The sequence below is a fragment of the Paenalcaligenes suwonensis genome (assembly GCF_011290505.1).
Lineage (GTDB): Bacteria > Pseudomonadota > Gammaproteobacteria > Burkholderiales > Burkholderiaceae_B > Paenalcaligenes > Paenalcaligenes suwonensis.
The window spans coordinates 1-56,245 of sequence record NZ_JAANPV010000005.1; the positions used below are offsets into that span (position 1 = coordinate 1).

The following is a 56,245-nucleotide window of genomic DNA, read 5'->3' on the forward strand; positions in this document are numbered from 1 at the left end:
TGAGCAGACGAGGAAATTGCCACGACAATGCTGTGGCCGAAAGCTTCTTCCAGTTACTGAAACGAGAACGTATCAAACGTAAAATCTACAACACAAGAAACTTAGCTCGTCAGGATATCTTCGACTATATCGAGATGTTCTACAATCCGGTTCGCCGACATAGTCATGCCGCGAATCTTTCACCTGTACACTACGAACAGCAATATTTTTCTGAGGCAACGAAGTATCTATAAAAGTCTGGTCGATTCAGAGCAAAGTTATTGTTGCTCTGAATGCAGTTGTCTTTGCTGCTGCGCGCACTCTCCCGTGAGAGCAGCTATCAAGGGGTACTCATACGCAAGCATTCCCCAGCCGCATTTATTAAAGCTGTATAAAAAACAGACAGTTAGTATGCTAAGTGTAATGCTCAGGGAAATTATCAACAGTACCAGATTCTTCATTTTTCTTTTTGGTGTTTATTCTATACGTTATTCATCAAACAGTACTTCAGCAATTTTTTTACAACCCTCATAAAGCTAAGCGTATTGTCTTGTCAGCTTAGTCTAGCTTCTCTGATATCACACTAAGTCCCAAATAAAATGGGAGGGGTGCTAACGCAAAAATAAATCCTAGAAAATAGGGTAAGCCGAAAAACTCATAGCCAAAGGGTGCTAAAGCAATATTCACAAAGTAAATAGCCATGCCAGCGAAATTGCTCATCAGGGAGTTAACCCAGGAATAGATAAAAAAACCTATTCCTATCATAGCTAAAGGTATGGTGATACCAAACCAAAACTCTACTCCTGTAGCCCAGCTTAAAGCTGCTCCCAGCCCAAAAACACTAGCGATAACATTTATCACACTCAAGAGTAAGGAGCCTGCGAGAGCTACGCCAGGAAGGTGTTTGAGCATCTTTTTAGCCACCTAAAAACAGTCACATTAATTAACACTGCGTAACGAACCTGCGGATTGTACACGCAATCGAACTCAACCAGCACAAATGTTTTACTCGTTTTTGTGTACTCATTAACACCCCTGCCTCAACTAAGAAACCAGTAGCAATTGTCTACAAAGAATCATTGGTGCGAAGCGTTATTTCTGACCTTGCCACCTTCGGCCTGCTACTGCTCTGCGCCTATGTCAGCCACGGCAGCGCATGGTGGACGCTGGTTACCGTGGTGCTTTTCTTAGCTACTTTATCATGCAGCTGCAGCGCTTCATAAACAGCGACTCAACAATACGCTTCTGCTCACTAGATGACATGCAGGCTTGGCTTGATAAGCAAAAAGACGGTGGCAATAACTCGGACTGCAAATTCTATTTTGATGAGCACGGCGACTTCCATCTCAACCTAAATAACAAAGAAGTTCAAGAAGGTATACGAAAAAGCCTGCAGAACTTAGAGGGCTTCCCTCTACCTAAATCCAAGGAGCCTGGTAATGAACAATAAGACTGTTTTTAGCAAAGAAGAAGTACAGCGCATTAAGAAGCAGTGGCAAGACGATGATGGAGCAGCAAGCGTGACCGATCTTATCCAGATGGCTGGGCAAGCCTTACTGCAATCCCCTGAGATACAGCAGCTGCGCAAAGAAGCCGAGGTATGCAAAGCCATAGAATTGGCGTGTGAGAAGCTGCCACTCGATTGCGACATTCGCATAGAACTAGAGCGTGACGCTGGAACCGTAGTTTTATTTGTTGATGGTGATCGCGTTGATTTTCCAAGCGACCACGAAAGCATGGATATGGCAATACGCGATGCAATAGACGCCGCAATGGAGACAAAGCCATGAGCAACGTTAAGAAACCTGAGCCATTCGGTTATTCGCGTGATGGGAACCTTGGTGCCGGGTTAGTGTTTCAACACAAAATAAGCGAAATGGAAGCGCTAGTCTGTTCAACTATGCCACTCTACAGTCCCGCTCAGATGGAAACTTACGCAGCCGAGCGCGTGCGGGAGGCGCTAAAAAAGGCGGCAGGCATATTAGATCGCATGTATGTAAACGCCCTAAAAGCCAAGCAGTAACTAGCCATGCAACTAATTACGTAATATTTTTCAAAACTGCTAGAGCGGGTTTTACCTTAATTGACAGTAAATGCCATGCACTAAACACTACTCTCTTAGTACTTTAGTCTTAATCATATAGTGGAGTTTGCTATGGCTATACACAGGGTTCTAGTTCTCCTAAGTATCTTGATTATTATGTTTGCATTCTCTAATGCCTATGTAAACGGCTACATCCTGAAAAATCAAAATGACACTCTAGCTCAGAGCCAAACACCTGCTACATGATCTAAGATCGGCTGGTTCGATTCACGCATCTCACTCCAGCCATAATTCCGTTAAACTCGAGGGAATTAAAAAAACACCTTGCCACATGATGCCCTCATAAATGAGGCCACCAAATCAATTGTACTGAGCTAGTACTCCTCAACTTCTTTAGCTCAACGGATAGAGCATTGTTCTTCTACACACCGCCTGCAGGTTCAAACCCAGTCAAACGCATCGAATTAACAATTGCCTTTCTTGGCCTGACCTGGTGGACAGTGTCTTTGCTGTAAGTTCCCATCAGGATCGACCACAACGGAACCTCTCGGCGTATACACCGCACAGGCCGTTAATCCAAAAGCAAGTAAGCAAATTAGTAGTTTTTTCATCGCTGGTTACTCCAAGAAACTTTGGCAAGTATAGCGCGCACTTTTTATGCTTCAAACATTTATCCCCACGATCTGTTGATAACGCTGGGGACACTCCCTTAACAGCACAGCCAGAGCCACTATTACAGCGGCTCCGCACGGTGCTGGCTATTTACTATCCAGCGCTGAGGCGCACTAGGAATCCACTATGAACAAAAATTACGGTGAGCGCTGGCGAAAACTGCTGGCTGAGATTGATCTTTACAGCAGTGAAATAAGAGCATGTCTTTATATGTTTAGCGGCTCAAAGATTGAAGTTAACGTGAGTTGTGCATCCACGCGCCAAGAAAAGCACTTCCTCACATCCCCAAAAGGATTGGCAGATGCGCATAAGTGGGTTGTAGAAACTAAACGCGAGATGACCAAACACATCTCAAACCCCGCACATCAAAGAGCGGAAACCGTCCAAAAATTGGTGGGAGCATCTAATGAACTGGTTTGAGATCATGCGCTGCTTAGATCAACACAGACTGCGCCAGCATAAAGGCTGCTACACGCTAGGTTTTACAGAGGGCCGCCATCGTTACTGCTTTCACCTCCACGACACTGGGCAGCATATAAAAATCTACGTGGTAGACGGCGACAAAGAGCTTCATGTATTTGAAAGCACAGAGTGGTTTAGTGGTAGATACCACTCCAATGGTTTTGGTAGAGGCTGGATTCACCAAGGGCCGTGGGTAGATGCCATTAAACAAGACTTTGCCAAGTTTGAAGCGGAAATCACTAAGCATGCTGCATATCTTGAAAATAAAGCCGCAGCAGCTAAGCAAGTAGCCGCAGAGCATGAGATTTCAGAGTTAGCGAGTTTCGCGGCTCTCTATAACTAGGAGCATTCAGTGCCTGACAAATACAAAGACCTGCGCAATGCTCTGGCCTCGATCTCTGCCGAGGCTAAGCACTTCAACGGAATTACTCCATGGTTTCCAGAAGGGGCGCCGCTCTTTCAGGAAATGGTGGGCGAGTTCGATATGGAAATGGTTCCGCTGTCAGAAACGGATATGCGGGTCATTGCGCTAGCAAGCCCTGACCTCGTCAGCAGCCTACTCGCAGAGCGTGACCGGCTACTACAGGCATGCGAAACAGCACTTTCATATGTAGAGGCGGTGTGCTTCAACACGCCAAACGAGAAGAAGCGTCGAAACTACGCTGATTGCGCAGCCAAGATTCGTGCTGCTATGGGCGAAGACGAGGGAGAGCCTGATGACTGAATCACAGAAAGAGCGTAAGACCATAGACGGTCTACGCGAGCGAATCTTAGATGCACTGGTGGCCGGGAATACCCCGGCCGTTTTTATGGCTTGGAATCACTTAGACCCAGCCAAAAGCGTACCAGCAGAAGAAATCGCCGATCAGGTGATGCACGACCTTTACAAGAATGTGCCAAACCTTGATGCCACTTTGCTAACGGCCTTGTTTGATGATGGGGCGCGCATCAGGCTACGCGAAGAAACGGAGAAATCTATAGGCGACGCAGCGGCTTGCACGGTAGGTCAGATGACGCAGCAACGGCTAGACGAGGTGGCGTATGGATGCCGATAGATACCCCATCAAATGATGGCACACACCCGCTGCCATCCTCGCTTTTCTGGCTGCCGGTCTAATGCCAGCAGCCCCTGAGCCAGAGCCTACAGACAATCAGTATTTGACTGAAACGCACTATGAGCGCGATTACGCCGCTCTACGAGCCCAAGACATAAACGATCAAGTATTAAGGGAAAGACATGCAAGCAAACCAAACGACTGAATTAGTCACCCTACCCGACCCAGCCTCCGCGCTGGAAGCATTCACTACACCAGGCGGCCTAGACCGCCTTTTTGATGAAGTGAAGCAAAAGGTCTCTGGCGTCGTGTACGACATGAGCAAGAAAAAAGACCGCGATGCCTGCGCTAGTGCCGCGTACAAAATTGCTCGTAGTAAACAGGCAGTAGAAAAGGTCGGCGCTGATTTGGCTGCGAAGTACAAAGAAATACCGAAGCTGATTGATGCTGCTCGACGCCAAAGCAAAGAACGCTTTGATGCGCTACAGGCTGAGATTCGCAAACTACTTACTGAGTGGGGGGAAGCTGAAACGCAGCGCGTTCAAAGCCATCGCGAAGCTATAGAGGCTATCCAGACCCTAGCCGCTAATCTTGATGGTCGCACCGCTGAGTCGCTATCAGTTTTACTTGCATCAGCCCAAGCCGTTGAGATCAGCGAAAAATGGGAAGAGTTTGAAACAGAGGCAGCCAGAGCAAAAGATAAAGCGGTAGCTGCTTTAAGCCAGACACTCACAACACGGCAGCAGTACGAAGCCGAACAAGCGGAACTCGCAGAACTACGCTGCAAACAGGCCGAGCAAGAGCAGAAAGATCGTGATGCCCGTATCGCTCAGGAGGCGGCAGATAAAGCCCGTGCAGATGCCGAAGCTAAGACACAGGCTGATCGTGACGCAGCAGCTAAGCGCGAAGCCGATGCTAAGGCCGCCGCAGAACGAGCCGAACGCGAAAAAGCCGAGGCCATCGAACGCCAGAAACAAGCAGAAGCCCATGCTGAAGCAGAAAGACAGGCAGCAGAGCAACGCGCTAAAGATGCTGCTGAGGCTGCACGACAGGCTGAAATAAAACGCCAAGCTGACGCGCAGGCCGCAGCAGAAGCAGAACAGCGCCGCCGCGAGGCTGATAAAGCCCATAAAGCCAGCACCAACAACGCCGCATTAGCTGCTTTCATCGAAAACGGGCTACCTGAAAAATGCGCTAAACAGGCAGTCATCTTGATTGCTAAGGGCGTCATTCCTGCGGTCGCTATTCATTATTGAGGAAATTATGAGCACAGACATTATTGAAGCACCGCAGGCACAACTTGCCGCGGTTCCTGAAAGCGCTCCCGCCAACTCTCCTATGGGAATGATGATGGCAGCCATGCAGCAAGGCGCAAGCCTAGATCAAATCGAAAGGATGATGGATCTACAGGAACGCTGGGATAAGGAGCAGGCGAAGAAAGCTTATGACGTAGCGTTCGCGGCCTTCAAGGCTGAAAGCATCAGGATCATTAAAAGTGAGGATGTAAAAGACGGCCCGCTGCGCGGCAAGTCCTACGCCAAGCTGCACGACTGGGTAAATGCTGTAACCCCTGCCCTGTCTAAACACGGACTGTCATCGTCGTGGAAGCTAACGAAAGACGATAAGGACTGGTTAGAGGTCACCTGCTACCTGCGTCACGTAGGTGGCCACGAAGAAAGCGTAAGCATGGGCGGTCCACCCGATGTTGGTGGCGCGAAGAACGCTATTCAAGCCAGAGCAAGCGCCAAGTCTTACCTTGAGCGCTACACGCTGAAAGCCATCACCGGCCTATCTGAGCAGGATGACGACACAGATGGCAACACACCCAGCAATACAGACTTACGCGACGACTGGATCAGCAAAGTGGCACAAGCCGAAACACTGGAGCAGCTTGAAGCTATCTGGAGCAAAGGCGGCAACATCATCTACGCGACCAACAACCTTGCCGATTACAACGCCTTCAAAAAGGCAGTTACCGACCAGAAAAAAATACTCACACAGGAGCAATCATGATTGAAGGTTTGATTATTCATACTGCCGAACAAGGCACACCAGAATGGCTAGAAGCACGTAAAGGCGTAATTACCGGCAGCCGATTCCGTGACTGCCGTGAAAAGCTAAAAAGCGGTACACCGGCCAAGAAAAGCATTGATTATGCGAAAGACGTGGCGCGTGAACGCGAAGGCGGCGAACCTTTGCAAGCATTCTCTAACAGCGCCATGCGCCTCGGTACCGAACAGGAACCTTATGCGCGAATGCTCTACGAGCGCAAGACGGGTCACATTGTAGAAGAAGCTGGCTTCATTACCACTGTGGATCGCCTCTTTGGTGTAAGCGTGGATGGTCTGGTTGGTGACGATGGCCTTATCGAAATCAAAACCATGGTTAACAGCGACACCCTATTCACCGCGTTCGTTGATGGGGACGTATCCAACTACCTCGACCAGTGCAATGGTGCGCTCTGGCTGCTTGGCCGAAAATGGATTGATCTTGTTCTATGGGCGCACGACCTACAGAAAATGAAAATCATCCGAATTGAGCGTAACGAGGATGCTATCGAAGAGCTTGAAGCTGATCTAGTTGAGTTCGAGCGTACCGTCACCCACCATCAGAAGTCCCTACAACTCGCACTAAAGGAAGCCGCATAATGGCACAACTCATAGGATTAGCCCGCGTCGGGCGTGATGCCGTGGTTCGTTATACCCAAAACGGTGATGCTGTAGCCAGCCTTTCACTGGCTTTTAGTTATGGTCAGCGTGGGCAAGATGGCAAGCGCCCTACCCAATGGGTGGATGGCTCGCTATGGGGTAAACGTGCTGAAAACTTAGCTCCACACTTGACTAAAGGCACGATGATTCTGGTGACGCTCGATGACGCTCATATCGAAACGTACCAGTCTAGAGATCAAACAATAGGTCACAAGATCGTCGGCCGTATCAGTGCGCTAGAGTTTGCTTCCAGCCCCAACAATAGCGGTCAGTCGCAAGCACCTGCGCCTACGCAAACGTATCAACCGCCTCGCCAACAACCAGCCGCCAACCCATACCAAGCTCCTGTCGATAATCTGGCTGATATGGATGACGATATTCCATTCTAGTCCTGAGCAGGATCTGCGACTACTGAGAGCTTCTCCACAATCTTTTCACTATCTATAAAAACCATCAATCCAAGCCCTATGCAAAGCAGTTGGTTGTTTTGAGCGCTCTTGATATTGCCTTTTGGGCTACGCATTAAATTGTTTCTCATAACCCTCATACTCTCAATCGCAGTGGAAAGAGTTGCTTCCATAGCTTTTTCGCTGTGCGAAGCATTGCCATCAGAGTTAATGACTTGTTGTCCATTGAAGCAGAGGTCGTGAAACTCAATTGGAAGGCCATTTAGCCCTCTTCTCTCCAGCTCCCTCGTAACTTTATCCCACGATACTCGATACCTATCGTCCATCCTTAAATGCGGATACGCCAGAACGCTGTGCTCTAGAGAAGTGAATGCAAGCATAAACCTTGGCGTGAGCGATGCTTCAGGTGTCTGTGTCCATCCAGCTTTATTAAGCCCATCATTCATCAGCTATTAATCCTATGCAAATTAAAAACCTACGGATCTACCGTTTAGATCCATCGTGGGCGCTCGATGCTGCCCAACTCTCAGAACTGCTTGAACAGCACCACTTCCACCCCGGTACCAGCCAAGACCCTCTCTCACTCGGCTGGACTGAGCCACGCGCTGGACACGGCCTAGTCTACCAAAACAACGAGCAAATCTTACTGTGTATACGCAGCGAAAAGAAGTTGCTGCCAGGCACCGTGATTAACCAAGTAGCACGCACCAAGGCTGCTGAAATCGCCGAGGAACAGGGTTACAAACCCGGTCGCAAGCAGATGCAAGAAGTCAAAGAGCAAGTAATCACTGAGCTGATGCCTCGCGCCTTTAGTGTTGCCCGTGACACCCAAGTCTGGATTGATCCGATAAATCGCTGGCTATGTGTTGATGCAGCAGCTGCCTCTACTGGCGACGAAGTTATGGGCTTGCTGGCAAAGACCATTAACCCCTTCCCTGTGCTGCCGCTTTACACCGAGCTTTCACCTGGTGGGGCCATGACTTCGTGGCTGCTAGAGGATGAGGCTCCTGCAAACTTCAGCATCGACCAAGACACCGAACTACGTTCCACTACCGAAAGCCGCGCACTAGTGAAGTACGTGCGTCACAGCGCAGAGCCTGAAGAACTCGGTCGACACATTCAAGCAGGTAAGCAATGCACACGCCTGGCACTCACTTGGGACGACTGTATTAGCTTTGTTCTGACCGATAGCCTAGAGCTGAAACGCATCATCCTGCTAGACGTTATCAAAGAGCAAAAAACGTCTATTTCCGGCGACGAGGACGAGCTATTCAACTCCGATATGTCGCTCATCACTCTTGAGCTTAGTCGCATGTTTGCTGACCTACTCCATGCCATGCATTGGGAGGTGAAAAGCGTGTGTTGTAAGAAGTGTGCAGGCTGGTCCATTCTGGCAGTAGTCATTTGTTTGGCTGCTGTCGGTTGGCTAGCCTATTTCAATGAAGTTGTATTGCGTGGTGGCGTATGAGCGAACCCGAAAAGAAAACAACATCCGCTGGATACAAGCCTAAGCCCCGCATTCAGCATATTGAACCGGGGCAATTTTTTACCCTAACAGCAGTAGATGGAGGCCACACATACAAAATGCTCAGCCGCTGCAAAACATACTGCTATCACTCAACAGGAAAAATCGCACTCGGAACCGAAGTCTCGCCTATTGGTATGAGATTTGGTGAGGGTGGATGGAAGCGACTATGAAACGAACCGAGAAAGCTGTTACCCCTGCCCTATCATCTCTTGAGCACTACAATCTACAACGCGCTGAACAGGGACAAACAGCATACGGTGGGAAAGCGCCTGCCCTACTAAGCTCTACCGTCCGCTTTAAACGCAACTTGGATGACAAGGTTATCCGATAATTTAATCATCTTCTCTGCTCTTGAGCCTGACCTTTGCATACTCCACAATCCATAAGCACAGAAAATAGAGAAGCACCACAAAAAAGTAGAACACAGCTAGCCTGAACCAGCTAACCACCCAAACAGGAAAACAAAACATTTCTCCTCCTTGTTGATGTCTCTACCCACACACATTAGATACACTTATTACAATACGTTACCTTGTATCGTTTTGTCGATACAGATTAGAGTAATTACCTATGGATGCCCAAATGAAAAATATCAACCTCCACTTGTCTAAAGCACGAAAAAGCGGCATAAAAATGCCGCTCCTTTTATATTGATTATCTCTCACTTATTCCACGGTGTTACTCAAAACCTCCTGTTGAATTATTGTCTTATACGAATGGTACACGCCCACACACCCCTCCGGTGTGAGCGCTTCTTTAGCGTAAGACTCTAAAATGCTTTTTGAAACCCAACCTAACGCCTTATCCTCACCCCTTAAAAAAGAAAAAAGCACACCAGATGGCTCCTCTATATACTCAGCACGCATAGCACTCTCTTTCTACCGATTTCACGAGTTTGATACAAGCACAACCAGCTCTATTAATGTAGATAAAGCACCAATATTTCTACATCAATATCCTAGCAATCAAAACACCGAAACTTAAGGTTCAGGTTGCTACAAAAAATAACATCCCCCATAGACTCACCAAGCATAACGCTTAGTGCGTTTCTTTTTGCGCCCATCGCATAGGAGCTATTTACATGGCCCGCCGAATTTCATGGTTTAGCTGCGGTGCTGCCAGCGCAGTTGCAACCAAACTCACTAACCCCGACGTTATCGCGTACTGTGAAACTGGTAGCGAAGACATAGATAACGCTAGGTTCATGCGTGATTGTGAGCCGTGGTTTAACGCTCCAATAACTAGACTCTCAAACCCTGAATACAAAGACACTTGAGAGGTCTGGGAAAAGCGCAAGTACATTGCAGGCATTTCAGGTGCGCCATGCACTGGTGAGTTAAAGGTCGCACCTAGGCTAGCGTTTCAACTGCCAGATGACATCCCTATTTTTGGCTATACAGCAGACTCCAGCGATGTGCAGAGAGCTAACGCATTACGTGATAACTGGCCGGATTTGCATATAGAAACGCCTTTGATTGATCGCGGGATAACAAAAGCAGCTTGTTTCAGCCTCATTCAATCGGCAGGCATTCAACTCCCCCGCGTGTACGCAATGGGGTTTCCAAACGCTAACTGCATCCCTTGCGGTACGGCGACATCACCAGCTTATTGGGCACTTGTTAGAGATCAATTCCCCGCCGAATTTGAGCGTATGGCCACATTAAGTCGTGAGCTAGGCGCAAGGCTGGCGAGGATTGATGGCACACGAATTTTCATAGATGAAATCCCTGCGGACTACCCCACAACACAAGCAATCGCACCTGAATGTGATTTTCTCTGCTCCATCGCCGAGCAAGATTTAGGAATGATATGACACAGATACTAGCATACGAAAACATGAGCAAAGAAGCTCTGATAGAGCATCACAAGCTCACACTACAGCAGCATGCAGATGATATGGACATGCTGTCTAAAGAGTTGGCTGAGCGCTCCCACGCTAAGATTGATCGACCCATGGCTATTGGATGCGTTCGTTTTGGTGTCGGCATAAAGGCATCCACCGTCCTTGATGCAGCTGCTCGTCACTATGATTTTGTGACCAACGAAAAACGGGAACAAGACCGCATAGAGCTTGGCAAACTTAAAACCGATAATTTCCTACAGTACGGCGCACCAACCGACCTTGAAGCATATACGGCTTGGCTGGAAAAGGTTAGTAGCCCTACCCCTGCCACCCCCATTGAGCTAGGAGTGGTGGCCGACATATTGGCAGAGGGTAATGGCTGCTGGGTTACCTGCTCTGGCTGTCATGAAAGCTATGATGGGGCCCCTACCGGTCCATATAGCCAAGTGATGAAGTGCACCTTGGGTGTTGGGTGTAGAGAATGCGGTGGTATAGGCGCTATCTGGGATACAACCAATTACGCCGAAATGGGCGATGCTATGGCCGCTGCAATGCAGGGAGAAAACTCACCCATCGCCCCCGCTACTCATCAGGCATCAACCGATCCCACTGCTGTACAGGCAACAGGCACACCGCACGATAGCAAAACTCTAGCCGATTGGTTAGCGGAGGCACCTTCATCGTGGGATGAGGAATACCGCTCTAGCAAGTAGCGGAAGCCAAGGCGGCGCAATATCGCAAGCAGTGGCGATCTGCCGTAGTCGCACGAGTTGTCAGCGATCAATTTACGGATTGCACTTGCCCGGGCTCCGGCAACGGCTCACTGCGATGGCCTTGCCCTGTGCATCCGCCTGAAGTTTGAGTGATTTAAAACTGAAACTCACTATGCATCTAAGGAGGTCTCATTAGTCGTTAGTTTGTTTTTCAGAACATCAGGTAGTGTCACTGTAATAAGTTCACTATCGCTAGTGCCACGCCTGTCTAAGACAACAGAATGGATAGCTTCTTTGTGCAACGCATAAGCCTCTATACACATATCAGCATTGCGCAATTCTCTCCCAACCAGTCTCTCTAGTGCGTAAAGCGACACTTGCGCTGTAACCCTTTGATTTTCTGCTGCCTGAAAGGCAAATATGATTCGAGCTGGGCTTATTTCGTATCTAACAAACTCGCTCTCACCCATGATGTCCTCCCAACGCAAAAAGTCTCTTAAATTATGATTATTTCATCAGCGTATGAACAGTCTACATAGCAGAATTTTAAATTCACCACGCAAAACGTAACAAAAAGAAAATCACAAACCTAAACCCGCAGACACAGACACAGTCTAACGCCCCGCAACTGCGGGGTTTTTACTGGAAATAATATGACAGAGAACGAAAAAAACCGCTCTCTTTACGTTGAGCGTATCCGTAAATTATTGGCCCTAGCCGGGTCTAGCAACGAACACGAATCGGCTATTGCGCGTAAACGCGCCGACGCCATGATGGAAAAATACGCCATCACTCACATGGAATTGGGCGAAGCAGAGTTTGGAAGTGGCGACTTTGAAACAGCCACAAAAGACCGTGCCAAGTGGAAGACAAGCCTCTACGTAGCTATTGGATATATTTTTGGCTGCCAGACTACCTACCATACCAACCGAGATCAAAAGCTAGTCATAACCTTCTACGGTAAAAAGCCTATGGTAGAAATCGCACTCTACATCAGCGATGTAATCACCAGAGGCCTAGCCACCGCCTGGGATAATCACAAGAAACTCCTGAAGCAGCATTCCATCCCCTTAAATTCCACTACACGCAATAGCTTCCATGAGGCCTTTGCCGGCGGCGTAATTACGACTGTTAGCAGAATATTTAACGGCATGAGCCCTGAAGAGCAAGACCAGCACAGGGCCGATGTAGAGGCAGCAAACCATCTAACTCAAGACATCCCAGAAAGGAAACGACGGGACACTAATCGTAAGCATCAAGACCGTCTAGCCACAGCCGCAGGCTACCTTGCAGGCAAAGCCCAAAACATCAACATCGGTGTTGGTACCGCGGCCCCCAATGCACGGGTTACTACAGACGCAACTACACACCCGGCATAAGCCGGGTTTTTATTGGATACAGTATGGAAAGGACTACATTCTTAACGCCCGAAGAGGTGGCCGAGCTCACTGGAATACTTACGGGCAAGAGGGTTCACGGCAAACCATTTACACGCGAGCAGCTTCAAGTTAACTGGCTCCGCAGTGAAGGTATTCCCTTTTTTGAAAATGCCCGTGGCCGCCCTATCATTGCACGCACAGTTATCGAGGGTGGATATAAACCACCTAACAGCCATCAGGAAAAGAAAACAGCAGCCTGGCAGCCTAAAGTTATACAAGGGAGATCGTAATGGGTAGAACCCCGACGAAAAATCTTAACTTGCCGCCCCGTATGCGGAAGCGTAAGCAGAGGTCGGGGCGAATTTACTATTATTACGACACTGGCGGTAAACCCAGAAAAGAAATCCCACTAGGATCTGACTACGTAGAGGCTGTTCAAAAATGGGCTGGCTTAGAAGCTGACGCAACAGTCTTGGCACCCAGTATGACCTTCAGGGACGCTGCACTACGCTACATTCACGAGATATTGCCTACAAAATCCGTTAGAACACAGCGTGATAACCTCAAAGAGCTAGATAACCTTTATGAGTTTTTTGACGATCCACCTGCCATGCTAGATGTTATTGAGCCAATCCATGTTCGTCAGTAACGGACCTGGAGGGTAGAGAAGGCAAGGAACTGGTACAAATCACAGGACAAGTCGCCCCCTGTAGATGCGGGTGGCGTTAGGGCAAACAGAGAACTTGCCCTCTTCAGCCACATCTTTAACTATGCACGGGAAATCGACATGACCTCTGCTCCTAACCCATCTCTCGGTGTTAGGAAAAGCAGAGAGCGAGGACGATACTTACCTTGCTGTTTACCAAGTGGCAGATCAACCGCTTAGAGATGCGATGGATCTAATCTACCTTACCGGCCAACGCCCTGCTGATACTTTATCTATCTCTGAGACAGATATCAGAAATAATGAAATCGAAATCACTCAGGGCAAAACTGGGAAACGCCTGAGGATCAGTATCCAAGGAGACTTAAAAGAAGTCATTGATAGGATGCTGCTACGGAAGTCTAATATTGGCGCTTTAAGCCAAAAGCTGCTCGTTAACGAGTCCGGCCAAGCCCTCAGCAGCGACGCTCTAAGAAGCCGATTTGATAGAGTAAGAAACGCCGCGTGAATCCCAAAGGATGCATTCCAATTACGTGACCTACGGGCCAAGGCTGGGACTGATAAGACCGACCTCGCCGGCGACATCAGGCAAGCCCAAAAGCAGCTAGGCCATACTTCGGTAACAATGACAGAACACTATGTCCGAAACAGGCGCGGCGACAAGGTGGAACCGACAAAATAGCGCTCCGCAAATAGAATTCACCATCTTAAAAATCAATGAGTTAAGTAAGCAAACATGCTATGCCATGCGGAGCAAAAAACAGCCTAATATTTTGATTCAATGAGCTATTTGCTCGGACTCATAATCCGTTGGTCGCTGGTTCAAGTCCAGCTGGGCCCACCATAAACCTAAGCAATATCAAGACATTATAGCAACCCTGCACGGTTGCTCTTTTTCTTTTCCGGCTTGCTGTGCCCAAAATGTGACCGAACTTGCGTGATGGGCCAAATGCGCATACCTTTGCACCATTTCCAACGTCTCCTATCCGCCTAATCTCCCCGCATCGAGGGCATGAGCCGCCCCAAAACGCTTGTTCGTTTAAGAAGATGCCGCAGCCACCACAACGCCATTGCTCTTTACGCTCAGTCTTCAGGGGCTGTAGGATTACGCCATTAGGGTTGATGTGGTTTTTAACGGGCCGCGCTCTTTCTTGATGGGCTACCAGCGTTCAAGCGGATGTGTCACAATGGCAGGCTTTAGCAACCTACAAACTAGGGAGATTCCCATGAGTACCAAAATCGTTACTGAAGCTGACCGCAAGCGCACTCCGCGTCCCGCCCTGCCCAAGGGCATGTCCATTTCCACAAAATCCGCAAATGTGAGCAGGGAGCGTGGCCCGCATACCCACCACAAGAAAAATCCAGGAAAGCGTCACCGATAAGAGCAGTTCGCCACCAGTATTCTTCTGCCGACTTGGTTGCTGATAAACCAGCGCATGTCGAGGCAGGGGCGCTGGTGGCCTGTGGTTGCATGGTTTTCTCCGGTTGCTACTCAGCGCTGATCTAGTGCGCCATTTGCTTGCAGCTTCTCAATCCAAGCGCCTTGCATCCGAGATTCGCATCATTGACTACATCGAGGATAAGCGCCGCACCATCGAGAGCTACATCACTGACAAAGACCAAGACAGCCTAGCGCAACGCAGTGGCATACTATGTAGCCTGCAATGTCATCTCTAATCAAGGCAGGAGCCACTCAGTATGGCCACCCACTTACCTGAATCCATTTCACACCAAGTCCTCCAAGCACAGTCCGTTCTAGAGCAACACCTCAAAACCATTCAAGCAATTCACTTGTTTGGCTCCGCAGTGGATGGTGGGCTAAAGCCATTAAGTGATATAGATCTGTTGGTTACTGTGTCAGCCCCTTTAGATGACTCAACTAGAAATGCATTGATGACATCCCTGCTAGCAGTCTCTGCTTTCCCCGGCACTCACCCCCAACGTCGAGCGTTGGAAGTGACGGTTCTAGATCGTGAAGACATCGTGCCTTGGCGGTATCCCACGAAGAGACAAATGCAATTCGGTGAGTGGTTACGTGATGATATCAACGCTGGCATTGTTGAACCTGCAATGTTGGACCATGATTTAGCCATCCTACTCACAAAGGTTCGGCTACATAGCATAGCTCTCTACGGGCCTCCCGCTCATGAGTTCTTTGAAGAGGTGCCCGTCAGTGATGTGCAAAGAGCACTACTAGAAACGTTGGCACTTTGGAATACAGAGGCAGATTGGGAGGGTGATGAAAGAAACATAGTCCTCGCCTTGGTTCGTATCTGGTACACAGCAATGACTGGAGACATTGCCTCTAAGGAGGCCGCTGCAAATTGGGCGATTCCCTATTTGCCTATATCAACCAAACATATTGTTGTAGCAGCACGTGATGGGTATCTTGGACTGAATGCCATAGACCTATCAAGCTATCCTCAAGAACGCATGGAGCTACTTAACCACATCCGTTCAAGCGTGAGGACAAAACTCCGTAGCGAAACAGAGAACTAAATTCTCTAGGCTGTTTTGCGCAGGACGATGCAGTAACAATGCTCCCTATTGGTACTGTCTTGCATTTTTTCTCGTGCTTGTTCGTAAGATGCTCTATTAGAAAGTACTAAGCCCAGACTTTCCGTGATTTCCCTAGGCCTCTATGGCATTCAACCACTGGCGTTGGTATCCTTACGGGTTACTTATTTCTAATAGTGATTAACTCACTCTTCCAAAACCTTAAAACATAGGATAGTAATCCTAGCTCCTCGGAGAAAAAATGCATGTCGAATAGTAAAAACATCCTGAGCATAGCGATGGCTTTTGTGGGGGTCGTGGTAGGCGCCGGTTTTGCATCAGGGCAAGAGGTATTGCAGTTTTTCAGTAGTTTTGGCTATTGGGGGCTTCTAGGGGGCGTGGTCAGCGGGCTGTGTTTTGCTGTGCTGGGCATGGCGGTGGGAGAGTTAAGCCAAGTATCGGTATCGCATTCTTTTAAAGAAGGGCTGTACCTTATTTGCGGTCCACGACTAGGGATAGTCGCGGACATCATGATCACTTTCTTCATGTATGCCATTGCCGTAGTGATGTTTGCGGGCGGTGGCTCGTTGATGGAACAGCAATGGGGAATTCCTGCGGAATACGGCAGCATTGCAGTGATGTTGGTCACGGTGCTAATCGTTTTTTTACGTGTTAACCGAGTCTTGGCTTTTATTGGAAGCGTCACACCGTTGCTAGTACTGATGATGATTATTCTGTGCGTTTACAGCTGGAATACTCGTACTCTGCCTTTAGATGAGCTAGATGTTATTGCCAATACCAAACCCCAAGGTGCAGGAAACTGGCTAGTCGCGGCTTTACTTTATGTGTCGTACAACATGGTGGTAGGCGCACCATTTTTGATGATTGCTTGCTCTCAAGCCACGTCGCGACGCAATGCGTTGCTAGGCGGTCTGGTGGGTGGATTGCTGCTGGGCATATTAATTGTATTGATTAGCACCAGCGTGTTCGGGCGTATTGATACTATTGGCTCTGCTGCCCTGCCTATGTTGATGTTGGCTACTGAACAATCCACCTTATTAGGAACGCTGATATCAGTAGTGATTTTTGCCATGATTCTGACCACCTCTGTGGGTGTTCTGTATTCGTTCTCGGCTCGCATTTTTACACCCAACACCCTGAAGTTCAACATTGGTACAGCCATTGCAGGCGGTCTAGGCTTGATTGGTGCCAAGGTTGGTTTCATCAATTTAGTCGGCACGGTCTATCCATTTTTTGGCTATTTTGGTTTCGTGTTAATGGCTTGGATTCTGATTGCTTGGTTCCGTTTGCGTAGCCTTAGAAGCAAGAGCGTTACACAATAAACTATTAGGCAAGAAACCAATAACAGCTATCCAACACATAAAACTTGCTACGCAGTGGAGACGAGGCATATGGCTTGCAGAAATGCAGGCCATGTTTTCGTCTGTAAGATGCTTCGAAACCCATCAGGTACCAGGCACTTGGGGCTATTGTCGTATTTTGTTACCGAAAAAATGCTCAGCTCCCCATTTCAACCTAGGCTGGGTGACTCCTGTACTGCCCTCAGAGCCATCACCAGCACCAAAAATGCAATAACTCATCTAAAAACCACACAAAAATACCTAAAATTCATTTACTTCATCAATCTTGAAAAAAATAATGTGTTACAAAATAAGATGCTGCGAATTCTCGAAAGAAGCCTAGTATAAGGTTGTGCTTTCAGGTTCACCCCTAAAGCACGTACTGCCGCTAAATATCAGATTTTCTGAAACTTACTGCGTCAGTATATTCAGGAGTACCGTATGACACGTAGTCTCCAAAGCACAGGAAGGCAAACAAAAATCCCAGACTTTCCTGCACAGCTCCTCACCTCCACCTCTGATCCCGACGCAACAGATCCTCGTGATAAACGTCCTACAGAAATAGAACGGATCAATGATGCAGATCAGCCTCCTCCATCACTGGAACCACCGATTGGTGACAAAGAGCCTGAACTCACCCCAAAAAATGCTTTTGTGACAAAAGCAAAATCGATATTGCAGGGTTTTATTCTGCCCCCGCTATTCAAATAAACTGGATACACATCATGACCGACTTAAACAAAAAACCCGCGCAAACACCTGAGAAGAAACCAGAACCTCAGACTCCTCCTTCCTCCCCTTTTGTGAAAAAAACTGAAGCATTTAATGTTCAGAGAAAAGAAGGTAACAGCAACCAAGGAAAGACAAATAAGTAGTCTGTCTATCCAAAAGCACGCTTCTGCCCGCCTGGTGCGGGCATGAACTAGGCAACACCACAACAGTACCCCCAGTAGTTCCCTTGACAAGACTGTTACAAAATATAGGTATACTTTGCCACCCCTAAGCCCCATAATGGTTAGATGCGTTAACACACAACTACAACAATCATAAAAAAGGCCAGCACATTCGCTCGCCCATAACCTTTACTACGCGTTCACTTTTTTCTACGCTACGCTATTGGCAGCACCCGCTCCCAACCGCTCTCAATGATCAATATGAAGAAGCGTTGGAGATCTTAATGATTTACCAAAAACTGAATCAGGGCGGCCTAAGCCCCCTGCACGTTTCCCCTTTGCTTGAACCCAAACCAACTGCTAAACAGCAGGAAGAACAGGCAAGCGCTAGAAGACTAACCGAAATTCGTCGAAACTTTGCTCGCAACCTAAAAAATAGGTTTCCAGGGCTACCCTACTAAGTAGTGCCCTATAACACCAAAGCCCCATTATGAGGGCTTTTTTGCATTCTGAACAAAAGCCTTAAGTATGAGCCGCGTCATCAACACAATAGCTTACTAGATCAGTCAGACATAAAAAAACCGGCACTTTTTTAAGGTGACCGGCATAAAACTTACTATCCTTGCTTTGTTATGCAAAGATCAGGTTAAAGAACTTGAACTCGCGTTGCACATGGGCCCTTTTGACCTTGGCCTAGCACAAAAGATACACGTTGCTTTTCTTTGAGTTTTTTATGAGATTCATCGCTTTGAATTTCGCTGTGATGCACAAAAAGATCTTTGCTACCATCTTCAGGTGCAATAAAACCAAAGCCCCGTGAATTATCAAACCACTTCACAATACCAATTTCTGTTTTCACTATATTTCCTAAACAGGCAGAGATAAAAATTTCTCTACTTCAACATGAGATAGAGCCGTTCAGATTGGATCGTGCAAATTGTTTCTATGCTACCTATGTCATTTTTGCAATTCTGCCACTAATACCCTAAACAACGAGGACAAATACTTCGCGTCATACTCTCCACGCTTAATATTTGTTTGATCTGCCCCACCTGTAATACCTGTTGTTGGGCCTAAGATTTTCAAGGATCCACTATTAGCAAAGGCTACTAATAGCTCTTCAACAAAAGCCGCTGCTTCCTGTTCATTTAGTGCCATGTCGAGCTACTCTTTCCAATGATTTTCTCACTATGCTCTCTAGAGCCCTGTAAAACATAGCCTTGGGTCTTCTCTTTCAGTTGACTCGCCACCGCTCTTGTTTTCTGGCACAAATAGCTTTGCTTGTTACTTTTCGCTTTCTTGCTCATACATCTCTCCCTAAGGCGTCAGCACACAATGCGGTTAGTCCTAGAGTCACTCATACTCCAACTGCCATCTCTAATTGGCACTAGAATTTCCATCAATGGATTGAATCAGCAACGCCGCAACTGACTTATGAAAGGGTACAAAACCCTCTTTATGATGTGTTATCTACCGCGTCCTGAACCTCGGTTCACTGGTTTGCGATTATAAGCAGCACTTTCTCTTTTAAGGCCTTCATTGGAAGGTTGATCTTGCCAGTCTGCCTGATTTGAAGCGTGCTCAGATTGTCTAGCCTTCGGCTTCTTTGGAGCTTTACCTCGTTTGTCCATTTCGACCTCCATTGGTCAATGGTGACCCAAGCAAAGATGCGGAGTCATTAACACAGGATAGGCTACTTCCTTCTAAATAGCTCGTTATATCTTCGCCCCAGCGCTCAAGCCCGAAGCCACTACGCAGATTTCGGCGGGAGCAGATGGAGACGACTGTGAAACGTCAACACGAAACTCTAGCCCCCTCTCTTTCAGCGCTAGCTCGGTACAACCTTGAGCGCGCAGAACTAGCACAAACCAACTACGGAGGCAGACCAATTAAAAACATAAGTTCACGCGTACGATTCAAGAAGAATATGATAACGGATATATCTTCTAAATCACGTAGAGAGTTTCATTGCAAAACAGCCGTGGCAATAGATGCCTACTCAGCCTCCCCACAATAAAATACCAGCCAGTTGAACTCTCAATCTGGCTGGTACTTTAACCCCGAAACGATTTCTATTTAGTCGTTAGGGTTTTTATATTTAGTATAGAAACTGCTTCCACACATGCGCTGAATAAAGGTGTGCCCTGCTGTGGCTGCAGACACCGGCTTATCGGTGGCTACATAGATGAACCCCTGCTGAATATTGCCGGCGGTATCCAACGGAGTGGGTTTACCATTCTCCCAACGATTTACATCATAGTTCACACAATAACCAATAGTTTTAGCTGTTTTTTCTCTTTAACCACCATAATCTGATTGTATTTAAAATGGTAGCCTTGGTTTGCGGCATCTAATTCTCTTTTCGCATTATCATTGGTCGCAAATGGACGCGATAAACGATCCACTGCTGCTGCATATTCAGCATCTATTTTTCTGGTCACAAACTGCGTCTCTGTGGCGTTTGCTGTGGAGTACGTTACCCCTTGAGCAGTTTTCTCAATACTGTACTGCTCCCACGACTCCGACTCTTGAATAAAGGGCGTTGTACCCTCTAATAAGGTAGCGAACTGATTTAAAGCACTTAATAAAGAACTATCACCATTAGTACTACCGCAGCCCGAAACCAATAATACAGTGGGCAACGCCATTAATAGGATGCGTTTTTTCATTTTTCCCCCTAAATAGTGAGTTCAGTAGCATACAGCGCGCTGCGCGCCACGACATTAACAAAAGCAAGCGTTACGCCAATGTACAGAATTACCTGTTGTTTATGTCCGCAATTTCCACTATTCATTGCAACAACTAGTAAATAACTCGGCTTAGCCCTACCCACGCGCACATAAAAAAACGCCACCAAACTCAAAGAGTGGTGGCGCCTAAATTTCATTTCTTTCTCAAGAATGAAAAAACATGTCCGGTCATTATGTACTATTTGTTTTTCTTTTGAAACAAAAAACTACTCAAGTAACGAAAAATAATCAAAATTCGCTGTTTTAGTGTCAGCATCACTCCCCACTGCACTACACCAGCGACATCAATCTCTATTTTGCTCGTGCTCTTGCTGTGTTTCCCCAGTGTAGGGCCATATGCCTAACAAGTACACAACAAGCTGGGTAAGTGCCTATGAGAATCACATATTGAGATGCAAAAGCACAGACCGTAAATGCCTCTTTGCAGGATAATGCAGCATCCTCAACACTCGATTCGCATGCCGTATACTCACCCCACCTTCTTACTGACTTAGCCACTACAACTAAGTTCCCTAGAGTCTGACGATTTAGCGTTTATGCTTACACAACCGCCGGGCCAAAGCTCGCCCGATGCCGTTGCCATGGCCTACATTACCGCCTTTTATTCTGGTGATAGCAGAAGTATTAAAAAACTCTTGGAACCCAGTGTATTAGCCGAGATAGAGGCAGACTCCGACACACGGTTGGTATTTGTGGCGGTTGAAAATATCGGTAACTATGTGAGGAGCGGCGGTGGGTGGACGAAGTGGATGGCATCTACCAACTCTAACCACTTTAGCAGCACTTTTGATTCAACACTGGAAGAGGCTTATGCCATTACGTAACGTTTTTTATTTGCTATGCCTTAGTCTGCTGGCGGCTTGCTCTACGCCTAATCAACAAATACAGACGTATTTAGGCCCTTTTCCTGATTTCGATATGGAAGAGCTTAGCGATGTAGAAGACCAAGAGTTCGTGGCCTATTACGACGATGGCACACTTAAACAGCACACATGGATAGTGAACGGGTGCTTTGACAACATGCTGCACACCTACTACGAAAATGGCAAGCCTAAACTGGCTATCCCCATTACCAATTGCAAAGCAAACGGAGTGGTCAAAAGCTACCACCCTAATGGCAATCTAGACTATGAGCTCTATGTGGTGAATGGCGTTCCAGATGGGTCTTTTTTAATCTACCACAACTCCGACAGCAACTACGTCGCTAAGCGCGCCTCTGTTAAAAACGGCCATGTGGAAGGCTTAGTCGAGGAAATCAGTGATGATGGTGAAACGCTAAAACGCGGCGCCATTAGAAATGGCAAAGCCATGCCGTTTTAAACCCTCAAAATGGCATAACCCTTAACCACAAGGCCCGTCTGCAGTGACGGGCCTTTTGTGTTCAAACTTACTTTGCCAATAGGTTTGCCAGCATATACCCCGAGCCAGCCCCTGTTCCCGCACCGGGCCACGTCGACGCACCGCATAAATACAAACCTTTAACCGGCGTTTTGTATTTGGAATACCCTGCCACTGGGCGAAAAAAGAAGTTCTGATCCAAATGGTGGCTACCGGACAGATTATCACCCCCAATCAAGTTGGCATTAAAGTGTTCTAAGTCTTGCGGGGACATCACATGCATCGCCAAAATCTTACTACGAACACCTGGTGCGTAATGCGCTAACACATCTATCACCCGCTCAGCATAAGCCTCCTTCACCTCTGACCACTCTGCGGCGGGAATCGTCGCTAAAGCATCCCCTTTTATCAATGCAGGCAACACGCGAACCTGTACCCATAAGGTATGTTTGCCAGCGGGCGCACGCGATGGGTCCAACGCAGTTCCCTGCCCTACCACTAACACGGGCTCTGCCGGTAACAAACCCGCGGCGGCTTCAGCGTAGACTTTACTCATCATGGCCAAATCGGGTGCCAAATGCACGTAAGAGAAAGCCTGTAGCTCTGGCCCTGCCTTCCAGTCTGGCAACTCATCTAAGGCCAAATGAATCATCATCGTGCCTAAACCGGGACGAAAGGCATCCACTTTTTTCTGATACGCAGTAGGTACGGCTGGAGCAGCTACTAAACGCCCAAACACCAACTGTGGATTAAGGTTAGCAATCACCGCTTTAGCCGCTGTAAAACGTCGACCGTCTTCCAACACCACGCTACTGGCGCGCCCCTTATCTTGCTCTATGCTTTTGACTGGCGCATTCAGCAGCAGCTCTCCACCTAGCTCCTGCAGCACCCCCACCATGGCATGAATAATGGTGTCAGCACCACCTTGTCCTATCACCATGCCAAAGGCTTGGTTAGCCATAGACTCCAAATACGGAAATAACGCACCGCCCGCTGTATCTGGCGTGAAATCCACATGCAGCCCCCACGCTGCCATCATGGCTTTAAGCGAGTCGCTTTCAAAATGCCGATCTAAGAAGTCGCGCGGTGTGGCCAATAACAACTGCAACAACTCGGCCACGCCATCTTTACCCAATTCGCGCCAACTACGCCATACACTTTTTGCCAACGCGGTAGATGGCATGGGGCTGCCAAGTACAGAAAATAAGTGCGGGGCTTTACGCTGAAAGTCTTCCAGCATAGCCTGCCATGCGATGGCGTCTTTTTCCGACACACTACGTATGCGCGCTACGGTAGTTTCTACATCCGTACTAACGCCTAGGTAGCTGTGATCCCTAAAGATACTCGCAAAACAGTGCTGTGCTGGCACAAAGGCTAAGCCATGGCGTTCCAATGCCGCTTTATGGCGCTGATAAAACGCTGAACCCGCAAAAGACGACAAATTCATTGCACACACGTCGTGCTTAAAACCAGGCAACGTGAGTTCTTGCGTACTGACCGCACCGCCCGCTGAGCTTTTGGCCTCTATCACTCGCACTTTCCAACCTTTACTGGCCAGCTCTACTGCCGCGGCCAAACCATTGTGCCCCGCCCCAATCACAATGACGTCTGCTGTTGTCTCTGCTCCCATTGCCAACTCCTTTAGTTCTAAACTATTTTATAGTTTATTCTACAACTGAAATTTGTTTTGCAGAGGGCAATTCAAGACAACCACATTATTTTTTCTGGGCTGTAATCTCTCTACACGCCCAGTAAAGACGATACATACACGAGTACATCAATATGCTGTTTCTATATCCTCTTCCACACCCATCACCAAACACAGGTTTATCTATTGCTTATAATGTGAACACTATCTCTACACCCATTTCCCAAATAAGCTATGTTTAAAAAGAGCCTTCCTGTTTTTATCACCGGCCTAATACTCCATGCCTTTACTAGCGTAGCGTTGGCACAAGCTAGCTCGTATTCGCCAGAACAAGTAGAACAAATGCGTCAATTGGCTGAACAAGGGGAAAGTTTTGCGCAGTCGGCCTTGGGTGTGCTGTATATAGAAGGGGACTCTGTACCACAAAATTATGCTGAAGCGCATAAGTGGCTGGAGCGCGCCGCGCTACAAAACGAAGCGCTTGCTCAATTTCAATTAGGTGTGCTGCATTATCGAGGCCAAGGCGTGCCGCAAAATGATGCCGAAGCCTTACGATGGTTTGGTAAGTCGTGTGCGGCTGGGCTATCCGAGGGCTGCACCATGTATAGCAAAATTAAGCTGCCTTAACGCTATACAAACCGTATTGCCTTCACACTTTCTGTGTTGTACCTTGTCACCAAAAAACAAAGCATTCGTTAAAACATAGAGCAGTCCCTTTTACCCACAGGAGATTGAATATATGTCTGAACCTATTTTTCGTCGCGCACAAGAATCAGACGTAGAAGCAATTGTCGCCATCCTTGCCGATGACGTCTTGGGCCAAGAACGGGAAGACTCTCGATGGCCCCTGCCTACTAGCTATCTGCACGCTTTTCACGCGTTAGATGCTGACCCCAACCACTTTCTGGCCGTTGTAGAAATTGATGGCACTATTTGCGGCACGCTACAGATTTCTTTTATCCCCGGCCTGTCTTACCAAGGCGCGTGGCGCGGTGAAATCAACAGCATTCGGGTAGCACGTACCATACGCGGTAATAGCCTACTAGAAAGCATGATCACGTGGGCAATAGCCAAGTGCAAAGCCAGAAACTGCCGCTTTGCACAACTCACCTTTGATAAAAAACGGCCTGATAGTCACCGCTTTTATGTGCAGTTAGGATTTAGTGCCAACTACAGAGGCTACATGTTAGAACTCTAAGCACAACAGCATCATAAAAAAACAAAACCCGCAGCCCTTGTAGGAAGCGGGTTTGCTAGAAGCCTAGACGCTGTTGCTAGATTATGCGTTTATGCCGTTTTCTGCAGCAAGGCAGTGCCATCCAAGCTACTCGACTGAAACTTCGCTAAAGGCAACAACATGCGTTGGCTAGATTGCAAAAGCGTAGGCAAATCAAACTGCACGTAGTTCAGTTGATCGTAGGTTCGTAAATACATACGGCCCTGACGTAAATCAGTAAGCGATGTCCAGGTGGTGTACTCAGAACTGTATCCTGCAAAACCCATTACATCAGGTGCCATGGCATCGGCGCCTTTGTTCGCACTTTGCGGGTCAATCGTAATGCCACGCGGTCTATCAAAATTGTTCATGATATGTGCCAGCGTTGTCACTGCCGTGTTGGCGTCTTTAGCTTTTTCACTAAAGTGCGCGTAATACACTGCACGTACAAAACGCCCTACAGCCGTATTGGACGATGGCAAAGCAGCCGTTGCTATACCTGAATCAGGCTGCTGAAAGGTTTGCCCATTTAAGGTCAAGCTGGACTGATCAATATTAGACAAGAAGGTGTAATTACTGAGATTTGTTAGGTGCCATGGAAAGTCAGGGCCATTAGTCATTACACCTACTGGGTTGTCATAGACTTGCTGTTTGCCGTGCGCATACTCAATCACAATTGACGCACCCGTGGCATCGTGTACTGTGTAATGAAACGGTGTTTCAGCACCGCCCATTTGTTCAATGGCTGTCGTCAACACAGGCTGATTTGCCAATGCTTTTTTAACGTCAGCCACCGACTCAAACTGCGATAGCACCCAATTGCCTAAATCAATGGCCGCCAATACGGCTGTACTGTTATCCAGCGTATCGTCAGGACCTTTAGTGGTAGCAAACGCCAATAAACTAAAGGTTAAACCCTGGCTATTAATACCCTCTACGGTTTTAAGATCATCCACTGAGCCATTAGGAATACTAACGGATAAAAAACCAAACTTAGCCGTAAAAGACAAGGCTGCATGTTGATTGGCTTGCGATGAAAACGCTGTACCCTTGGGTTGATACACCACGATATAAGGCATATCAAAAGGAAGCTCTAACGTGCGCCCTGCATAGGGAGCTGCTTGCTGATCAAAATAGAGTAAAGAGGTGCACATAGTTAGAGTCCAAATAGCCTAAGAAATTGGGATAGCACTAAACAAAACACAACGCTTTTTAGTGTGCGTTGCGTTGTCATGAGCATAACCCAAATGCCTTATCACCACTATTTATTCACGTAGAGATTAACCAAAATTACCGGTTTACGGCTTTAACGTGATTGCCCCGATAAACACACCAATTTTGCTAATGCTTTTGCTGATTCTATTCTCTCTGGCTGATACCCCTGCACCTGACTTGTCACGATTAACCCCTCACCAATTAAATACAATTGCTCCCCCAGCTCTGTAGGCTGTTTTAACGTCGCCTGTTGGCACAAACTTTGCACATAGAGCAATACTTCTTGTTTATGGCTGGCAGCCTGTTGATGTGGTGCCATTTCTGCCGCTGCAAACTCTGCTGCGGCATTAATAAACGCACAACCAAAAAAGCCTTCTTCTTGCGTCCAGCTAGCAATGAAATCTATATACGCCATGGGTCTTTGGGCCGTAGGGGCCTGCTCTACAAAACGGCGCATTTTGTCCATAAACCAATCATGGCGCAAGGCTAAAGCAGCCTCTATTAGCAAGTCTTTGCTGGCGTAATGCCTATACAGTGTTTTCTTGGTCACCCCAGCTTCGCGGCTAAGCAGCTCTACTCCGGTGGCGTGAAAACCGTGGCGATAGAAAAGTGTTAGTGAGGTTGATGCAATGTGTTGTGCAGTAGTCATGACAGCAAGTATACCGATCGGTTGACACAAAGATACTGATCAGTATACTAACTCAATCCCATACAACCTGCCTATCTAAAAAGAGTCTTAGTCATGCCCCTACGTCGCCTATTGATTTCTAACGCTCCCCCTGCACCGCCATTGCGGTTCATTGTTATCTCATCTGTAGGAGCGGCCATAGCCATTGCTATCACTGGTTGGTTTAGTGTGCTGTCTGGCACACCATGGTTAATGGCCCCTTTTGGTGCCAGTTGTGTACTGGCCTTTGGCCTACCGGACTCCCCGTTAGCTCAGCCTCGCGCTATTGTTGGCGGCCACCTAGTTGCTACCGCTGTGGGCTTACTCGTGCTATTTTTGTTTGGTGATGGCTGGTTAGCCGCTGCGTGCAGCGTGGGCTTGGCATTAGCTGCCATGCAAATCACTCGAACTGTTCATGCCCCTGCTGGCGCAGACCCTCTAATTGTGATTGCCGCCCACACTTCCATAGGCTATTTGGTATCGCCCGTATTGTTAGGCTCATTAGCCATTGTGCTGATTGCCTACCTTGTGAATAATGCCAGAAATGCAGGTAGTTACCCAAAATACTGGCTCTGATGCCCCTCTATTTCAAACTCAAGACCTGTCATCATTCGCAAATCGTTACTCCCTGTTGAAGATGCTTTCTTGACAAGGTATCCCCCTACCCATAACAATCAATTAGTTTATTGAATCAGCACCAACCCAGCATCTAGCCCCCGTATAGGAAAGCACACTTGGGCAGCCTTCCTTACACCGGCATCTGGCACGTATACATTTTATGCATCACGCACAGTGCAGGCGCTACCTAGCCCTGTGCGTGACTGTCATCCACTGCTACTAGGCATACAGCGATAAGGCTTAACGCATGTTCACGAAAACCATGCATCAGCAAGTGTTTCTGCTTGCTAGCGCTCAGGCGCTCTTTCAAATCGTTTATGTGGCCGTGATGACTATAGGTGCACTGGCTGGCGCTGCCATTTCCGGCTCTGCCCGCTGGGCCACACTGCCTATTGCCAGCATGTTCCTAGGTACCGCTGTGATGATGTTTCCGGCGTCGCTATGGATGGCTAAAGTAGGCCGACGTGCAGGGTTTTTGCTCGGTGCAGTGTTAGGTACCGTGGGCGGCCTTATTGCCAGCCTAGGGATTGCACAAAACTCCTTAACTATCTTAGGCGCAGGGACCTTCCTGATTGGGTGCTATCAAGCTTTTGCCCAGTTTTATCGGTTTGCAGCAAGTGAGATAGCCGATAGCACGTTCAGACCCAGAGCCATTTCACTCGTATTAGCTGGGGGCGTCGCCGCAGCGCTTATTGGGCCCGCATTAGCACAGCTAGGTGGCCCACTCATGCACCCCCAGTACTTAGGCTCATTTCTGATTATTGCCATGCTGTGCTTAGTGTCCATAGGCGTGCTACAGGGTTTTCATGTGCCACCGGTGTATGCCGCTGTTACCGACAAAGACACACCCGCACGTCCATGGCTGGCTATTGTTACGCAGCCTACGTATTTGGTGGCACTATTTGGCGGTGCAACGAGCTACGGCATCATGATCTTAGCGATGACGGCCACCCCCTTAGCGATGCTACTGCACAGCCACGAACTGGGTACTGCCGCTGCCGTCATTCAGTTGCACGTTCTGGCCATGTTCTTACCTTCATTTTTTACCGGATCGCTAATCTCTCAATTTGGTGTGTTACGCGTCATGCTCATGGGGGCCTTACTGTTTGTTGGGCATATTTTGCTGACACTTACCGGCACCAGTTTACTGTCATTTATGAGTTCGTTAATTTCGCTGGGTATAGGCTGGAATTTTATGTATATAGGGGGGACTACACTGCTCACCAGCACCTACAGCCCCTTAGAGAAATCGCGCGCCCAAGCCACCAACGACATGGTCATTTTTATTGTCGGTGTGCTCTGTTCTTTTAGTGCTGGGTGGCTGCTAGAGGTAATAGGCTGGAGCCTCATGAATCTCATACTGCTACCGTGGTTAGCGCTTTCTGTGTTGTCATTGTTTTGGCTGCAACGTCGCACCACACCCATAAAGTAATCGTGTCATACTGAAACTGTTTGATCACTACATCAGTATTCTATGGTTACCGTCCTCCCCCTAGAGACACAGCAGTGGATGCAACACAAAACACTGCGATTACGTGCTTTGCTCGATTCTCCCGATGCCTTTGGTAGTACCTACGACGCCGAATGCATACAGTCTGATAACCAGTGGGAGCAGCGCATTGCCACCGCCTTATCCCAACCACGAAACAAAGCGTTTATTGCCTACCACGACCATCAGCCCTGTGGCTTAGTGTGGTGCCAACTAACCATGGACAATGCCACCACCGCCGAGCTGTTTCAGATGTGGGTGGCTCCCGAGCAGCGCGGCTTAGGCGCAGGAAAACACCTGCTGAACGCCGCCATACAATGGCTACAAACAGTGGTGGTGCAGCGCATACAGTTAGGGGTTACACAAACCAATACGGCTGCCATACAGTTATACCAACGCTATGGCTTTAGCGCTGTGGGTGAGCCCACAGCCTTACGCGAGGGCTCACCTTTGCTATCGCAAACCATGCAGCTCACTTTGGCTCCATAAATCTTGTTCTAATCTCCACACTCTCTACATGTGATGGCATTAGCATTGATTATCCCTACGATTTATCTTTATCTCTGCTATGTCCAGCCCTACTCAATCGCACGTCAGCTCTACCCTACCTTGCCTTGACTACACACCACTACAAGCCGAGTTTCAGCCTGTAGTGGATGAAGTTAGCCACGCCGTAGCGCGCATCGTGGGTGATAATCTGGATAGCCTTTACCTCTATGGCAGTGTGGCCAAGGGCATGGCAAAAGTTGGGGTTTCAGACGTAGATATCTGCTTAATCACCACCCATCCCTTATCAGCAGCACAAAACGAACAACTTGCTACCTTGTGCGAAAACACGGCAGCGCGCCATTTCAGCGTGAGCAAAATAGACATTGACTGCGGTACACGCGAACAAGTGCTAGCAACGCAAAACCACTATAGCTGGGGGTACTGGATTAAGCACCATTGCCGCTGTATTCAAGGCGAGGATTTAGCCCAACACTTCCAACCCTTCGCCCCCTCGCGTGACATTGCGCTGGCCGTGAACGGTGATTACCACGGTGTGCTTCAAGGCTACCTACTGCGGCTACAAGAAACCGCATCAGAACATCATCTGCGACGCCTGCAAAAAGAAGCGTCTAGAAAGCTGATTCGTGCGACAAACATCTTGCGTCCAGCCTCATCCACATACTGGCCTGCCACATTGGCCGAGCACGTAAGCTTTGCTGCTCAGCACTCACCTGGCTCTGTTGAGTTTTTACCGTTCTTCTTACTGCAAGCCCATACCCCCACGGCACCAATACCCGAGTTCTGCGAACGTTTGCAACAGGCACTGCAATGGATGCAGCAACAGGGTGATTACTAGGGTGACAAGCAGGTTCGCCCACGGTACAACGTAGCCTTTCCCTTTTGACGGCTTATGAGCTTTTTATGCAGCTAAACGCTATTCCCTTTGGCCTTACTGACTGGTCAACGATTACCCCCACCGAACACCCCGGTATACAAGGTGTTGCCTACTGGCGTACCTGCCATTTTGGCGATATACGTGTGCGTATGGTCGAGTATTCAGCCGGCTATTTAGCCGACCACTGGTGCAGCAAAGGCCATATTCTGCTGTGTTTAGAAGGCAGTTTAGACACCGAACTAGACGATGGCCGTCGTTTTACACTCACACCTGGCATCAGCTATCAGGTGGCAGACAATGCGGAAGCTCACCGATCAAGCACCCAAACTGGTGCTAAACTTTTCATCGTAGACTGACAACTAGTCATAAGGCGCTACACTATCTGCACCTCTTGTTGCCAGACAGTTGCCATGCGCCTTAATCTTTTTCTAAAGCTCTTTTTAGCCATACTCGCAACCAGCATCTTATTGATTGTTGCCATGGGTGGCGCTATACGCTGGAGTTTTGACCGCGGTTTTGTGGACTACCGACTAGAGCGCGAACAGCAACGTGTAGAGTCCTTAGCATCGTTCTTATTAGATGAGTATGAGCAGCAAGGAAATTGGTCTTTCATCGAAGGCAGCCGATCTAGATGGTGGCGCGCATTACGCGCCACCAGCGAAGACTCCCCCACCCATGGAAACCCCGGCCATGGTGGCTCCTCGGGGCATGGCCCCGGCCCCGGTGTTATGCCTCTTATTGCCTTAGTAGGGCCAAACAACACCCTAATCGCCGGTTCGTTAAGCCGACAATCGCCCAACTGGCTACGCCGTGAACTGCTACAAAACGGCACGCTAATTGGCACCCTACTCTATGCACCTCCACCACCCGATGCGGGTGTGTTAACCAGCACAGCAGAGCAACGCTTTCAACAGCAGCAACTGCAAGCCACATGGTCTATTGCTGGGCTGAGCGTGTTGCTCGCAGCCTTGGTCAGTTACCTGCTTGCCCGCCTACTGCTAGTCCCCATACAACGTATGGGGCGTGCCACCCGACAAGTTGCCGCCGGCGACTATAGCGTACGTATTCCCATACACAGCCAAGACGAGCTGGGGCAGCTAGCGCAGGACTTCAATGCGATGGCGCAATCCTTAGCCGCCACTGAAAAACTACGCCTAGCCTTGGTGGCAGATATTTCGCACGAGTTGCGTACCCCCCTTGCTATTTTGCAAGGTGAAATAGAAGCCTTGCTAGATGGCCTACGCCAACCCACACCAGAAACGCTGCAGTCGCTTAAACAAGAAGTGGTGCAGCTAAACCAGTTGATTAACGACTTGCATATGCTGTCACTGGCAGACTCCGGTGCCCTAGAATTTGAGCTGCGCCCCAACACTGACCTACGTGCTATTTTGCAGCGCTGCTATGACGCGTACAAACCTCGTCTAGAAGCCAAAGGGTTACGTCTGAGCATGGATGTACCGCAGCTTCCTACCTTACAAGCCGACAGCACACGCTTAAATCAGTTATTTAGCAATGTATTGGAAAACTCCCTGCGCTATACCCATGCGCCGGGTGAGGTACATCTGCACGCCCACGCCCAAACCGATGGCTTGCACATTTTCATTGATGACTCAGCCCCCGGTGTAGCGTCTGAGCATCTGCCTCGCCTGTGTGAGCGCCTGTACCGGGTAGACCCCTCCCGCAGTCGTGCTTTGGGGGGCTCTGGCTTAGGACTGGCCCTATGCGAACGCATCGCCCATGCTCATGGCGGCCATATTCACGCGCACCACTCACCCTTAGGTGGCGTGCGCATTCACGTTGTGCTTCCGTTAACACACACATCATGACCTCTACTGCACGCATTTTGATCGTTGAAGATGAACCCAAGCTGGTAGAACTGCTCACGCTGTACTTAGAAGCAGCGGGCTATGCTTGCCATGCCGTGTACGATGGCAATCACGTAGACGAAGCACTCACCTCTTTCAAGCCTGACCTCATGCTGTTAGATCTCATGTTACCGGGTAAAGATGGGCTCACTATTTGCAAAGAACTGCGCCAACACAGCCAATTACCGGTCATTATGGTGACGGCTAAGGTCGAAGAGATAGACCGCCTGCTGGGCTTGGAATTAGGCGCTGACGATTATCTGTGCAAACCCTACAGCCCACGTGAAGTGGTCGCTCGTGTTAAAGCGGTACTGCGACGCTATCAACCGCAAGCCCCCGCTGCCGCTTCAACAACATCGGGCGTACACATCGATGAAACACGGTTTCTCGCCCAGCTAGATGGCGTCACCTTAGACCTCACCCCGGTTGAGTTCCGATTGTTTGCCTTAATGACCCATTCGCCCGGACAAGTATTTAGTCGCGATCAGTTGCTAACCCTTATTTACGACGATCACCGTATTGTGACTGACCGTACCGTAGACAGCCACATCAAGAACTTACGCAAGAAACTAGAGGCCGTACGCCCCGAGCAAGAAGTCATACGTTCTATCTATGGTGTGGGCTACAAGTTTGAAGAAGGCAGCGTCTAAGCTTCACATTTTCTCCATATTTTTTGCCAATTTGCTGCACAGTGTAGTCCTACTATGTAGTCATCAGCTCAACGCTTAACGCAAAAGGAGATTCACCATGCTGAAACTACGTACTTCCCTCTTGGCTGCCACTGTTGCCGTAGCGGCTGTGTTTTCCCCTCTGTCTCAAGCGGTAGAAAGCACACCTCCAACCTCTAGCGCTATCCAAGTATCGGGTAACCATGGCCCTAACGCTAACATGTCGCACTTTCGCGATTTGAACCTGACACAAGCACAACAAGACCAGTTGTTTGAGCTACGTCACCAGCAAGAGCCTGAAATGCGACGTCTGCATAATGTAGTACGCGATGCACGCAATGAACTGCGCGACACCTCAAATGCAGCCACCTTTGATGAAGCCAAAGCAAAGGCCAGCAGTGAAAAACTGGCCAAAGCCGAAGCCGATCTAAGCTTGCAACGCACTAGACTACATGCACAGCGCATGGCGGTGCTTACCCCTGAACAACGCGAACAGGTACAGCAACACCAAGCGGCTAACCGCGATCACAACCGAGGCGATAGACACGGTAGTCGTGGTGACCGACGTGACCACCGCGGTAACAACATGGGTAATCACAACAACGGCCCACGCCACGGCGGCGGTCAGCAACACGGCAACTGCCTATAACTAAGGCAGTAGGTTTGGACGGCAGCACACTACACGCTGTCCAAACCAATATCTAACACACGCACACTGTGTGTTAACCAACCCATCGCAATTTGGTTTACCCCAGTTTTCGCTACTTCTACGGCGCTTTCTGGGGTAATGCTGCCAGAGGCCTCACTGATTGCACGTCCCCCTATACGTTGCACAGCTTCGGTTAGCATGGGTACGGACATGTTATCCAGAAGTAGCATGTCCACCCCGCACGCTAGTGCTTCGTCCAATTGCTCTAAGGTATCCACTTCTAATTCAATTTTGACCAAATAACCCGCGTTTTCCTTAGCCCGTGTTAAGGCAGCACGTACGCCCCCGGCTATGGCCACATGGTTATCTTTAATCAAAATGGCATCATCCAAACCAAAGCGGTGATTGCTGCCGCCTCCTACTCGCACCGCATATTTTTGCAGCATGCGCATACCCGGCATGGTTTTACGGGTGCAACTTACCTTCGTCCCATACGGCGCAATCGCCCGCGCAATAGGCCTAGTTGCCGACGCAATACCGCTTAAATGCCCAAGAAAATTCAGTGCAGTACGCTCTGCTGCTAATAAGGCCTGTGCATCACCCTGTAAGGTAGCAATAACAGTGCCGGGTAAGAGATCTGCCCCATCTTGCTGCAATACCTCGATATTGCACGCATTATCCATCAGCATAAACGCCAGCTTTGCTACATCCATGCCTGCTAGCACCCCTGCCTCACGCGCCACCAACTGTAGCCGTGCCGTGGTACCCGCCGGAACCACAGCCTGACTCGTAATATCGCCGCCACGTCCTAAATCTTCTGCTAACGCTGCTCGCACTACCGGCTCTAGCATCACCTGTGGCAAAGCGTAGTGAGTGGCCATCCTGGTTTCTCCTTCGTTTATTATGCTCATAATGAGTATTTATAGTGGTAAATAAAGCGCCTGTAAAGGCGCTGTGATGGAACTCAGTATAGTGTGTGCTGGCCTACCCCGCAATGCTTACTATAGCTGGCGTTGTACTGTTGGCAGTGCCGTAATGACATCCTCAGGCACCAACCCCACACCGTGGCAGTGTGCCGCTTCACCATGCCACCATACTGCTGCACAGGCCGCTTCAAAAGCGGGCATCCCTTGCGCTAACAATCCACAAATCATGCCCGCCAATACATCACCACTACCGCCAGTAGCCAAATAAGCGGGCGCGTTGGCATTAATGGCCACTCGCCCATCGGCTGCTGCAATGACTGTATCGGCCCCTTTAAGCACCACCACTGCCCCCAATTGTTTGGCGGCACTCACTACATCCTGTAGTTTGTCGTCGCTGCGCGTAAAGAGTCTAGCGAACTCCCCTTCATGCGGCGTCAACACACACGGTGCCGCAATATGCTGCGCCAATAGCTCAGCCTGATCTTTGAAAACCGTTATGGCATCCGCGTCTAACACTACTGATTTCTTTGCGGCTAAGGCGTGCAGCACCAACTGCTGACTGTGCTGCGTTACGCCTAAGCCCGGTCCCAGCAACCATGCATTTTCACGCTCGTCATGGAACATAGATGACCACTGTTCTAGCAGAACCTTTTGCACCATGATGCTACTTGGTAACGCCGTAGCATACACCTGCCATGCGTCTTGTGAGGCCAACACACTGGTTAGCCCGGCCCCCACTCGCTGGGCTGCCATAGCAGCCAACCTAGCGGCACCAGTTAACTGATCACCACCCACTACACACGCATGACCGCGATGGTATTTATGCCCTGTCATCGTAGGGCTAGGCAATTGTTCTGCCCATAATGCTGGTGTGTTGACGTTTGCCACCCTCCCCACTGTATCCCTAAACGCGTTATCGCTTGCTAAGCGCTGCCATAAGCGCAACGGAAAAGGCAACGGCAAGACCTGTACTTCACCAGCGTGTTCACGACCAGGCAACAAATAATGCCCCGGCTTTGCACTTAAAAATGCCAAGGTCAGATCGGCGGTAAACGCAGGCCCTAGTACAGCACCTGTAGCCCCATTCACACCAGAAGGAATATCTAAGGCACACACAGGAACACCAGCTTTCTGTATCTGTGCGACCCATGCTTGCACCGTAGGGCTTAAGGCGGCATTCAGCCCTGTACCAAACAATGCATCCACAACCACTTCATGCGGTTGTACATCACACACATCACTGGCTTGTACTGGTTCTGGCCACAAGCTGGCTGCCCATTGCACTTGTGCATTCGCACTTTCTACCGAGCTAGGCGTGCACACGCGCACAGCATGGCCTAAGTTACGTAAATGTTGAGCGGCTATCCAGCCATCTGCACCGTTATTACCCGGCCCGCACAGCACCACGATAGCATTGTCGGGCCAGCGTGCATGTATGGCCTGTGCTGCATGAGTACCCGCCACATACACCAACGATTGCAACGACACCCCAACCTCAACGGCGGCGGCATCCAATACGGCTATCTGACGTGGGCTAAAAAGTGGCTGTACTGTTTGCATGGCACTATCCTTAAGACTAACGAGCCTGACGTGCCAGCGGCAGTTTAGTCCCTGCAATCGCTCGCTCTAACACTACATCGCCTTTAAACCTAAATAGCTTCGCAGGCCTACCGGCCCCGCTAGATACTAAGCCACCGGCTTCTTCTACTAGATTTTGTTGTTCCATTAAGCGGCGGAAGTTTTGTTTATGTAGACCCCGCCCTGCCAATGCTTCTACGGCTTGCTGCAACTGCAACAACGAAAACTCAGGTGGCATCAGTTCAAACACCACGGGGCGATATTTGATTTTTGCACGCAACCTAGCAGCCCCCGTCGCCAAAATTCGTCGGTGATCGTAGTGCATAGGCAAGCCCAACTTACCTTCATCGCCGGGGTGATCATCACGACTATCGCGCTGTGCTTCAGGTACTAACTTGGCCTCAAACAACAGCTCGTAGCGCTGCAAGACCATATCTTCGTTCCACGCTGCGCCTTCTAAACCAAAGGCATAACACACGCGTTGCCAGCGTTCTGGCTGTAACGTCGAGTCTTCTGCTGCCCACGCTTGTAATTTAGGGTAAATATAGTCATGTATCAGTGCTGGCTCGCCTTGACGCCAATCTTCCCATGGGAAGTAACGGTACCAGTCTTGCCAACTCACGCCCGCATCTTTAGGGGTATCACCTTCGCGTGTTAACCCCAAGTAACTCACCGAGATAATACGCTCACCCGCTGCAGAAAACCGGCTGCGATCAGCAAAGGTGTAGAGCTGTTCTACATAACCTATAGGGTGATGAGTCTGCGTTTCTACCCAGGCTCGCAAGCCCATTTGTAGTGAATGGTGGGTATTTTCCAAAGGCCCCGCTGGCAAGCAGCGTCCTTGGCTAGTGGTTAATACTCGCGGTTGGCCTTGATTCACGGCAACCAATACCGCTACCAATTCTGTTCGCACCAAAATATCAGAATGACTCAAATTCACACAAACCTGTCAATGATGGATGGATCACGCTTAGGATTATAGCCGTAAGCCCCTCGCTATACTGACAGAAGAAACTATTACTCTTTATGACCATACCTAAAGTTTTCAGGCAATCAACCGTTAAGGAGTACCCTATTCTAAAATCTGTTGTGACAAGGTTTAGCCGTGCGCAAGAACTACCCCATTACCGAGGTAGAAACCAAGGTACACCCCAACCAGTATCTGATTTCTAAAACGGATCTTAAAGGCCGCATTACGTATGCGAACTCTGCCTTTGTGGACATTAGCGGTTTCACTCGTACTGAGCTGTTAGGTAAAGCGCACAACATTGTGCGCCACCCTCATATGCCACCTGCGGGCTTTCAAGACTTGTGGGATACCTTACAGGCCAACAAACCGTGGTTGGGGCTAGTAAAAAACCGCCGTCAAGACGGTGGGTTTTACTGGGTTCAAGCCTTAGTATCACCCATATTTGAAAATGGCCACGTCACAGGCTACGCCTCGGTACGCGTGCGCCCCTCGGACGCACAAGTGGCAGAGGCCGAACACTTTTACGAACAGATTACTAATAATGAGGTAAGCGGCTACATCCTTAAAGCCGGCCGCATTGTACCCACAGGCTGGCGGCGTGTGCTGCAATGGGCTCGCTGGCCCTTTAATCGTTCACTACGCGCCAGCATGTTTAGGTTAGCCATGTTGGCCACCGCCATTACTGGCACCATTAGCGTCGCTGCCTTTAACCAAGGGATTCCCGAAGGCTACCAGTTAGCCGCTGGCTTATTTCTGGGCGTAGGCTTTTCTGCCTTCATGGCCTATGGCTGGCACATTAGCCAACGCTTCAATAAAGCGCTTAAAAGTGCCTCGCAAATTACCCAACAAATTGCAGCGGGTAATTTGGATTTGCACATTACTGATGCTGAAGATGCCAAAGCGCAAAATCACGAAACCGGCGAACTGAACTTCTGCCTAGAGATCATGCGTAAAAGTTTGATTGCAATTGCAGCGGACACCCACCGCGGCGTATTGGCTTCTATTGAAGTCGCTAAAGAGCTAGATCACGACAACCGACTACTGTCTGAACGTACGGCACATCAAGCAGACTCTTTGCAAAAAACAGCAGCCAGCATGGAAGAGCTTACCGTTACGGTAAAACAAAACGCCGACAACGCCGTGCGAGCCAGCGAGCTTGCTAATAACAGCATGCAAACCGCCAAACGAGGCGGCACTGCCGTGGCCGAACTGACCGAAACCATGCAGGGTATTCACAGTAGCGCCAACCAGATCAGCGAGATCGTCAGCCTCATTGAAGGCATTGCCTTTCAAACCAATATTCTGGCGCTTAACGCCGCCGTAGAATCAGCTCGCGCAGGCGAGGCAGGCCGAGGTTTTGCTGTCGTAGCTGGCGAGGTACGCAGCCTTGCACAGCGCAGCTCTAAAGCAGCAGGTGAAATCAAACTGCTGATTAACGAATCCGTTACCCTGATGAATGAAGGCGTGCAAAAAGCCGATCACGCAGCACAAACCATGCACGACATTGAAGAGTCCGTACAACGAGTAAGCGATATCATCAACGAAATTTCTTACGCCTCTGAAGAGCAATCCATAGGCTTGCAACAGATCAACCAAGCGGTTTCGCACATGGATGAAGTCACCCGTCAAAACGGTTTCTTGGTCGATGACCTAGGCCGCACCACGCAGCAACTAAGCCATCAAGCCAGTGAACTAGACGAATCCATACGCGTACTGAATACCGAGGCCACCCGCCAAACACCGGCTATTGAGCATTCGTCACGCGCACGCTTGCAATAAATATGTAACAGAGAAAACTCGCAAAAACCGGCTCTCATGCCCTATACATGCCTGCCCTATCACGGAGCAGGCATCTTTTTATACTCCTCTGTTTCATTTGTTGCACTTATGTTTCCATTTAGGCTTAAAGCACATACGCCGCGTGCCGTAATCGTCGTGATATCACTTACTCCGACATGATGAGGAGCACTGCCATGCGCATTAACATGCCTATTACTCAGATTGAAACCGAGCTAGGGCCGGAACAATACCTGATATCCAAGACCGACCTTAAAGGCCGTATTACCTACGCGAACCCTGAGTTCGTCACCATTAGTGGTTTTGAACGCGAAGAGCTCATAGGGAAAGCACATAACATTGTGCGCCACCCCGATATGCCTACCGAGGCCTTTGCCGATTTTTGGGAAACGCTGCAAAAAGGTAAGCCGTGGATGGGGCTGGTTAAAAACCGACGCAAAGATGGCGGTTTTTATTGGGTGCAAGCATTGGTGTCGCCGCTGTATGAAAACGGGCAAGTTATAGGCTATGCCTCGGTACGAACCAAACCCACCCGACAGCAAATAGAAACGGCTGAAACCTTCTATAAAGCCCTACAAGAAAAACGTGCCACCGCCTATTTACAGGAAGGTTTGCTCATCCCTACAGGATGGCGACGTATTCTGCACACCCTAAAGCGCCCTTTCCGCAATAGTATTCCCGGTGCACTAACACGGCTCACCACCCTCTCGTTGCTGGCTATTGGTATTACTGCGACAAGCCCTTATGTCATGCCAGACCAGTGCCCTGCATGGGCTCATGCGCTACTGCCTTCGGTGTTAGCAATAGGTGTGCTGCTGTACACCTGGCGTCTACAACGTCGCCTTAGCCAAGCATTGCAACACGCTACTCTGATCGTGCAGCAGATTTCCACTGGCAACTTAATTCTGGATATAGACCACCTTGCCCATCGTGGTTTAGAGGAGCATAAGAAGCTTTTCTATAACTTAGAACTTATGCGAAAAAGCCTAACTGGCATTGCAGGAGAAACTCGCTACGGTATTCAGGCGGCGAACCAAGCCGTGCAATCGCTCTATGATGCCAATGCACACTTAACCGAGCGCAATAGTAGTCAAGCAGCCTCTATAGAGGAAACAGCCACCAGCATGGAGCAACTGACTACTACGGTTCAACAAAACGCGGATAACGCCCAGCAAGCCAACCAACTGGCTGCGGCGAGCATGAAAACCGCCGAGCGCGGCAGCCACGAAGTAGGCCAACTTATACAAACCATACAAGACATACACCAAGGCTCTACCAAAATCGCCAACATCGTGACACTGATAGACAGTATTGCCTTTCAAACCAATATCTTGGCGTTAAACGCGGCGGTAGAGTCTGCCCGTGCCGGCGAAGCTGGACGGGGTTTTGCTGTGGTGGCATCTGCAGTGCGCAGCTTAGCGCAACGCAGTGCGAGTGCTGCCAGTGATATCAAAACGTTGATTGATGCCTCGGTACAGCGTGTGGACGCTGGGGTGAAGCAGGCCGAAAGCTCCGGACAACATCTACAACACATGCTGGAATCCAGTCAGCGGGTATCTGATATTGTGGCGGAAATTTCCTGCGCATCAGAACAACAAGCGGTGGGCTTAAAACAAGTCAGCGTGGCCATCCAACACATTGACCACACCACGCAACAAAATAGCGACCTGATTGAAAACATTCACCACACGGCGGCCGAACTCGCCAAGCAAACCACCCAGCTAGACGAGGCCATACGCGTTTTAAACGTTGCCTAACCCTCACTCGGGCGAGCAACTGTGGGGGCTCGCCCTTTTACAAACCCACCTTGCCACGCTGTTATACATAAAAAAACCGGCCTAAAAAGGCCGGCAACTTTGGAGCAGATAACACTCTGTTAAGGAGTGGAATCAGGAAACACATTGGTTCCCACAGCAATCACCTGATCCCCCACCTGCTGATAAAACGCCCGTCGGTGTTCTACCTGACGGGTTTCAGGGCTTAGCCACCAATAATCAATGGCTTGAATGCTATTGGGTGACGCATTTTCCAGCATGTCACGCAGAAAGTGCTGGCCTTGTACATCCGCAATATCATCCACCGAGACATCATTGTTTTCAGAAAAAGCAGGGTTCAACACCACTTTACGCTGTGCTTTATCTAGCACAAACACATACTGATCCCGACGCCTAAACTCCCCCTGCTTATTACGGAATTTGCGCAATGCCAAACTAGGGTTAGCAAAGTATTCACTCACCGCTTGTTCTAGCATTTGCTTGGCCTGTTCCTCGGTTGGGTAACCAGGGAAAAAACCCACCGCGACGACAATGCCATCCACGACCTCAAAATACGTAATTTTGATCTCATCTTTGCCATCGTTTGGGTTGAACCAGTAGTACTCAATACTACCGGCCTTATTTTGTTTGGCCAGCTTCAGCATTTGACTAAAAAAAGGTTGCCCTGCATCGTCGGTTTCCGCTAATACGTTCTGCCCTATCAACCCTGCAGACCAGCCGCCACTGGATAACATCTGCCCTGCAGGACTTAGGCTGTACACGTATAAATCACGATCAATAAATGCAGGATCATGCGTGAAATCATTTACGGCTTTGGGACCATTTTGTCGTATATGCTCTATAGCCTTATCAAGCAGCCTGTGCACACGCTGCTGTTGTTCGCTAATTTGAGTAGACGACAAGCCTACAGCATGTTCGGTGCTAGACGGGCCTGCCTGCACACTACCTGCTAAGACCATCGCCCCACCTACGACTACCGCGCCGAGTAAATTATGCGTAGTTCTCATCTTAGTACCCCATTAATCCAGGCAACCATAGCGATAAGCTAGGGATGAAGGCGATGATAAAGATAGCCACGACCAGCACCAAAATAAATGGCAACGCTTTAGCTACCACCTGCTCTACTGTCGCCCCACCTATACCCGATGCCACAAATAGGTTTTCCCCTAGCGGCGGCGTAATGAAGCCCACAGACAAGGTACAAATCACCACAATCCCAACGTGCGTTGGGTCTACACCCAGCATGTAAGTCACGGGCAACAATACGGGTACCAAAATCATGATAGCCGCCAGTGTTTCCATGAACATGCCCACAAACAGCAAGAACGCAATCAGAATGGTCCAGATCAAGTACATGTTGTCTGTCCAGCTAATAAGCGATTCTGCAATCAGGGCTGGAATACGCTGTTCTACCAATAAACGGCCAAACACCGTCGCAGCAAACAAAATCAGCAACACACGCCCCGTAATCCATGTAGTCGTGCGCAACGAGTTAAACAGTTTTGACCAGCTCATTTCGCGGTGAATGCACACCCCTACAAACAAGGTGTAGAAAATGGCCACTACCGCAGACTCTGTAGGCGTGAAGAACCCCGCATAAATACCGCCCAAAATAAAAACGGGGGCAAAAATAGACCACACACCGCGACGCAAAGACTTTTTCAAATCCGACAAACACCAGCCTGAGCCCATGCCTTTATAGCCAGACTTACGTGAAATGATGTAGTTCATCACCAGCAAGCTAGAGGCCATCACTAGCCCGGGCACCACCCCAGCAATAAACAGTTTAGAAATGGAAACCGTAGAGAACTGGCCGTGCAAAGCGATAGCCTCTGCTGGTGGGCGCAAGCCTAGGGCTGAAATACCAAAAATCACCATGGGAATAGAGGGCGGGATAATAATCCCTAAACCACCCGATGAGGCCGTTAATGCCGATGCATAGCTCAGGTCGTATTTACGTTGCGTCATGGCTGGGATCATCAGCATCCCCACCGCCGCCGTGGTAGCTGGCCCCGACCCCGAAATTGCACCAAAAAATAGGCAGGCCAGAACGGTTGCCATGCCCAGCCCGCCTGTAACCGGCCCTGCTAAGGTTTCAGCAATATCCACTAATCGCCGCGAAATCCCTCCGGCCTCCATCAATGCCCCTGCCAAAATAAAAGCAGGTAATGCCATCAACGGAAAACTTCCTACCGAGGTAAACGCAATCTGTACAAACGAAATGGGGTTTTTTCCCAGCGCCAAAAACGCAAACATGGCAGCACCGGCTAGCGATACTGTAATGGGTGCGCCCAATAGCAGCAGTACAAAAAACCCGCCAAACAATAACCCTACAATAGACTGCTCCATGACTTAGGCTCCTTCCACCACGCTGTCACGGGCTTCAGCCCCCTGACGTTTAATTGCTTCTAGTTCTTGGCTTTCAGGGTCTACCAGCTCTACGTGTTTAAACCAGACCAAGTAGTTGTTCCACAAAATACGTATAGACATCAGCAAAAATGCAGCCGGTAACACCATAAAGAAATACTTCATGGGAATACCCGTTGTTTGGGATTTCCAAAATGAATTCATACGATTGAACACAAAGTCGTAGCTCAACCAGGTGAAGTACAGGTTAAAGGCCACCCACAACAAGTCAGCAATGGACTCCGTTACCTTCTTCACAATAGGAGGGAAAAACTTGAACTGAAATGTCACACGGTTATGCGCGGACATTTTGGCGGCCACCACTGCCCCTAAATAGGCAAACCATACAAACATGTAGGTAGCGACCTCTTCACCCCACGGAATGCTGTAGGCGAAAAACTGTCGCAAAATAATCTGAACAAACAACAGGATTACAAAGGTGCTTAATAGCAAAGCACAGATGTACTCCTCAAAATGATCCACTATGTGTACTAGTGCTTTTTTTATCCTCATACCTGTCTCCAACATCACTCTTTAGCCTGATTTAGGCGTGTATCAGGCAGCATCAAGGCAGATACCGGCTCATGGCAGGTATCTGCGGTACTTCAGTTTCTTGATGAAAAACGCGGTTTAACGGTTCAGCGTGGCCAAGATGGCATCTAAGCGCTCTTTACCGCCGATGGAGTCATAGAAAGCTGGCCACACTTTGGTGGTTGCCGCTTCAATCCATTCCTGCTCATTGTTAGCTGGCTCTACGATCTCCATACCCGCCGCTTGCAACTCTTGCTTGATGCGCTCTTCGGTAGCTTGGATGTATTCGTAGCTATGCTCAGTCGCCGCTTGACCGGCGGCCAAAATCCACGCTTGCACTTCAGGAGTTTGTGCTTGGAACACTTGCTCACTCATGACCAACGGCTCGAGCGAGAACAGGTAGCGAATGGGGGTAATGTACTTCTGCACTTCATCAAACTTCATGGCAGAAATAGTCATGTATGGATTATCTTGCCCGTCTACTACACCTTGTTGCAAGGCCGTAAAGGTTTCATTCCACGCCATAGGTGTAGGGTTCACGCCCCACGCGTTATACGAGGCAATCATCAATTCGTTTTTAGGCACACGAATGATCAAGCCTTTCAGGTCATCCAATGTGCGTACTGGACGTTTAGAGTTGGTGAGCACACGGAAGCCCGAGTACGACCAACCAATAATACGCACGCCAGCATCACGAATGGTGTTTTCAGTGAGTTCTTTACCCACGTCACCTTGGGTCAGTATTTTGGCGTCCTCTACACTTTGAATCACGTAAGGCAACGTGAGCACGGCCACACTGGGGGAAAACGGGGTGATGTTGTTGATCGCTAAAATGGAGAAATCCAACAACCCCATTGCCGCATCATTAATCGTATCTTGCTCATCGCCTAACTGACTGTTTGGAAACAGATCAGCGGTCATGCTGCCACCACTTTTTTCTTTCAACTGCTCGGCAAATGCTTTGCCCAGTTCATATTGAGTACCACCAGCCGCATCACCAATCGCTACCTTAAAGGTGGTAGCGCTTGCAGCCGTTGCCAACAACAAACTTGCTGCCCAAACAGAACCTGTGAGCCATTTTTTGAGTGTCATCGTAGTCTCCTCCCTCTTTGTCAGAGGTGTGTGTGTATTACAGCAAAACCAAGCACCAGACTCCTTTTTCCGGTGCTTGGGGATTTCAGCCCCTACAGCACCTCATCTTTCAAGTGATACCAGCGATACAAGAAGCGCTGACCAAATCGTCTAAACGGGGCAAAAAACTCGGACTCCACCATTTCCCGTACATTCGGGAACGGTAATCTGTCTTGGAATATAGGCAGATCCAGCTCTTGGCCTTTGCCTGCAATCCACTGGGCCATGCGCCTACCTGCTTGTGATGAATACATCACGCCATTACCGCCATAACCCATTGCGTAATAAATGGTTTGTTTTGGGTCTGGCTGCACAATGCGCGGCATCATGTCGTGACTGACGTCTACCCATCCCCACCAGGAATAAGCAATATCAATGCCTTTTAGCTCTGGAAACTTACGCTCCATTGCACCTACTAGCAGGTCTTGATACTTACGTTGCGGCGCATCTTTGCCCGTAATCGCGCTACGGCTACCAATCTGCAAACGGTTATCCGGCAACAAACGGTAGTAGTTACGCAGCACACGTGTATCGGTTAGTACCTGATGCGTGTAAAAACGGCAGGCCTCAATCTCTGCTGCAGTCAGCGGACGAGTCACCATGGAATTAGACAAAATCGGCAATAAGCGATTTTTAAACTCTTTATGCAACCCATTAGAGGTATAGCCACCAGTTGCCACCCCTACGGCTTTGGCTTTGACCACGCCACCTGGGGTTTGCAAATAGTGATAGCCGTTTCGAGTTTTCCAGCTTTGTACTGGGCTGGATGGGTGCACAGTAGCCCCCAAAGCACGGGCTTTTTTCAAATAACCAAAGGCCAATTTTCCGGCGTGTATACCTATACCCTCAGGCTCATGCATCGCACCATGGGCTTCATGATCATTCACCCACTCGTTACGTACGGTGTCAGCACTTAAAATGCGCGCATCGTAGTTAAAGGTGTCACGCAATAACGCCGCTTCTTTTTCTAGAACCGGCATCACACGTTCACGGTGAGCAATGTACAAATGGCCACCCGGTTGCGGATCACAGTCTATGTCTTTGATCAGCTCTTTGAAGTTCTCCATGCCCTCTACGCACTCACGGTGCATTTTCAGAGCTGTCTCTACACCCCAACGCTGAATCCACTGCGAACGCTTTAATCGGCCCGAGGCACATTGTGCTTGACCGCCGTTACGTGTACTACACCCCCACGCGGTACGGTTGGCTTCTAGTACTGTTGCTTTGATACCGTGTTCTTGGGCCAGGAAAATGGCTGTCGTTAAGCCCGTAAAACCCGAACCAATAATGGCCACATCCACTTCTATATCGTGGGTAATAGGACCATCATCTTCTGGTGGTTCACCAGCAGTACCTACCCAATAGGTAGGTGCATATTCCGTACCTTCACCAGGATTGCTATGCGCGGTGAACGGATCATAGGCTGGATCATAAGGACGTTTAGCAGGTGTAGCATGCCCTAACGTCTCAGCCATAGTCTGTTTTGACGTTTCTTGGAGCATATTATTTCCCGCTAGTCACTGGAGGACGGTTTTTACGGAAGGCATTTTTAATGGCAATTTTGTCACCCTCAAACGTGAACAAATCCACCATCAGTGCTTCGTGTTTGCCACCATTCAGGTCTGTACCTTTAAAGCGCGATGTAGACATGGCGTGGTTGGCATCCAGCATATGGAAGTCACCATCTAACCATGCTGCATCGGGGAAGTTTTTCCACGCCGACTCAAAAGCCACACGTACTTTCTCGTGGCCTTGGTGAATAGTGCCTTCTACTTCATTACCCGCAATCGCGTAGAATGCACAATCTTTGGTCATCATGCTCATGATGGTATCAATATCATGGTCATTCCACGCTTGGCTGTAGGCTTTCAATAGTTCTAGTTTTTGATTCATGTTCTTGTGCTCCTTCCAGTTATCGTCGTTATTGCATTACCGGCTGTGCGTCGCTATGTATTAGCCCTGTAGTAGGTGAGGACGCTTCAGCCAAATAATGTTTTTTGGGCATACGCCCAGCTAAAAATGCATCACGCCCTGCCTGCACCGCCCTGCGCATAGCTCGCGCCATACGAATGGGGTCTTGTGCGTAAGAGATGGCAGAATTCATCAGTACCGCATCGCACCCTAGTTCCATGGCGATGGTGGCGTCTGAGGCAGTTCCCACCCCAGCGTCCAGCAGTACTGGTACGTTTATTTGATCCAAAATCAGACGTATATTCCACGGGTTCAAAATGCCCATGCCCGAGCCGATAATCGAGGCCAACGGCATAATGGCAACGCAGCCCATGTCTTCCAACATACGTGCTTGTATAGGGTCGTCCGAGCAGTACACCATCACGTCAAAGCCTTCTTTCACCAGCGTTTTCGCCGCCTTTAAGGTTTCAGGCATGTTGGGGTACAGGTTTTTCTGACTACCGAAAATTTCGAGTTTTGCCAACGAATGGCCATCCAACAATTCGCGCGCTAAACGCAGCGTGCGTACCGCGTCGTCGGCGCTAAAGCAGCCAGCGGTGTTGGGTAAATAGGTGTAGTCTTGCGGTGAAACATAGTCCAGCAAACTGGGCTCGCCAGCATCCTGACCTATGTTGGTGCGGCGTATAGCAACGGTGACAATCTCTGCCCCGCTCTGCTCTACCGCTTCGCGTGTTTCAACAAAATCTTTGTACTTGCCAGTGCCTACCAGCAATCTGGATTGGTATGAGCGGCCTGCAATAACGAGTGCGTCTTCCATAAAACAGCCTGTTCTTTTGTTGACTTCAATAGGAGGGGGCGAGCCGCCCCCTCCAGGCACTACTCAATCTAGAAAAATTAGACGTAGTCTTTGTATTTTTCCAGCAAACGTACAGGACGTTTCAGCGCATCACGACGGAACGGATCACCCAGTTCGCGTGTACACATGATTTCCAACACGCAGGTTTTGCCCTCGTTCATCTGCATGTCAATGGCGCGTTTCAGTGCAGGACCTACATCCTCCAAACGATCCACGACTATACCCTCAGCACCCATGGCTTTGGCAATATCTGCAAACGATGCGTTATCCAACTCGCCGGCTACAAAACGACGGTTGTAGAACTCCACCTGGTTTTTCTTCTCAGCACCCCATTGACGGTTATGGAACACCACCGCTGTCACGGGAATTTCATGACGTACCGCTGTCATGATTTCCATCATGCTCATGCCCCATGCGCCATCACCGGCGTACGACACCGCTGGACGCTCTGGTGCAGCCGTTTTGGCACCAATAATAGTAGGCAATGCGTAACCGCAGTTACCAAAGCTCATGGGGGCGAAGAAGCTGCGTGGTTTTTCAAAACGCAGGTAGCTGTGCGCCACCGAGTTAATGTTACCGATATCTGTAGACACCATTACATCGGCAGGCATGGCTTTTTCCAGCTCACGCAATACTTGACGTGGGTGTAGGTATTCGCCGCCATTAAAGGTTTTCTCTTTGGCATTTTCAGCAATCATGTCCAAGCTGTATGGATCAGTTTCGTGTGTCCACGCATCCAATTCTGCTTCCCATGTCGCTTTTTCTTGGGCAATGGTTGCTGCGCGATCCGCTTTAGTCGCATCGCTAGCCAGTTTGCGCGCACTCACGCGTGCCAACAGCTCTTTAGCCACGGCTTTTGCGTCACCACAAATACCGACGGAGATTTTTTTCACCAGACCCAGCATTTTGTGATCGGCATCAATTTGGATGATCTTGGCATTTTTAGGCCAGTAATCAATACCGTACTGCGGCAATGTACCAAATGGTCCCAAGCGAGTACCCAGCGCAATCACCACGTCAGCTTGCGAAATCAGCTTCATACCTGCTTTGGAACCTTGGTAACCCAAAGGACCGCACCACAGAGGATGGCTAGCAGGGAAAGAGTCGTTATGCTGATAGCTGTTCACAACCGGAGCACCCAAGCGTTCAGCCAGCGCTTTACACTCTTCAACCGCGTCGCTCATCACCACACCACCGCCCGAAATAATCACCGGGAATTTAGCGTTAGCCAACAATTCCAGTGCTTCTTCCAGTGCTTGTTCGCCACCATGACCACGATCTAATTTACGTGGTGTAGGGATTTCACATGTCACTTCACCGTAGAAGTAGTCACGTGGAATATTCAACTGGGTTGGGCCCATCTCGGTCATCGCACGCTCGAAACACAAGCTTGTGTATTCAGCCATACGAGCAGGATTGGTCACATGCCCTTGGTATTTAGTAAATTCTTGGAACATGGGTAGCTGGTTACACTCTTGGAAACCACCCAGACCCATTGTGTTGGTACCTGCCTCAGGCGTCACGATCACCACAGGACTATGTGCCCAGTAAGCCGCCGCAATACCGGTTACGCAGTTACTGATACCAGGGCCATTCTGGCCAATCACCACACCATGCTTACCGGATACGCGAGCGTAACCATCGGCCATGTGCGCAGCACCTTGTTCGTGCACCACCGGAATCAAGCGTATCCCTGCTGGCGCAAAAATATCCATGGCATCCATAAAAGCGGACCCCATGATCCCAAACATATCCTTCACACCGTAAGACACCATGGTCTCTACGAATGCCTCTGAAGGGGTCATTTTTGTTAGTCCGGTTACCGGCTTACGGTTATCTGCTACCTGGCTCATCACCTAGTCTCCATTTATATACAAATACAGTGTATGGCACACCACATGCATCAAAAATCTTATTTTCCGAGATTTTTTAAACACTTTATCGAGACAAAAACAGTCTGTCAATCATAAAATGGATAATAATCTCAATATTCGATATATTTAGTACCATATATTGTGTATAAATAGATAAAAACCCTTAGTCCAGCAGTAGAGGAGTAGAAATGTCTCAAAAAATAGAAATACCTGAACATAACGTATCAGTAAAAGAAAAATTCGGTATAGAAAGCCCCTTGCATGTACCGGCTTTTAGTGAAGCCACTGAATACGTACCTGCTGTGGATGAGGCCTACCGTTTTGATCCCGAAGTCACGCTGTCGTTGTTGGCGGGCTTTGCGCACAACCGACGTGTACTCATACAAGGTAGGCACGGTACAGGGAAATCCACACACATAGAACAAGTGGCAGCACGACTAAATTGGCCCTGCATACGGGTTAACTTAGACGGCCATATCAGCCGCTTAGACTTAGTAGGCAAAGACACCATCACCATTCAAGACGGGCTGCAAGTGACCCGCTTTCAAGAGGGCGTGATCCCTTGGGCCATGCAACGCCCTATGGCATTAATACTGGATGAGTACGATGCAGGTAGGCCTGATGTGATGTTTGTGATTCAGCAAATACTGGAACAAGACGGGCGCTTTACCTTGCTGGATCAAAATCGTGTGTTACACCCACACCCCTACTTCCGGATTTTTGCTACCACCAATACGCTGGGCTTAGGTGATCAAACGGGTTTATACCGTGGTACACACAGCTTGAACCATGCTCAGCTTGATAGATGGAACATCGTCAGTACCTTGAACTACCTGCCCGCTGCAGAAGAAGAAGCCATTGTGTTGGGGCGCGTCCCCGTTAAAAACACCGAGCAAGGCAAACACGATATACAGGCGATGGTGGCCTTGGCTAACCTTACCCGCCAAGCCTTTGCTGTGGGTGATTTATCGACGCTGATGTCGCCACGTACGGTTATCACCTGGGCTGAAAACTGCACCCTTTTTCACGATAAACGTCGTGCTTTTGTGGTGTCTTTCTTTAATAAATGCGATGAAAGCGAGCAAAACCTCGTCAAAGAGCTGTACCAACGTTGCTTTAACGAAGAACTGCTGCCCAACGACGCTTCAGCCTAATTAGGGAGCACCGCATGAGTACCCCCGCCTCCCCTGACCTGCGCGAGCAGCGCCGCATACGTGAACTGAGCGCCATGGTGACACGCGCCTTGGCCGATGATGCTCAGGTACATATACGGCAGCAGCTATTTTTTAAGGCAAACCGCCCTTTGGTGGCCTTAGCCCCGCATCTGCGTTTGCATGACACCGAAGACTTGCAAGGTATGCGTGGTGTTGCTGACAGCCTTGCCCTGCGTTTGCTGCATACCCAGACCGCCCTGCATCAACAGTTGATACCGTCGGATGCGGTATCTCGATTAATCTTTGACTGGCTGGAAGCACTGCGTACCGAGTCTTTAGCCCCTGCCTACATGCCGGGGATGCGCTATAACTTGCAGCAACGTTTCTATTTTTGGTCGGCAGGCTACTACCATGCCCGTCATACCGAAAGTGAATTGGGTATTTGGCTCTACACCTTGGCACAAATGTGTTGGAGCCGCCTAAACGCTCTGCCTGTCTATGAGGAAACAGAAGACTTTATAGAAAGCACCCGTGCTGGCTTAACCCCCGTACTGGGGCCACTGCTATACCAACTACGCAAACACCGAGATGACCAAGCGACTTACGCGACTTACGCCTTGCAAGTCGCCGCCTTAGTGCATCACGAAGTAGAAGCCATGCGGCAAGCCCAGCCCGAAGCTGCTAATGACACCGAAGACGAACCGGAATGGGACAACTTTTCGTTATTGCTGGATTTTGATGGCGATGACGCGGCGTCATTTGCGCCAACCGCCAGTACGACGGAACGGCTACCTACCACTGCACCTGAACGCTATCAGGTGTATGACAACCAGTACGATAAAGAAGAGCATCTGGCCGAATTAATACGCCCCGAATTACTGAATGCCTATAGAGAACAAATCAATCAACGCATTGCCCACCAACACCTGCACCTTAATTTGTTGGTTCAGCGCTTACGACGCGCCTTAACCCTACACAGCGACCCACGTTGGGTTAACGATCAAGAAGACGGGTATATAGACGGTGCGCGCTTAAGCCAATTGGTGAGCAACCCCAATGAACGCCGCCTATTTAGGCAACCTACACTGGCACCTCACACCCCTTGCAGCATCAGCTTCTTGGTGGATTGCTCAGGCTCAATGAAGCACCATGCCGAAACCGTCACCTTGATGGTGGACATTCTTAGCCGTGCCTTAGAACAAGCAGGCGCTCAAACTGAGGTGCTGGGCTTTTCTACCCATGCATGGAATGGCGGCAAGCCCTTTAAACGCTGGATGGCGCGACAACGCCCAGCCAACCCCGGAAGATTAAACGAGGTTAGCCACCGCATTTTCAAAGCCGCACAAACACCGTGGAAACGCGCTAACCGCGACATCACCGCGCTGATGAAACTGGACTATTACCGCGAAGGTATTGACGGTGAAGCCGTGCAGTGGGCTTGTCAGCGCTTACTGTCGCAACAAAGCGAACGTAAGATTCTCTACGTGCTGTCTGATGGCTGCCCCATGGACAGTGCTACCAACCTAGGTAACAACGAACACTACTTAGAGAATCACCTGCTACAGGTGTTAGCACGCTCGGCTCAACAAGGTGTAGAGGTGTGGGGCATAGGCATAGGGTTAGATCTAAGCCGGCTCTATACGCATTCACTGATTGCAGATTTTGAGCACGGCTTAGACAACCACTTTCTGGATGATTTTGTGCGCAGCCTACGCCCTACTCACCTTGGCCTTGGTTCTCGATCTTAGCCAATGCCGCCGCCGCCCGTTTTAAGGCGGGTAAACACGACAGCGCCTTATCGGGTGTCATACGCATCACAGGCGCTTGCGTGGCAACGGCCATATTAGAACGTCCGCCATCGGCACGAGGCACCAACACGGCTACGCAAAACAACCCCGGCAAAAACTCTTCGTTGTCGAAGGCATAGCCACTTTCCTTGACCAGCGCCAACTCTTTTTCCAGATCGTCCAAGGTGGTGATGGTATTTTTGGTGTAGCTTTCTAAAGGGGTATCCGCTAATAAGCGACGGCGTTGCGCCGGGCTCATTTGTGCCAGTAGCACTTTACCGCTAGCCGAACAATGCACGGGGACGCGGGAACCTGGGCGCAAGTAAAAACGCAAAGGGGCTTCGGTTTCTACCCTATCCATATACAGCACTTCACTACCAGACAGCGCTGTTAAGTTACAGCTTTCGCCTAGTTCATTACCTAAATTACGCAATACGGCGCGTCTAGCCCCGTATTTAGTGTCATTAAGCAGCAAATCTTCGGCTAAACGGCGTAAGCGTCCACCTACGCAATAATGCCTACCATCGGTATCGCGGGCCAACATGCCAGCCCCTTCCAGTTGCTGCAACATACGATGCACAGTTGGCTTAGGTAGCTCAATTGCATCGACCACATCCTGCAAAGCAAACATACGATCTTGACTGGCGATTAGTTCCAATATGCCGAACAAACGCATAGTGGGTGTATCGCCAGAGTTTTTTACTTTTGACTCACGTACTTCTGCTTGTTTTTCAGCCATATACAGAACTCACTTTTCAGACTCTTTGCGTCTCATTGTATATCAAAAAAACCTTGACACTTGTTTATAACGCCAAAAATCTGCTATAAATCTCATTAAACAGAACAATATATCTCGATAAACAAGAAGGAGACTAAAGTGCGCTTACTGGACAACATCATTGAGGCGGCACGTAGTCAACCTGCCACCATCGTATTATGCGAAGCCGATGACCCTAGAGTTTTAGCGGCTGCACGGCGCGCTCAAACCGACGGTATTGCCCATATTATTTTGGTGGGCTCACTACCTGCCATTGAGGCGTGCGCCCAACAAAATGCCATCTCACTTGCGGGCTTGCGCATTGAAGACCCGGCTCACTCTACCCTGCGCCCCACGATGGAGGCTCAGCTTTTACGCTTACGCGCCCCTAAAGGGATGACGACAGAACATGCTGCTACCCAAATACAAGATCCGCTGTGTTTTGCCAACATGTTGGTGCACAGTGGTATTGCCGATGGGTCTGTAGCTGGTGCGGTATACAGCACTGCCGATGTAGTACGTTGCGCTTTGCAATTAATTGGTAAAGCGCCTGAGGCAGAATTAGTATCCAGCTTTTTCTTAATGCTGATGTGCCAACCCCACCACCCCTACCAAGGGGGCATGATTTTTAGTGACTGCGGTTTAGTGATTGACCCCAATGCCGAACAATTAGCCAGTATCGCCCAAGCAGCCGCTCAGTCTGCCCGTACTCTGCTGCAAACTGAGCCGCGTATTGCCATGCTGTCGTTTTCTACCGCCGGTAGCGCGCACCACCCTGCCGTCGATAAAGTCATTAAAGCGGCCCAGTTAGTCAAGCAACGCTGCCCTGATTTAGCCATTGATGAAGACATACAGTTAGATGCTGCACTTGTCCCTGCTATTGCGGCACGAAAACTGCCTGATTCGCATGTCAAGGGGCAGGCTAACGTCTTAATTTTCCCTAACCTTGAAGCTGGTAACATAGCGTATAAAGCCGCCGAACGCTTAGGCCAACTCACTGCCATTGGCCCACTACTGCAAGGCTTACGCAAACCTGCTAACGACCTTTCCCGAGGCTGTAGCAGCGACGATATTTACGCTGTGATCGCCATCACCTCTTTGCAAACACTCTCTACGTCATGAGCTTGATCTCCCCCCTGCTTTTACTGCTCATTATTGTTATTGGTACCTACTTTCAAACCATCACTGGCTTTGGTTTAGCCATGATCGTGATCGGCATTAACAGTGCGGTAGGGCTCACCAGCGTACCGTTTATTGCGTCGGTAGTTAGTTTGGTGAGCTTAGTAAATAGCGGTGTGGCGTTACCTAAGCACCTGCACCATATTGATTGGCGACTGGCCAATACCACCTTGTTGGGGGTGATTCCTGCCAGCGTACTAGGCGTGGTGCTGTTAAATTTTTTAAATGCTCAAGCCACTAGTATTTTGGAGTTTCTGCTGGGGTGCGTGATTGGCTATAGCGGCATTAATTTTGCCCTGCGCCCACGCCAGCACAAAGAGGTGTCCAGCCTACGGTCTTTTTTCTCGGTAGGCTTTATTTCGGGACTATGCGGCGGGCTCTTCGGTATTCCAGGGCCACCGGTTATTTTCCACTTGTACAGACAACCACTAAGCTTGGCCGTCACACGCAATATGTTGCTGCTGATCTTTGCCTGTACCGCTTTTTCTCGTAGCTTGTACGAATTCATTACCACTGGTTTTCCTGACGGTACGCTCACCACCACCTTACTGGCCGTGCCCTGCGTGGCTGTAGTCACGATGCTGACGCAGCGCTTTCCCCCGCCACTTAGCGTTGAAACAGTACGTCGTATCACCTTTGGTACGTTAATTCTGATTGGTATCAGTCTTATCGTGCGTAGCCTAAGCGCACTGCTGTAACCCTCCTTTCTTTGCGATCAGGGGTAAATCCTTATAGGATTTGCCCCTTTTTACATTGCCGTCTGAATAAAAAAAACATACCATCAAATCTCATTAAACAAAACAAAAAGTACCATAAAGGAGATTTCATGAGGAAGACAACCGCAAAACTCTGGTTAATGGGTATAGGTTTATGTGCAGCCTCCTTTGCACAAGCGGCTTACGAAGGCCCTGCAGTACGTTTTAAATTAGCGCACACCGCCCCACCCGGTAACCACATCACCGGTGCTTACGAAAAATTTGCTGAGCTAGTGAAAGAAAAGTCAGATGGCAAAGTGGTAGTACAACTCTTCCCCGGTGCCATTTTGGGTAGCGACCGCGTATTAATTGAAGGCGCCCAAAAAGGCACCTTGCAAGTGGGTGTGAGCTCTACCCCCAACTTGGCAAACTTTTCCAATCAATTCCAAGTCTTTGACCTGCCTTACATCACCACGCCAGAAAAGCAGCAACAACTCTACGCTGCTATGAATCCTGGTGGTGCGCTGAACCAGTATCTGGAAAAAGCCGCTAACGACATTGGCTTACAGCCCATCATGTATGCCGAGTACGGTTACCGTCACTTTGTATCCAGCGACACACCACTGAACAGCGCAGCCGACTTGGAAGGCTTAAAAATGCGCACGACGGACTCCCCCGTCGAAGTTGCCGTAGCCAAAGCCCTCAACACCAACCCTGCCCCCATCGCCTGGGGAGAGGTCTATACCTCGCTGCAACAAGGCACCATTGACGCTGAAGGCAACACCTTCCCTCACCTGTACGGCGCAAAACACCACGAGGCCCTGAAGTACGCCATTACCTCGGCACACAACTATGGCATGCAAGTCGCCATGGCCAACAAAAAATGGTGGGACAGCTTGGCTCCAGAAACACAGCAAGTCATCAAAGATGCGGCGCTAGAGGCCGTGACCTATCAACGTGAAGTGCTATACCCCGAAAACGAGAAGCAAGCACGACAAGCTTTCGAAGACGCTGGCATCACTATCCATGACGCCACTCCTGAAGAAATCCAAACCTTCAAAACCCTGACACGCCCTGTATTTGATGAGTTTGCAGCCAAACTGCCTGCCGAACTGATTGAACTCGTAGAACAAACACAACAATAAGATTCATGCGTAGCCAGCCCCTGCGGTTGGCTACGCCATCAAAGGTTTGAGGAGCACCCACA

General features: G+C 49.2%; 66 protein-coding genes (1 of these 66 cut by a window edge). 45 read left to right on the forward strand and 21 right to left on the reverse strand.

Features of this window, described 5'->3' with window-relative positions:
- The coding region (locus tag GY634_RS08615; RefSeq protein WP_166407858.1) for an IS3 family transposase at nt 1-233 on the forward strand (233 nt) is incomplete at its 5' end.
- A 304-nt stretch (nt 234-537) separates the two neighbouring features.
- On the opposite strand, the gene GY634_RS08620 is transcribed toward GY634_RS08615, so the two are convergent.
- The gene (locus GY634_RS08620; RefSeq protein ID WP_166408143.1) at nt 538-891 is read right to left on the reverse strand and encodes a hypothetical protein; all 354 of its coding nucleotides are present in this window, start codon (nt 889-891) and stop codon (nt 538-540) included.
- Between the two features lie 244 nt (nt 892-1,135).
- Here GY634_RS08620 and GY634_RS08625 point away from each other — a divergent pair, with 244 nt between their 5' ends.
- The 11 genes from GY634_RS08625 (at nt 1,136) to GY634_RS08675 (ending at nt 7,309) form a co-directional block, all read left to right on the forward strand.
- A complete protein-coding gene (locus GY634_RS08625; RefSeq protein WP_166408144.1) occupies nt 1,136-1,429 on the forward strand; it encodes a hypothetical protein in 294 nt (97 codons plus the stop codon).
- A complete protein-coding gene (locus GY634_RS08630; RefSeq protein ID WP_166408145.1) occupies nt 1,419-1,769 on the forward strand; it encodes a hypothetical protein in 351 nt (116 codons plus the stop codon). Before GY634_RS08625 ends, GY634_RS08630 begins: the two co-directional genes overlap by 11 nt.
- A complete protein-coding gene (locus tag GY634_RS08635) occupies nt 1,766-2,002 on the forward strand; it encodes a hypothetical protein (RefSeq protein ID WP_166408146.1) in 237 nt (78 codons plus the stop codon). Before GY634_RS08630 ends, GY634_RS08635 begins: the two co-directional genes overlap by 4 nt.
- An 819-nt stretch (nt 2,003-2,821) precedes the next feature.
- On the forward strand, nt 2,822-3,115 hold the full coding sequence (locus tag GY634_RS08640) for a hypothetical protein (RefSeq protein WP_166408147.1): 294 nt from the start codon (nt 2,822-2,824) through the stop codon (nt 3,113-3,115).
- The gene (locus tag GY634_RS08645; RefSeq protein ID WP_166408148.1) at nt 3,102-3,500 is read left to right on the forward strand and encodes a hypothetical protein; all 399 of its coding nucleotides are present in this window, start codon (nt 3,102-3,104) and stop codon (nt 3,498-3,500) included. The genes GY634_RS08640 and GY634_RS08645 overlap by 14 nt, the downstream gene beginning before the upstream one ends.
- A 9-nt stretch (nt 3,501-3,509) precedes the next feature.
- Nucleotides 3,510-3,881 (forward strand): hypothetical protein, encoded by a 372-nt coding sequence (locus GY634_RS08650; protein ID WP_166408149.1) that lies wholly within the window; start codon nt 3,510-3,512, stop codon nt 3,879-3,881.
- Entirely contained in the window at nt 3,874-4,212 is a 339-nt protein-coding gene (locus GY634_RS08655) for a hypothetical protein (RefSeq protein WP_166408150.1), read from the forward strand. The genes GY634_RS08650 and GY634_RS08655 overlap by 8 nt, the downstream gene beginning before the upstream one ends.
- Nucleotides 4,213-4,394: 182 nt before the next feature.
- Nucleotides 4,395-5,468, forward strand: coding sequence for a coiled-coil domain-containing protein (locus GY634_RS08660; protein ID WP_166408151.1), 1,074 nt, complete (start codon nt 4,395-4,397; stop codon nt 5,466-5,468).
- A 7-nt stretch (nt 5,469-5,475) separates the two neighbouring features.
- Complete coding sequence (locus GY634_RS08665) at nt 5,476-6,225, forward strand: ERF family protein (RefSeq protein ID WP_166408152.1); 750 nt, start codon at nt 5,476-5,478, stop codon at nt 6,223-6,225.
- On the forward strand, nt 6,222-6,860 hold the full coding sequence (locus GY634_RS08670; RefSeq protein ID WP_166408153.1) for a lambda exonuclease family protein: 639 nt from the start codon (nt 6,222-6,224) through the stop codon (nt 6,858-6,860). The genes GY634_RS08665 and GY634_RS08670 overlap by 4 nt, the downstream gene beginning before the upstream one ends.
- Nucleotides 6,860-7,309 carry a single-stranded DNA-binding protein gene (locus GY634_RS08675; RefSeq protein WP_166408154.1) on the forward strand — a complete coding sequence of 150 codons (450 nt, stop codon included), beginning with the start codon at nt 6,860-6,862 and terminating at the stop codon, nt 7,307-7,309. The genes GY634_RS08670 and GY634_RS08675 overlap by 1 nt, the downstream gene beginning before the upstream one ends.
- On the opposite strand, the gene GY634_RS08680 is transcribed toward GY634_RS08675, so the two are convergent.
- Complete coding sequence (locus GY634_RS08680; protein ID WP_166408155.1) at nt 7,306-7,773, reverse strand: hypothetical protein; 468 nt, start codon at nt 7,771-7,773, stop codon at nt 7,306-7,308. The genes GY634_RS08675 and GY634_RS08680 overlap by 4 nt on opposite strands.
- 14 nt (nt 7,774-7,787) lie before the next feature.
- Here GY634_RS08680 and GY634_RS08685 point away from each other — a divergent pair, with 14 nt between their 5' ends.
- From GY634_RS08685 to GY634_RS08700, 4 genes are all read left to right on the forward strand, one after another.
- Nucleotides 7,788-8,795 carry a recombination-associated protein RdgC gene (locus GY634_RS08685; RefSeq protein WP_166408156.1) on the forward strand — a complete coding sequence of 336 codons (1,008 nt, stop codon included), beginning with the start codon at nt 7,788-7,790 and terminating at the stop codon, nt 8,793-8,795.
- A gap of 226 nt (nt 8,796-9,021) precedes the next feature.
- Complete coding sequence (locus GY634_RS08690) at nt 9,022-9,186, forward strand: hypothetical protein (RefSeq protein ID WP_166408157.1); 165 nt, start codon at nt 9,022-9,024, stop codon at nt 9,184-9,186.
- Between the two features lie 1,083 nt (nt 9,187-10,269).
- Nucleotides 10,270-10,668: a hypothetical protein gene (locus GY634_RS17145; RefSeq protein WP_207625555.1), complete on the forward strand. Its 399-nt coding sequence runs from the start codon at nt 10,270-10,272 to the stop codon at nt 10,666-10,668.
- Nucleotides 10,669-10,691: 23 nt separating this feature from the next.
- Nucleotides 10,692-11,411: a hypothetical protein gene (locus GY634_RS08700; RefSeq protein WP_166408158.1), complete on the forward strand. Its 720-nt coding sequence runs from the start codon at nt 10,692-10,694 to the stop codon at nt 11,409-11,411.
- Between the two features lie 170 nt (nt 11,412-11,581).
- Here the strand turns inward: GY634_RS08700 and GY634_RS08705 are convergent, their stop codons facing one another.
- Nucleotides 11,582-11,881 (reverse strand): hypothetical protein, encoded by a 300-nt coding sequence (locus tag GY634_RS08705; protein WP_166408159.1) that lies wholly within the window; start codon nt 11,879-11,881, stop codon nt 11,582-11,584.
- Between the two features lie 183 nt (nt 11,882-12,064).
- Here GY634_RS08705 and GY634_RS08710 point away from each other — a divergent pair, with 183 nt between their 5' ends.
- From GY634_RS08710 to GY634_RS08745, 9 genes are all read left to right on the forward strand, one after another.
- A complete protein-coding gene (locus tag GY634_RS08710) occupies nt 12,065-12,790 on the forward strand; it encodes a DUF2786 domain-containing protein (RefSeq protein ID WP_166408160.1) in 726 nt (241 codons plus the stop codon).
- Between the two features lie 23 nt (nt 12,791-12,813).
- Nucleotides 12,814-13,080, forward strand: a complete 267-nt coding sequence (locus tag GY634_RS08715) for a DUF4224 domain-containing protein (protein ID WP_166408161.1) — start codon at nt 12,814-12,816, stop codon at nt 13,078-13,080.
- Nucleotides 13,080-13,439: a phage integrase Arm DNA-binding domain-containing protein gene (locus GY634_RS17230; protein ID WP_242683659.1), complete on the forward strand. Its 360-nt coding sequence runs from the start codon at nt 13,080-13,082 to the stop codon at nt 13,437-13,439. Before GY634_RS08715 ends, GY634_RS17230 begins: the two co-directional genes overlap by 1 nt.
- Nucleotides 13,440-13,683: 244 nt before the next feature.
- Nucleotides 13,684-13,962, forward strand: a complete 279-nt coding sequence (locus tag GY634_RS17395; protein WP_341352822.1) for a tyrosine-type recombinase/integrase — start codon at nt 13,684-13,686, stop codon at nt 13,960-13,962.
- A gap of 718 nt (nt 13,963-14,680) precedes the next feature.
- Nucleotides 14,681-14,836: a hypothetical protein gene (locus tag GY634_RS08725; protein WP_166408162.1), complete on the forward strand. Its 156-nt coding sequence runs from the start codon at nt 14,681-14,683 to the stop codon at nt 14,834-14,836.
- Nucleotides 14,837-15,152: 316 nt separating this feature from the next.
- Nucleotides 15,153-15,953, forward strand: coding sequence for an AadA family aminoglycoside 3''-O-nucleotidyltransferase (locus GY634_RS08730; RefSeq protein WP_166408163.1), 801 nt, complete (start codon nt 15,153-15,155; stop codon nt 15,951-15,953).
- 263 nt (nt 15,954-16,216) lie between these two features.
- Nucleotides 16,217-17,293 carry a YkvI family membrane protein gene (locus tag GY634_RS08735; protein ID WP_166408164.1) on the forward strand — a complete coding sequence of 359 codons (1,077 nt, stop codon included), beginning with the start codon at nt 16,217-16,219 and terminating at the stop codon, nt 17,291-17,293.
- A gap of 459 nt (nt 17,294-17,752) precedes the next feature.
- Nucleotides 17,753-18,022 (forward strand): hypothetical protein, encoded by a 270-nt coding sequence (locus GY634_RS08740; protein ID WP_166408165.1) that lies wholly within the window; start codon nt 17,753-17,755, stop codon nt 18,020-18,022.
- A gap of 14 nt (nt 18,023-18,036) precedes the next feature.
- Nucleotides 18,037-18,186 (forward strand): hypothetical protein, encoded by a 150-nt coding sequence (locus GY634_RS08745; RefSeq protein WP_166408166.1) that lies wholly within the window; start codon nt 18,037-18,039, stop codon nt 18,184-18,186.
- 664 nt (nt 18,187-18,850) lie between these two features.
- Here GY634_RS08745 and GY634_RS08750 read toward each other — a convergent pair.
- The 3 genes from GY634_RS08750 to GY634_RS08760 all read right to left on the reverse strand — a co-directional run bounded on the left by GY634_RS08750 (nt 18,851) and on the right by GY634_RS08760 (nt 20,873).
- A complete protein-coding gene (locus GY634_RS08750) occupies nt 18,851-19,063 on the reverse strand; it encodes a cold-shock protein (RefSeq protein ID WP_166408167.1) in 213 nt (70 codons plus the stop codon).
- A 98-nt stretch (nt 19,064-19,161) separates the two neighbouring features.
- The gene (locus GY634_RS08755) at nt 19,162-19,362 is read right to left on the reverse strand and encodes a hypothetical protein (protein WP_166408168.1); all 201 of its coding nucleotides are present in this window, start codon (nt 19,360-19,362) and stop codon (nt 19,162-19,164) included.
- Nucleotides 19,363-20,465: 1,103 nt separating this feature from the next.
- The gene (locus GY634_RS08760) at nt 20,466-20,873 is read right to left on the reverse strand and encodes a hypothetical protein (RefSeq protein ID WP_207625557.1); all 408 of its coding nucleotides are present in this window, start codon (nt 20,871-20,873) and stop codon (nt 20,466-20,468) included.
- Nucleotides 20,874-21,490: 617 nt separating this feature from the next.
- Here GY634_RS08760 and GY634_RS08765 point away from each other — a divergent pair.
- Both GY634_RS08765 and GY634_RS08770 read left to right on the forward strand, forming a co-directional pair.
- Nucleotides 21,491-21,778, forward strand: coding sequence for a hypothetical protein (locus GY634_RS08765; protein ID WP_166408169.1), 288 nt, complete (start codon nt 21,491-21,493; stop codon nt 21,776-21,778).
- Entirely contained in the window at nt 21,765-22,274 is a 510-nt protein-coding gene (locus tag GY634_RS08770; RefSeq protein ID WP_166408170.1) for a toxin-antitoxin system YwqK family antitoxin, read from the forward strand. The genes GY634_RS08765 and GY634_RS08770 overlap by 14 nt, the downstream gene beginning before the upstream one ends.
- 67 nt (nt 22,275-22,341) lie before the next feature.
- Here GY634_RS08770 and GY634_RS08775 read toward each other — a convergent pair whose 3' ends face one another.
- Nucleotides 22,342-23,922, reverse strand: a complete 1,581-nt coding sequence (locus GY634_RS08775) for a phytoene desaturase family protein (RefSeq protein ID WP_166408171.1) — start codon at nt 23,920-23,922, stop codon at nt 22,342-22,344.
- Between the two features lie 252 nt (nt 23,923-24,174).
- Between GY634_RS08775 and GY634_RS08780 the strand changes: the two genes are divergently transcribed.
- Both GY634_RS08780 and GY634_RS08785 read left to right on the forward strand, forming a co-directional pair.
- Complete coding sequence (locus tag GY634_RS08780; RefSeq protein WP_166408172.1) at nt 24,175-24,567, forward strand: tetratricopeptide repeat protein; 393 nt, start codon at nt 24,175-24,177, stop codon at nt 24,565-24,567.
- A 112-nt stretch (nt 24,568-24,679) separates the two neighbouring features.
- The gene (locus tag GY634_RS08785; RefSeq protein WP_166408173.1) at nt 24,680-25,138 is read left to right on the forward strand and encodes a GNAT family N-acetyltransferase; all 459 of its coding nucleotides are present in this window, start codon (nt 24,680-24,682) and stop codon (nt 25,136-25,138) included.
- Between the two features lie 89 nt (nt 25,139-25,227).
- On the opposite strand, the gene GY634_RS08790 is transcribed toward GY634_RS08785, so the two are convergent.
- Nucleotides 25,228-26,310, reverse strand: coding sequence for a linear amide C-N hydrolase (locus GY634_RS08790; protein WP_166408174.1), 1,083 nt, complete (start codon nt 26,308-26,310; stop codon nt 25,228-25,230).
- A gap of 152 nt (nt 26,311-26,462) precedes the next feature.
- Nucleotides 26,463-27,020 carry a TetR/AcrR family transcriptional regulator gene (locus tag GY634_RS08795; protein WP_166408175.1) on the reverse strand — a complete coding sequence of 186 codons (558 nt, stop codon included), beginning with the start codon at nt 27,018-27,020 and terminating at the stop codon, nt 26,463-26,465.
- A gap of 93 nt (nt 27,021-27,113) precedes the next feature.
- Here GY634_RS08795 and GY634_RS08800 point away from each other — a divergent pair, with 93 nt between their 5' ends.
- From GY634_RS08800 to GY634_RS08835, 8 genes are all read left to right on the forward strand, one after another.
- Nucleotides 27,114-27,614, forward strand: coding sequence for an HPP family protein (locus tag GY634_RS08800; protein ID WP_166408176.1), 501 nt, complete (start codon nt 27,114-27,116; stop codon nt 27,612-27,614).
- 289 nt (nt 27,615-27,903) lie between these two features.
- Nucleotides 27,904-29,088 carry an MFS transporter gene (locus GY634_RS08805; RefSeq protein ID WP_166408177.1) on the forward strand — a complete coding sequence of 395 codons (1,185 nt, stop codon included), beginning with the start codon at nt 27,904-27,906 and terminating at the stop codon, nt 29,086-29,088.
- A gap of 42 nt (nt 29,089-29,130) precedes the next feature.
- Nucleotides 29,131-29,634 (forward strand): GNAT family N-acetyltransferase, encoded by a 504-nt coding sequence (locus GY634_RS08810; RefSeq protein ID WP_166408178.1) that lies wholly within the window; start codon nt 29,131-29,133, stop codon nt 29,632-29,634.
- A gap of 79 nt (nt 29,635-29,713) precedes the next feature.
- On the forward strand, nt 29,714-30,490 hold the full coding sequence (locus tag GY634_RS08815; protein WP_166408179.1) for a nucleotidyltransferase domain-containing protein: 777 nt from the start codon (nt 29,714-29,716) through the stop codon (nt 30,488-30,490).
- A gap of 65 nt (nt 30,491-30,555) precedes the next feature.
- Entirely contained in the window at nt 30,556-30,885 is a 330-nt protein-coding gene (locus GY634_RS08820) for a DHCW motif cupin fold protein (RefSeq protein WP_166408180.1), read from the forward strand.
- 54 nt (nt 30,886-30,939) lie between these two features.
- Nucleotides 30,940-32,355, forward strand: coding sequence for an ATP-binding protein (locus GY634_RS08825; RefSeq protein WP_166408181.1), 1,416 nt, complete (start codon nt 30,940-30,942; stop codon nt 32,353-32,355).
- Nucleotides 32,352-33,044: a response regulator gene (locus GY634_RS08830; protein ID WP_166408182.1), complete on the forward strand. Its 693-nt coding sequence runs from the start codon at nt 32,352-32,354 to the stop codon at nt 33,042-33,044. The genes GY634_RS08825 and GY634_RS08830 overlap by 4 nt, the downstream gene beginning before the upstream one ends.
- Before the next feature lie 97 nt (nt 33,045-33,141).
- On the forward strand, nt 33,142-33,711 hold the full coding sequence (locus GY634_RS08835; RefSeq protein ID WP_166408183.1) for a Spy/CpxP family protein refolding chaperone: 570 nt from the start codon (nt 33,142-33,144) through the stop codon (nt 33,709-33,711).
- Between the two features lie 29 nt (nt 33,712-33,740).
- Here GY634_RS08835 and nadC read toward each other — a convergent pair whose 3' ends face one another.
- The 3 genes from nadC to GY634_RS08850 all read right to left on the reverse strand — a co-directional run bounded on the left by nadC (nt 33,741) and on the right by GY634_RS08850 (nt 37,149).
- A complete protein-coding gene (nadC, locus tag GY634_RS08840) occupies nt 33,741-34,622 on the reverse strand; it encodes a carboxylating nicotinate-nucleotide diphosphorylase (RefSeq protein WP_423227295.1) in 882 nt (293 codons plus the stop codon).
- A 90-nt stretch (nt 34,623-34,712) separates the two neighbouring features.
- A complete protein-coding gene (locus GY634_RS08845; protein ID WP_166408185.1) occupies nt 34,713-36,197 on the reverse strand; it encodes an NAD(P)H-hydrate dehydratase in 1,485 nt (494 codons plus the stop codon).
- A gap of 16 nt (nt 36,198-36,213) precedes the next feature.
- The gene (locus GY634_RS08850) at nt 36,214-37,149 is read right to left on the reverse strand and encodes an NUDIX hydrolase (RefSeq protein WP_207625558.1); all 936 of its coding nucleotides are present in this window, start codon (nt 37,147-37,149) and stop codon (nt 36,214-36,216) included.
- Nucleotides 37,150-37,320: 171 nt separating this feature from the next.
- Between GY634_RS08850 and GY634_RS08855 the strand changes: the two genes are divergently transcribed.
- Both GY634_RS08855 and GY634_RS08860 read left to right on the forward strand, forming a co-directional pair.
- Nucleotides 37,321-38,964 (forward strand): methyl-accepting chemotaxis protein, encoded by a 1,644-nt coding sequence (locus tag GY634_RS08855; protein ID WP_166408187.1) that lies wholly within the window; start codon nt 37,321-37,323, stop codon nt 38,962-38,964.
- A gap of 194 nt (nt 38,965-39,158) precedes the next feature.
- On the forward strand, nt 39,159-40,739 hold the full coding sequence (locus GY634_RS08860; RefSeq protein ID WP_166408188.1) for a methyl-accepting chemotaxis protein: 1,581 nt from the start codon (nt 39,159-39,161) through the stop codon (nt 40,737-40,739).
- Nucleotides 40,740-40,858: 119 nt separating this feature from the next.
- Here the strand turns inward: GY634_RS08860 and GY634_RS08865 are convergent, their stop codons facing one another.
- The 8 genes from GY634_RS08865 to xsc form a co-directional block, all read right to left on the reverse strand.
- Nucleotides 40,859-41,764, reverse strand: coding sequence for a cache domain-containing protein (locus GY634_RS08865; RefSeq protein ID WP_166408189.1), 906 nt, complete (start codon nt 41,762-41,764; stop codon nt 40,859-40,861).
- Nucleotide 41,765: 1 nt separating this feature from the next.
- A complete protein-coding gene (locus GY634_RS08870) occupies nt 41,766-43,106 on the reverse strand; it encodes a TRAP transporter large permease (RefSeq protein WP_166408190.1) in 1,341 nt (446 codons plus the stop codon).
- Nucleotides 43,107-43,109: 3 nt separating this feature from the next.
- Complete coding sequence (locus GY634_RS08875; protein WP_166408191.1) at nt 43,110-43,676, reverse strand: TRAP transporter small permease; 567 nt, start codon at nt 43,674-43,676, stop codon at nt 43,110-43,112.
- 117 nt (nt 43,677-43,793) lie between these two features.
- Nucleotides 43,794-44,786 carry a TRAP transporter substrate-binding protein gene (locus GY634_RS08880; RefSeq protein WP_166408192.1) on the reverse strand — a complete coding sequence of 331 codons (993 nt, stop codon included), beginning with the start codon at nt 44,784-44,786 and terminating at the stop codon, nt 43,794-43,796.
- A 92-nt stretch (nt 44,787-44,878) separates the two neighbouring features.
- Nucleotides 44,879-46,300: an NAD(P)/FAD-dependent oxidoreductase gene (locus GY634_RS08885; RefSeq protein WP_242683660.1), complete on the reverse strand. Its 1,422-nt coding sequence runs from the start codon at nt 46,298-46,300 to the stop codon at nt 44,879-44,881.
- Between the two features lie 28 nt (nt 46,301-46,328).
- Nucleotides 46,329-46,718 carry a nuclear transport factor 2 family protein gene (locus GY634_RS08890; RefSeq protein ID WP_166408194.1) on the reverse strand — a complete coding sequence of 130 codons (390 nt, stop codon included), beginning with the start codon at nt 46,716-46,718 and terminating at the stop codon, nt 46,329-46,331.
- A 28-nt stretch (nt 46,719-46,746) separates the two neighbouring features.
- Nucleotides 46,747-47,553 carry a thiazole synthase gene (locus GY634_RS08895; protein WP_166408195.1) on the reverse strand — a complete coding sequence of 269 codons (807 nt, stop codon included), beginning with the start codon at nt 47,551-47,553 and terminating at the stop codon, nt 46,747-46,749.
- Nucleotides 47,554-47,630: 77 nt separating this feature from the next.
- On the reverse strand, nt 47,631-49,445 hold the full coding sequence (gene xsc, locus GY634_RS08900) for a sulfoacetaldehyde acetyltransferase (RefSeq protein ID WP_166408196.1): 1,815 nt from the start codon (nt 49,443-49,445) through the stop codon (nt 47,631-47,633).
- Nucleotides 49,446-49,654: 209 nt separating this feature from the next.
- Here xsc and GY634_RS08905 point away from each other — a divergent pair, with 209 nt between their 5' ends.
- Nucleotides 49,655-50,620 carry an AAA family ATPase gene (locus tag GY634_RS08905; protein ID WP_166408197.1) on the forward strand — a complete coding sequence of 322 codons (966 nt, stop codon included), beginning with the start codon at nt 49,655-49,657 and terminating at the stop codon, nt 50,618-50,620.
- A gap of 14 nt (nt 50,621-50,634) precedes the next feature.
- Entirely contained in the window at nt 50,635-52,368 is a 1,734-nt protein-coding gene (locus GY634_RS08910) for a cobaltochelatase CobT-related protein (RefSeq protein ID WP_166408198.1), read from the forward strand.
- Here GY634_RS08910 and GY634_RS08915 read toward each other — a convergent pair.
- Nucleotides 52,337-53,146 (reverse strand): IclR family transcriptional regulator, encoded by an 810-nt coding sequence (locus tag GY634_RS08915; RefSeq protein WP_166408199.1) that lies wholly within the window; start codon nt 53,144-53,146, stop codon nt 52,337-52,339. The genes GY634_RS08910 and GY634_RS08915 overlap by 32 nt on opposite strands.
- Before the next feature lie 138 nt (nt 53,147-53,284).
- On the opposite strand from GY634_RS08915, the gene pta reads away from it, so the two are divergent.
- From pta to GY634_RS08935, 4 genes are all read left to right on the forward strand, one after another.
- Nucleotides 53,285-54,286: a phosphate acetyltransferase gene (pta, locus tag GY634_RS08920; protein ID WP_166408200.1), complete on the forward strand. Its 1,002-nt coding sequence runs from the start codon at nt 53,285-53,287 to the stop codon at nt 54,284-54,286.
- A complete protein-coding gene (locus tag GY634_RS08925; protein ID WP_166408201.1) occupies nt 54,283-55,041 on the forward strand; it encodes a sulfite exporter TauE/SafE family protein in 759 nt (252 codons plus the stop codon). Before pta ends, GY634_RS08925 begins: the two co-directional genes overlap by 4 nt.
- A gap of 128 nt (nt 55,042-55,169) precedes the next feature.
- Complete coding sequence (locus GY634_RS08930) at nt 55,170-56,183, forward strand: TRAP transporter substrate-binding protein (RefSeq protein ID WP_166408202.1); 1,014 nt, start codon at nt 55,170-55,172, stop codon at nt 56,181-56,183.
- 61 nt (nt 56,184-56,244) lie between these two features.
- Nucleotide 56,245 carries a 1-nt sliver of a TRAP transporter large permease gene (locus GY634_RS08935; protein ID WP_207625560.1) on the forward strand. The gene runs 1,925 nt beyond the window's last position, so only 1 of the gene's 1,926 nt is visible here; the start codon is cut by the window's right edge — 1 of its three bases falls inside, at nt 56,245; its stop codon lies off the right edge, out of view.

Coding starts and splice junctions, on each gene's coding strand:
- GY634_RS08620 (WP_166408143.1), bottom strand. CDS start 891: ATGCTCAAACACCTTCCTGGCGTAGCTCTCGCAGGCTCCTTACTCTTG.
- GY634_RS08625 (WP_166408144.1), top strand. CDS start 1,136: ATGGTGGACGCTGGTTACCGTGGTGCTTTTCTTAGCTACTTTATCATG.
- GY634_RS08630 (WP_166408145.1), top strand. CDS start 1,419: ATGAACAATAAGACTGTTTTTAGCAAAGAAGAAGTACAGCGCATTAAG.
- GY634_RS08635 (WP_166408146.1), top strand. CDS start 1,766: ATGAGCAACGTTAAGAAACCTGAGCCATTCGGTTATTCGCGTGATGGG.
- GY634_RS08640 (WP_166408147.1), top strand. CDS start 2,822: ATGAACAAAAATTACGGTGAGCGCTGGCGAAAACTGCTGGCTGAGATT.
- GY634_RS08645 (WP_166408148.1), top strand. CDS start 3,102: ATGAACTGGTTTGAGATCATGCGCTGCTTAGATCAACACAGACTGCGC.
- GY634_RS08655 (WP_166408150.1), top strand. CDS start 3,874: ATGACTGAATCACAGAAAGAGCGTAAGACCATAGACGGTCTACGCGAG.
- GY634_RS08660 (WP_166408151.1), top strand. CDS start 4,395: ATGCAAGCAAACCAAACGACTGAATTAGTCACCCTACCCGACCCAGCC.
- GY634_RS08665 (WP_166408152.1), top strand. CDS start 5,476: ATGAGCACAGACATTATTGAAGCACCGCAGGCACAACTTGCCGCGGTT.
- GY634_RS08670 (WP_166408153.1), top strand. CDS start 6,222: ATGATTGAAGGTTTGATTATTCATACTGCCGAACAAGGCACACCAGAA.
- GY634_RS08675 (WP_166408154.1), top strand. CDS start 6,860: ATGGCACAACTCATAGGATTAGCCCGCGTCGGGCGTGATGCCGTGGTT.
- GY634_RS08680 (WP_166408155.1), bottom strand. CDS start 7,773: ATGAATGATGGGCTTAATAAAGCTGGATGGACACAGACACCTGAAGCA.
- GY634_RS08685 (WP_166408156.1), top strand. CDS start 7,788: ATGCAAATTAAAAACCTACGGATCTACCGTTTAGATCCATCGTGGGCG.
- GY634_RS08690 (WP_166408157.1), top strand. CDS start 9,022: ATGAAACGAACCGAGAAAGCTGTTACCCCTGCCCTATCATCTCTTGAG.
- GY634_RS08700 (WP_166408158.1), top strand. CDS start 10,692: ATGAGCAAAGAAGCTCTGATAGAGCATCACAAGCTCACACTACAGCAG.
- GY634_RS08705 (WP_166408159.1), bottom strand. CDS start 11,881: ATGGGTGAGAGCGAGTTTGTTAGATACGAAATAAGCCCAGCTCGAATC.
- GY634_RS08710 (WP_166408160.1), top strand. CDS start 12,065: ATGACAGAGAACGAAAAAAACCGCTCTCTTTACGTTGAGCGTATCCGT.
- GY634_RS08715 (WP_166408161.1), top strand. CDS start 12,814: ATGGAAAGGACTACATTCTTAACGCCCGAAGAGGTGGCCGAGCTCACT.
- GY634_RS17230 (WP_242683659.1), top strand. CDS start 13,080: ATGGGTAGAACCCCGACGAAAAATCTTAACTTGCCGCCCCGTATGCGG.
- GY634_RS17395 (WP_341352822.1), top strand. CDS start 13,684: ATGGATCTAATCTACCTTACCGGCCAACGCCCTGCTGATACTTTATCT.
- GY634_RS08725 (WP_166408162.1), top strand. CDS start 14,681: ATGAGTACCAAAATCGTTACTGAAGCTGACCGCAAGCGCACTCCGCGT.
- GY634_RS08730 (WP_166408163.1), top strand. CDS start 15,153: ATGGCCACCCACTTACCTGAATCCATTTCACACCAAGTCCTCCAAGCA.
- GY634_RS08735 (WP_166408164.1), top strand. CDS start 16,217: ATGTCGAATAGTAAAAACATCCTGAGCATAGCGATGGCTTTTGTGGGG.
- GY634_RS08740 (WP_166408165.1), top strand. CDS start 17,753: ATGACACGTAGTCTCCAAAGCACAGGAAGGCAAACAAAAATCCCAGAC.
- GY634_RS08745 (WP_166408166.1), top strand. CDS start 18,037: ATGACCGACTTAAACAAAAAACCCGCGCAAACACCTGAGAAGAAACCA.
- GY634_RS08755 (WP_166408168.1), bottom strand. CDS start 19,362: ATGGCACTAAATGAACAGGAAGCAGCGGCTTTTGTTGAAGAGCTATTA.
- GY634_RS08760 (WP_207625557.1), bottom strand. CDS start 20,873: ATGAAAAAACGCATCCTATTAATGGCGTTGCCCACTGTATTATTGGTT.
- GY634_RS08765 (WP_166408169.1), top strand. CDS start 21,491: ATGCTTACACAACCGCCGGGCCAAAGCTCGCCCGATGCCGTTGCCATG.
- GY634_RS08770 (WP_166408170.1), top strand. CDS start 21,765: ATGCCATTACGTAACGTTTTTTATTTGCTATGCCTTAGTCTGCTGGCG.
- GY634_RS08775 (WP_166408171.1), bottom strand. CDS start 23,922: ATGGGAGCAGAGACAACAGCAGACGTCATTGTGATTGGGGCGGGGCAC.
- GY634_RS08780 (WP_166408172.1), top strand. CDS start 24,175: ATGTTTAAAAAGAGCCTTCCTGTTTTTATCACCGGCCTAATACTCCAT.
- GY634_RS08785 (WP_166408173.1), top strand. CDS start 24,680: ATGTCTGAACCTATTTTTCGTCGCGCACAAGAATCAGACGTAGAAGCA.
- GY634_RS08790 (WP_166408174.1), bottom strand. CDS start 26,310: ATGTGCACCTCTTTACTCTATTTTGATCAGCAAGCAGCTCCCTATGCA.
- GY634_RS08795 (WP_166408175.1), bottom strand. CDS start 27,020: ATGACTACTGCACAACACATTGCATCAACCTCACTAACACTTTTCTAT.
- GY634_RS08800 (WP_166408176.1), top strand. CDS start 27,114: ATGCCCCTACGTCGCCTATTGATTTCTAACGCTCCCCCTGCACCGCCA.
- GY634_RS08805 (WP_166408177.1), top strand. CDS start 27,904: ATGTTCACGAAAACCATGCATCAGCAAGTGTTTCTGCTTGCTAGCGCT.
- GY634_RS08810 (WP_166408178.1), top strand. CDS start 29,131: ATGGTTACCGTCCTCCCCCTAGAGACACAGCAGTGGATGCAACACAAA.
- GY634_RS08815 (WP_166408179.1), top strand. CDS start 29,714: ATGTCCAGCCCTACTCAATCGCACGTCAGCTCTACCCTACCTTGCCTT.
- GY634_RS08820 (WP_166408180.1), top strand. CDS start 30,556: ATGCAGCTAAACGCTATTCCCTTTGGCCTTACTGACTGGTCAACGATT.
- GY634_RS08825 (WP_166408181.1), top strand. CDS start 30,940: ATGCGCCTTAATCTTTTTCTAAAGCTCTTTTTAGCCATACTCGCAACC.
- GY634_RS08830 (WP_166408182.1), top strand. CDS start 32,352: ATGACCTCTACTGCACGCATTTTGATCGTTGAAGATGAACCCAAGCTG.
- GY634_RS08835 (WP_166408183.1), top strand. CDS start 33,142: ATGCTGAAACTACGTACTTCCCTCTTGGCTGCCACTGTTGCCGTAGCG.
- nadC (WP_423227295.1), bottom strand. CDS start 34,622: ATGAGCATAATAAACGAAGGAGAAACCAGGATGGCCACTCACTACGCT.
- GY634_RS08845 (WP_166408185.1), bottom strand. CDS start 36,197: ATGCAAACAGTACAGCCACTTTTTAGCCCACGTCAGATAGCCGTATTG.
- GY634_RS08860 (WP_166408188.1), top strand. CDS start 39,159: ATGCGCATTAACATGCCTATTACTCAGATTGAAACCGAGCTAGGGCCG.
- GY634_RS08865 (WP_166408189.1), bottom strand. CDS start 41,764: ATGAGAACTACGCATAATTTACTCGGCGCGGTAGTCGTAGGTGGGGCG.
- GY634_RS08870 (WP_166408190.1), bottom strand. CDS start 43,106: ATGGAGCAGTCTATTGTAGGGTTATTGTTTGGCGGGTTTTTTGTACTG.
- GY634_RS08875 (WP_166408191.1), bottom strand. CDS start 43,676: ATGAGGATAAAAAAAGCACTAGTACACATAGTGGATCATTTTGAGGAG.
- GY634_RS08880 (WP_166408192.1), bottom strand. CDS start 44,786: ATGACACTCAAAAAATGGCTCACAGGTTCTGTTTGGGCAGCAAGTTTG.
- GY634_RS08885 (WP_242683660.1), bottom strand. CDS start 46,300: ATGGCTGAGACGTTAGGGCATGCTACACCTGCTAAACGTCCTTATGAT.
- GY634_RS08890 (WP_166408194.1), bottom strand. CDS start 46,718: ATGAATCAAAAACTAGAACTATTGAAAGCCTACAGCCAAGCGTGGAAT.
- GY634_RS08895 (WP_166408195.1), bottom strand. CDS start 47,553: ATGGAAGACGCACTCGTTATTGCAGGCCGCTCATACCAATCCAGATTG.
- xsc (WP_166408196.1), bottom strand. CDS start 49,445: ATGAGCCAGGTAGCAGATAACCGTAAGCCGGTAACCGGACTAACAAAA.
- GY634_RS08905 (WP_166408197.1), top strand. CDS start 49,655: ATGTCTCAAAAAATAGAAATACCTGAACATAACGTATCAGTAAAAGAA.
- GY634_RS08910 (WP_166408198.1), top strand. CDS start 50,635: ATGAGTACCCCCGCCTCCCCTGACCTGCGCGAGCAGCGCCGCATACGT.
- GY634_RS08915 (WP_166408199.1), bottom strand. CDS start 53,146: ATGGCTGAAAAACAAGCAGAAGTACGTGAGTCAAAAGTAAAAAACTCT.
- GY634_RS08925 (WP_166408201.1), top strand. CDS start 54,283: ATGAGCTTGATCTCCCCCCTGCTTTTACTGCTCATTATTGTTATTGGT.
- GY634_RS08930 (WP_166408202.1), top strand. CDS start 55,170: ATGAGGAAGACAACCGCAAAACTCTGGTTAATGGGTATAGGTTTATGT.